The sequence below is a fragment of the Paenibacillus sp. GYB003 genome, assembly GCF_036577625.1.
Lineage (GTDB): Bacteria > Bacillota > Bacilli > Paenibacillales > NBRC-103111 > Paenibacillus_AB.
In genome coordinates this window covers 1-44,313 of record NZ_JARBDC010000017.1, presented here as the reverse complement: position 1 = coordinate 44,313, position 44,313 = coordinate 1, and the positions used below count along the sequence as shown (strand labels likewise).

Annotated in this window: 43 protein-coding genes; 17 read left to right on the top strand and 26 right to left on the bottom strand. The window is 56.9% G+C overall.

All coding sequences use genetic code 11. The features are described from left to right. Positions 1-1,483, bottom strand: a 1,483-nt coding sequence (locus tag PV407_RS09025) for an S-layer homology domain-containing protein (protein WP_332089592.1), incomplete at its 3' end; no start/stop codon positions are given. A gap of 359 nt (positions 1,484-1,842) precedes the next feature. Between PV407_RS09025 and PV407_RS09020 the strand changes: the two genes are divergently transcribed. Together PV407_RS09020 and PV407_RS09015 are read left to right on the top strand one after the other, a co-directional pair. Further along, entirely contained in the window at positions 1,843-3,213 is a 1,371-nt protein-coding gene (locus PV407_RS09020; RefSeq protein ID WP_332089591.1) for an extracellular solute-binding protein, read from the top strand. Positions 3,214-3,276: 63 nt separating this feature from the next. Then, on the top strand, positions 3,277-4,194 hold the full coding sequence (locus PV407_RS09015; RefSeq protein ID WP_332089590.1) for a family 43 glycosylhydrolase: 918 nt from the start codon (positions 3,277-3,279) through the stop codon (positions 4,192-4,194). A gap of 10 nt (positions 4,195-4,204) precedes the next feature. Here PV407_RS09015 and PV407_RS09010 read toward each other — a convergent pair whose 3' ends face one another. After that, the gene (locus PV407_RS09010; protein ID WP_332089589.1) at positions 4,205-5,104 is read right to left on the bottom strand and encodes an ArsR/SmtB family transcription factor; all 900 of its coding nucleotides are present in this window, start codon (positions 5,102-5,104) and stop codon (positions 4,205-4,207) included. Positions 5,105-5,223: 119 nt separating this feature from the next. Further along, on the bottom strand, positions 5,224-5,676 hold the full coding sequence (locus PV407_RS09005; protein WP_332089588.1) for a hypothetical protein: 453 nt from the start codon (positions 5,674-5,676) through the stop codon (positions 5,224-5,226). Between the two features lie 168 nt (positions 5,677-5,844). On the opposite strand from PV407_RS09005, the gene PV407_RS09000 reads away from it, so the two are divergent. Both PV407_RS09000 and PV407_RS08995 read left to right on the top strand, forming a co-directional pair. Then, on the top strand, positions 5,845-6,654 hold the full coding sequence (locus PV407_RS09000; RefSeq protein ID WP_332089586.1) for an MBL fold metallo-hydrolase: 810 nt from the start codon (positions 5,845-5,847) through the stop codon (positions 6,652-6,654). A gap of 214 nt (positions 6,655-6,868) precedes the next feature. After that, positions 6,869-8,122 carry a stalk domain-containing protein gene (locus PV407_RS08995; protein ID WP_332089585.1) on the top strand — a complete coding sequence of 418 codons (1,254 nt, stop codon included), beginning with the start codon at positions 6,869-6,871 and terminating at the stop codon, positions 8,120-8,122. A gap of 350 nt (positions 8,123-8,472) precedes the next feature. Here the strand turns inward: PV407_RS08995 and PV407_RS08990 are convergent, their stop codons facing one another. The 3 genes from PV407_RS08990 to PV407_RS08980 all read right to left on the bottom strand — a co-directional run bounded on the left by PV407_RS08990 (position 8,473) and on the right by PV407_RS08980 (position 10,200). Continuing rightward, on the bottom strand, positions 8,473-8,937 hold the full coding sequence (locus PV407_RS08990) for a VOC family protein (RefSeq protein WP_332089584.1): 465 nt from the start codon (positions 8,935-8,937) through the stop codon (positions 8,473-8,475). A gap of 221 nt (positions 8,938-9,158) precedes the next feature. After that, a complete protein-coding gene (locus PV407_RS08985; RefSeq protein ID WP_332089583.1) occupies positions 9,159-9,671 on the bottom strand; it encodes a GrpB family protein in 513 nt (170 codons plus the stop codon). Positions 9,672-9,735: 64 nt separating this feature from the next. Next, positions 9,736-10,200 (bottom strand): GNAT family N-acetyltransferase, encoded by a 465-nt coding sequence (locus PV407_RS08980; protein WP_332089582.1) that lies wholly within the window; start codon positions 10,198-10,200, stop codon positions 9,736-9,738. 331 nt (positions 10,201-10,531) lie between these two features. Here PV407_RS08980 and PV407_RS08975 point away from each other — a divergent pair, with 331 nt between their 5' ends. Next, complete coding sequence (locus tag PV407_RS08975) at positions 10,532-10,837, top strand: putative quinol monooxygenase (protein WP_332089581.1); 306 nt, start codon at positions 10,532-10,534, stop codon at positions 10,835-10,837. A gap of 91 nt (positions 10,838-10,928) precedes the next feature. Here PV407_RS08975 and PV407_RS08970 read toward each other — a convergent pair whose 3' ends face one another. Continuing rightward, entirely contained in the window at positions 10,929-12,155 is a 1,227-nt protein-coding gene (locus PV407_RS08970) for an MFS transporter (protein ID WP_332089580.1), read from the bottom strand. Positions 12,156-12,693: 538 nt separating this feature from the next. On the opposite strand from PV407_RS08970, the gene PV407_RS08965 reads away from it, so the two are divergent. Further along, entirely contained in the window at positions 12,694-13,980 is a 1,287-nt protein-coding gene (locus PV407_RS08965) for an MFS transporter (protein ID WP_442951640.1), read from the top strand. 69 nt (positions 13,981-14,049) lie between these two features. Here the strand turns inward: PV407_RS08965 and PV407_RS08960 are convergent, their stop codons facing one another. Then, positions 14,050-14,532: a MarR family winged helix-turn-helix transcriptional regulator gene (locus PV407_RS08960; protein WP_332089578.1), complete on the bottom strand. Its 483-nt coding sequence runs from the start codon at positions 14,530-14,532 to the stop codon at positions 14,050-14,052. Between the two features lie 103 nt (positions 14,533-14,635). Here PV407_RS08960 and PV407_RS08955 point away from each other — a divergent pair, with 103 nt between their 5' ends. Next, complete coding sequence (locus tag PV407_RS08955; RefSeq protein WP_332089577.1) at positions 14,636-15,166, top strand: hypothetical protein; 531 nt, start codon at positions 14,636-14,638, stop codon at positions 15,164-15,166. Here PV407_RS08955 and PV407_RS08950 read toward each other — a convergent pair. Together PV407_RS08950 and PV407_RS08945 are read right to left on the bottom strand one after the other, a co-directional pair. Further along, complete coding sequence (locus tag PV407_RS08950) at positions 15,156-15,866, bottom strand: AAA family ATPase (protein WP_332089576.1); 711 nt, start codon at positions 15,864-15,866, stop codon at positions 15,156-15,158. The two genes, PV407_RS08955 and PV407_RS08950, sit on opposite strands and share 11 nt — an antisense overlap. A 19-nt stretch (positions 15,867-15,885) precedes the next feature. Next, positions 15,886-16,713, bottom strand: coding sequence for an AraC family transcriptional regulator (locus PV407_RS08945; protein WP_332089575.1), 828 nt, complete (start codon positions 16,711-16,713; stop codon positions 15,886-15,888). A 111-nt stretch (positions 16,714-16,824) separates the two neighbouring features. On the opposite strand from PV407_RS08945, the gene PV407_RS08940 reads away from it, so the two are divergent. Further along, positions 16,825-17,226: a VOC family protein gene (locus PV407_RS08940; RefSeq protein ID WP_332089574.1), complete on the top strand. Its 402-nt coding sequence runs from the start codon at positions 16,825-16,827 to the stop codon at positions 17,224-17,226. 246 nt (positions 17,227-17,472) lie between these two features. Here the strand turns inward: PV407_RS08940 and PV407_RS08935 are convergent, their stop codons facing one another. Next, positions 17,473-18,660: a DHH family phosphoesterase gene (locus PV407_RS08935; RefSeq protein WP_332089573.1), complete on the bottom strand. Its 1,188-nt coding sequence runs from the start codon at positions 18,658-18,660 to the stop codon at positions 17,473-17,475. A 72-nt stretch (positions 18,661-18,732) separates the two neighbouring features. Next, positions 18,733-19,356 (bottom strand): histidine phosphatase family protein, encoded by a 624-nt coding sequence (locus PV407_RS08930; RefSeq protein ID WP_332089571.1) that lies wholly within the window; start codon positions 19,354-19,356, stop codon positions 18,733-18,735. A gap of 218 nt (positions 19,357-19,574) precedes the next feature. On the opposite strand from PV407_RS08930, the gene PV407_RS08925 reads away from it, so the two are divergent. After that, the gene (locus tag PV407_RS08925; RefSeq protein WP_332089570.1) at positions 19,575-20,279 is read left to right on the top strand and encodes a L,D-transpeptidase family protein; all 705 of its coding nucleotides are present in this window, start codon (positions 19,575-19,577) and stop codon (positions 20,277-20,279) included. A 38-nt stretch (positions 20,280-20,317) separates the two neighbouring features. On the opposite strand, the gene PV407_RS08920 is transcribed toward PV407_RS08925, so the two are convergent. From PV407_RS08920 to PV407_RS08905, 4 genes are all read right to left on the bottom strand, one after another. Beyond that, on the bottom strand, positions 20,318-21,082 hold the full coding sequence (locus PV407_RS08920; RefSeq protein WP_332089569.1) for an alpha/beta fold hydrolase: 765 nt from the start codon (positions 21,080-21,082) through the stop codon (positions 20,318-20,320). Between the two features lie 254 nt (positions 21,083-21,336). After that, complete coding sequence (locus PV407_RS08915; RefSeq protein ID WP_332089568.1) at positions 21,337-21,744, bottom strand: VOC family protein; 408 nt, start codon at positions 21,742-21,744, stop codon at positions 21,337-21,339. 76 nt (positions 21,745-21,820) lie between these two features. Continuing rightward, positions 21,821-22,558 carry an MOSC domain-containing protein gene (locus tag PV407_RS08910; RefSeq protein WP_332089567.1) on the bottom strand — a complete coding sequence of 246 codons (738 nt, stop codon included), beginning with the start codon at positions 22,556-22,558 and terminating at the stop codon, positions 21,821-21,823. 147 nt (positions 22,559-22,705) lie between these two features. Beyond that, a complete protein-coding gene (locus tag PV407_RS08905) occupies positions 22,706-23,842 on the bottom strand; it encodes an ATP-binding protein (protein WP_332089566.1) in 1,137 nt (378 codons plus the stop codon). A 232-nt stretch (positions 23,843-24,074) separates the two neighbouring features. Here PV407_RS08905 and PV407_RS08900 point away from each other — a divergent pair, with 232 nt between their 5' ends. Further along, entirely contained in the window at positions 24,075-24,584 is a 510-nt protein-coding gene (locus tag PV407_RS08900) for a GNAT family N-acetyltransferase (RefSeq protein ID WP_332089565.1), read from the top strand. 68 nt (positions 24,585-24,652) lie between these two features. On the opposite strand, the gene PV407_RS08895 is transcribed toward PV407_RS08900, so the two are convergent. From PV407_RS08895 to PV407_RS08875, 5 genes are all read right to left on the bottom strand, one after another. Next, positions 24,653-24,865, bottom strand: a complete 213-nt coding sequence (locus PV407_RS08895) for a CLC_0170 family protein (protein ID WP_332089564.1) — start codon at positions 24,863-24,865, stop codon at positions 24,653-24,655. 31 nt (positions 24,866-24,896) lie between these two features. Then, positions 24,897-26,135: a Ger(x)C family spore germination protein gene (locus PV407_RS08890; RefSeq protein ID WP_332089563.1), complete on the bottom strand. Its 1,239-nt coding sequence runs from the start codon at positions 26,133-26,135 to the stop codon at positions 24,897-24,899. Beyond that, positions 26,104-27,225 (bottom strand): GerAB/ArcD/ProY family transporter, encoded by a 1,122-nt coding sequence (locus PV407_RS08885; protein ID WP_332089562.1) that lies wholly within the window; start codon positions 27,223-27,225, stop codon positions 26,104-26,106. Before PV407_RS08885 ends, PV407_RS08890 begins: the two co-directional genes overlap by 32 nt. 53 nt (positions 27,226-27,278) lie before the next feature. Beyond that, positions 27,279-28,928, bottom strand: coding sequence for a spore germination protein (locus tag PV407_RS08880; RefSeq protein ID WP_332089561.1), 1,650 nt, complete (start codon positions 28,926-28,928; stop codon positions 27,279-27,281). A 200-nt stretch (positions 28,929-29,128) separates the two neighbouring features. Continuing rightward, on the bottom strand, positions 29,129-29,764 hold the full coding sequence (locus PV407_RS08875) for a phosphatase PAP2 family protein (protein ID WP_332089560.1): 636 nt from the start codon (positions 29,762-29,764) through the stop codon (positions 29,129-29,131). 616 nt (positions 29,765-30,380) lie between these two features. On the opposite strand from PV407_RS08875, the gene PV407_RS08870 reads away from it, so the two are divergent. Next, on the top strand, positions 30,381-30,878 hold the full coding sequence (locus tag PV407_RS08870; RefSeq protein ID WP_332089559.1) for a DinB family protein: 498 nt from the start codon (positions 30,381-30,383) through the stop codon (positions 30,876-30,878). Between the two features lie 851 nt (positions 30,879-31,729). On the opposite strand, the gene PV407_RS08865 is transcribed toward PV407_RS08870, so the two are convergent. Next, positions 31,730-31,927, bottom strand: coding sequence for a hypothetical protein (locus tag PV407_RS08865; RefSeq protein WP_332089558.1), 198 nt, complete (start codon positions 31,925-31,927; stop codon positions 31,730-31,732). A 363-nt stretch (positions 31,928-32,290) separates the two neighbouring features. On the opposite strand from PV407_RS08865, the gene PV407_RS08860 reads away from it, so the two are divergent. Further along, positions 32,291-32,722: a VOC family protein gene (locus PV407_RS08860; RefSeq protein ID WP_332089557.1), complete on the top strand. Its 432-nt coding sequence runs from the start codon at positions 32,291-32,293 to the stop codon at positions 32,720-32,722. Positions 32,723-32,987: 265 nt separating this feature from the next. After that, on the top strand, positions 32,988-33,554 hold the full coding sequence (locus tag PV407_RS08855; protein ID WP_332089556.1) for a hypothetical protein: 567 nt from the start codon (positions 32,988-32,990) through the stop codon (positions 33,552-33,554). Positions 33,555-33,935: 381 nt separating this feature from the next. Here the strand turns inward: PV407_RS08855 and PV407_RS08850 are convergent, their stop codons facing one another. Beyond that, positions 33,936-35,189 carry an FAD-dependent oxidoreductase gene (locus tag PV407_RS08850; RefSeq protein ID WP_332089555.1) on the bottom strand — a complete coding sequence of 418 codons (1,254 nt, stop codon included), beginning with the start codon at positions 35,187-35,189 and terminating at the stop codon, positions 33,936-33,938. Positions 35,190-35,525: 336 nt separating this feature from the next. On the opposite strand from PV407_RS08850, the gene PV407_RS08845 reads away from it, so the two are divergent. Genes PV407_RS08845 through PV407_RS08830 form a run of 4 tightly spaced genes read left to right on the top strand, consistent with a single transcriptional unit; the run spans position 35,526 to position 39,650 of the window. Continuing rightward, positions 35,526-37,049, top strand: coding sequence for a spore germination protein (locus PV407_RS08845; protein ID WP_332089554.1), 1,524 nt, complete (start codon positions 35,526-35,528; stop codon positions 37,047-37,049). A gap of 27 nt (positions 37,050-37,076) precedes the next feature. Continuing rightward, positions 37,077-38,279 carry a Ger(x)C family spore germination protein gene (locus PV407_RS08840; protein WP_332089553.1) on the top strand — a complete coding sequence of 401 codons (1,203 nt, stop codon included), beginning with the start codon at positions 37,077-37,079 and terminating at the stop codon, positions 38,277-38,279. Positions 38,280-38,284: 5 nt separating this feature from the next. Next, positions 38,285-38,518: a hypothetical protein gene (locus PV407_RS08835; protein WP_332089552.1), complete on the top strand. Its 234-nt coding sequence runs from the start codon at positions 38,285-38,287 to the stop codon at positions 38,516-38,518. Positions 38,519-38,531: 13 nt separating this feature from the next. Continuing rightward, complete coding sequence (locus PV407_RS08830; RefSeq protein WP_332089551.1) at positions 38,532-39,650, top strand: GerAB/ArcD/ProY family transporter; 1,119 nt, start codon at positions 38,532-38,534, stop codon at positions 39,648-39,650. Between the two features lie 299 nt (positions 39,651-39,949). Here the strand turns inward: PV407_RS08830 and PV407_RS08825 are convergent, their stop codons facing one another. The 3 genes from PV407_RS08825 to ltrA all read right to left on the bottom strand — a co-directional run bounded on the left by PV407_RS08825 (position 39,950) and on the right by ltrA (position 43,180). Then, positions 39,950-40,126, bottom strand: coding sequence for a hypothetical protein (locus tag PV407_RS08825; RefSeq protein WP_332089550.1), 177 nt, complete (start codon positions 40,124-40,126; stop codon positions 39,950-39,952). Positions 40,127-40,362: 236 nt separating this feature from the next. Next, entirely contained in the window at positions 40,363-41,388 is a 1,026-nt protein-coding gene (locus PV407_RS08820; protein ID WP_332089549.1) for an NADH:flavin oxidoreductase/NADH oxidase, read from the bottom strand. A 481-nt stretch (positions 41,389-41,869) separates the two neighbouring features. Then, positions 41,870-43,180, bottom strand: a complete 1,311-nt coding sequence (gene ltrA / locus PV407_RS08815) for a group II intron reverse transcriptase/maturase (protein WP_332089548.1) — start codon at positions 43,178-43,180, stop codon at positions 41,870-41,872. Positions 43,181-44,313: the final 1,133 nt, after the last annotated feature.

The following is a 44,313-nucleotide window of genomic DNA, read 5'->3' as shown; positions in this document are numbered from 1 at the left end:
CGCGGACGCCCTCCTGCAGCTGGCTCGCCGAAGCGTTAACCGCGTGCAGCAGCGCAACGCCCAGCTCGCCCTTGACGATCGCCTGCACCGTCGCCGGCTTCGGCTGCTCCGGCTTCGGCTCCTCCGGACCGGTAACGGGGCCCGGGTCCGAGCCGGAGTCCGGCTCGTCGCCGACAGCGCCGGAAGAAGCTCCGACGCCTTCCTTGACCAGCACCGTTCCGGGGCCGGTAAACGTTACGTCGCCGTGTACGATCGCTTTGGCGACGACAACCCCGGCGGCCAAATACACGACCAGCCCTTTGACGGCTGCGCCGGTCTCCAGCGTTTCGATGCGTCCCGCCTTCACTTCCAGCCGGATGCCCCCCGACTCGACCCGTACGTGCGTAAAGCTTCCGCTCAAGCTTGCGACGGAGCCGTTCTTCATCGAGTCGGCAAGACGAACGGACTCGAAACCCGGTCCCGTCAAATCCGCTTCCTCCAAAATCGCGCCGGAGCCCAGCGTCGTTCGCCCGATGCCGCTGCCGCCCTCGGCGACGACCCGGATTTTGCCGTCGGCCTTATTCACCGCGACCGATTCGGCCCGGCTGTCCGTCAAATAGACGCTTTGTTCCCCGCCGCCGTAAATCGCCATTTCGCCCTTGACGGTAACGCCTTGCAGACGCACTTCTCCGTTCCCGACCGATTCGGCGATCGTCAGGCGGCCTTCGATTACCAGGTTGCGCAGCGTCACTCCGGCCGCCGATACGATCGCGTCGCCGACGATCGTTTCCGTTCCGCCGGCCGGTCCGTAGATGCCGGCACGGTCGTACCCGCGCGGCGAAGGCTCTTGAACGCCGCCTCCGGGCTTCGCGTCGGCGGCCAACCGATCCAGCACGACTACCGCCTCCGCCCGGGTGATCGGCTTGGACGCCCCGAACGTACCGTCCGGGTAACCGTCCAGCCATCCGGCCGCCGCAGCCGCTCCGACGCCGCCGCGGCTCCAATCCGCGACCGGGTCGGCGAACCGTCCCGCCGCCGCGGCGTTGTCGGCCAGCTTGCCGATTCGGGCCAGCATGACGGCGGCTTCTTCCCGCGTCAACGGGTTGTCGGGCCGCATCGTGCCGTCCTCGTACCCGTTCATATATCCGGCCCGAACGGCGGCAGACACGTCCGCCGCATACCAATCGCTTTCGCGCACATCTTTAAAAATGATGTCGGACCGTCCCTCGTAGCCGAAAAGCCGGTTCGCCAGCTTCATCCATTCGGCCCGCGTAACCGGTGCATCCGGCCTGATCGTACCGTCCGGATATCCGCCGATCCGTCCTTGCTCCGCCCAGGCCGCCATTACCTTCTCGGCCCAATGGCCGGCCATATCCGATCGCTCCGCCGCATTCGCCGTTTCCGGATGCGGCAGCGACGGGACAAGCAGCGCCAAAACCAACAACCCGATCCACCATCGCCGCATCATGCCGCGCACAGTCGTCCGTATGCTTCTCCCTCCCATATCGCCGCAAAGCTCCTCCTGTCTGTATGTATAAGACCATTCCCATTATAAACCATTACACACCCGCTTGACGCTTGCGACCCAATATTTTTGCCGGTCAATTGTTTTTTGGCATCGATTGACAGAAGAAGGAAGCAAAGCTATTATAATATTCGAATAGTTAATCAACAAACTATTCGATTAGCTTTTTAACTAATTATAGGCGGACTTTGGCCGGCAAGCTTGACTTGTAAAGTACGCACAAAGGAGGGCGGTTTCGAAAAAGCAACCGTTTTCGGCACCTTTGAAAGCGATAACAACCGGCATGGCGATTAAGGGCAGAACTTTTTAATCAATCGAATGCGGGAGATGAATGGAACATGGGGCGGCAATCTGTCATAGGATCCTTCGTCAATAAAGCGGGGCTTGACGCTGCGCATGCGGGCCGCGTCCATCTGCGGATGCCGATGCTGCTTGCAGCCGCCGCGGCGGCAAGTTTGCTTTTAAGCGCTTGCTCCCGGGAGACGGAAAATGGAGCAAAAGCAAGCGATCCCGTCAAACCGGCGGGCAAAAATCCGATTGAGCTCGTATTTTATCAGCCGAACAACGATTTTTCGGCAGAGCAGCTGATGGAGATTTACGGGAATAAAATCAAAGAGAAGTTTCCGCATATTACGCCCAAATTTCTTATGCTTACGAACGAGAAGGGGACCGATCTGCCGAGTTTGATCGCAGCGGGACAAAAAATCGATATTATTTATTCGTCGATCGGAGCGACGTACTCCAGCCTAATCAACAACGGATACCAATATGATATTACTCCGCTGATTCAACGAAACCGTTTCGATATGAGTCCCATCGAGCCTTCGACAATCGATATATTGAGGCAAATCGGCAACGGCCAAATATACGGTTTGCCGGTCGTGAACCAGTCGCTTACGCTATTTTATAACAAAGATCTTTTTGACAAATTCGGCGTCCCCTATCCGAAAGACCGTATGTCGTGGGACGAAATATACGAATTGGCCAAAAAAGTGACGCGGACGGAAGGCGGCGTCGGCTACAAGGGGCTGATGTACTCTTTCGGTCATGTAGCCCGCTTGAATCCGTACGGAGAGCCTTATATCGACCCGAAAACGATGAAATCGCGGTTTGACAGCGATAAATTCAAATCGCTCATCACCAACCTGGCCCGCGTTCACGACATCCCGGGCAACGATATGAAAGGCAACCCGGCAACGCTGTTCCGGGTAGACCGGACACTCGCGATGTTTGTCATGCTGACGGGACACGGCTTGCTTTTGCCTCCCGATTTGAACTGGGATATCGTATCGTTCCCTTACTTCGGCGATGCCAAAGACACGGGGCCGCAAAGCTACCCGAACTATTTTTATATTACGAACGTGAACGAGCACAAGCAGGATTCATTTGAAGTGATTGCTTATCTGACCTCGGAGGAGATTCAGACCCACCTTTCCAAAAGAGGCTTCGAAACGATTTTAAAAAACAATGAAATTCGCAGCATGTACGGGCAAAGTATGGAACCATTCAAAAATAAAAATGTATCGGCGTTGTTCCCCCCGAAGTATGCGCCTTCCACCTGGACGGAGTACAACGGGCTTGTGGAAAAAAGGATCGGGGAAGCGCATAACTTGGTGGCAAGAGGAGAGAAAGACGTCAATACCGCTTTGAGGATGGCGGCGGAACAAGCCGATGCCGATATCGAAACGGCCAGAAGCTCGAAGAAATAGGCGGGTACGAGCGTTGAATAATGCCGGGAAGCTTAAAAATAACAGCCGGAAAGGACTGGAGAGATGCATTTTGCCGACACGTCAAAGGGACGGCCTTTTTCGAAAGACCCGGCTGTCGTCAGGTTCAAAGGCCGCTATTATTTGTACTACTCCATCTTCATTCCGTCCGAAGGCGGAGGTAAAGGAAGATGGGGGATCGGGATTGCCGAAAGCGGCGATTTGGAAAATTGGAGCAGATCGGGGGAAATACGACCGGAGCAGCCGTACGAAGCGAACGGCTTCTGCGCGCCTGGCGCTATTGTAAGAGGAGGGCAAATCCATCTCTTCTATCAAACGTACGGTAACGGCGCAAAAGACGCGATTTGCCATGCAATTTCCGACGACGGTCTGCATTTTCGCAGAAATCCGACGAATCCGATATTTTCGCCGACCGGGGACTGGAATAACGGAAGAGCGATTGATGCGGACGTCATATCGTTTAACGATCGATATTTCCTTTATTTCGCGACCCGGGATCCGAAAGGACAAATTCAAATGCTGGGGGCGGCCTATACGGAATCCGACTCGGATTTTAGCCGCGGCAGATGGGTCCAGGCGTGTTCGGAAGCAATCCTGAAGCCGGAGCTTCCGTGGGAAGGGGCATGCATTGAAGCGGCGGCGGCTTGTGTAAGGGACGGCAAGGTCTATCTGTTTTATGCCGGCAATTACAATAACAAGCCGCAGCAGATCGGCTGCGCAGTCGGCGAGGACGGCCTTCGTTTCAAAAGGCTGAGCGAGACTCCTTTTGTGAAGAACGGAGCGCCCGGGGAGTGGAATTCCAGCGAATCCGGTCATCCTTTCCTGTTCATGGATGAAGATGGGAAAACGTATTTATTTTATCAGGGAAATAACGACAACGGGAATACATGGTATTTATCCAAGCTTGAAGTCGGCTGGGCGCAAGGCAAACCCTATATCGTAAAGAGCGGGGAAGGACCGTAAGCGACTCTCGTTAATAGTGCATGGTCACCAAAATGTCCTGATTGTAGTTACCGAAATGTTTGCCGAAAATGTTAACGCCGCGGCAGTTTTTCGCATCCTCGTGTACGGCAATTTTCAGAAGCAGCTCCTTCTCGGGTTCGATATTCAGATCGTTCATCGTCACCTGAGACAAAGGTTCGCCGTCAATTACCGTCATCTCTCCGGTGACGGTAATTGTTTTCAACAGGCCGTGCTGCGTATTGTAATAGGTCCACCAAGGCGGATTATAAAGGCCCGGCGGACCGCCAAAGTCTCCGGGGCATGTCCATGTTCCAAGACAAACGTCGTTAATATAAAATGAAATATCCGAAGGCCATTGCTCGTCGTGCCGATGAGCTTCCGAACAAATTTCCAGCGAAATCTCCAAGCTCCGGACGGTTTGGCCCACAAGCACAAAATTGGGGATCCGGTATGCGACATAGCCGGAGCCGAACCAAATAATGCTCGCATGCACATGCTCGGGATCGGCAAAATAGCGCGGATCGTTGACTTTCCCGATGATTTTCTCGGGGGTAGCCAGCCCGCACGTCGGGGTAACTTGATAAGACGTATACTGCCCCACCGGAATCGATACGGTATATTGGTCCATGCTGCGGTCATCACTTTTGAATTGCAGGTGCGCCTGATCCAGCAGAAGGGAGCATATTTTTTGCGTGCCTCTCCTGGCGGTCAAGCTTTTGCAGGAAATGATTCCGGCTCGTTCCAACAGCTGTGCGTGTTTGGTGACGACGGCCGGGGAGATGTCCAGTTTTTCGGCGAGCTCTTTCATGTTCATCGGTTGTCCGCGCAGCAGTTCGATCATTTTAATACGGGTCTCGGAAGCAAGAGCTTCGAAAAATCGGATGTTTTTGCTGGAAACCTCTATCCTCATAAAGTATCTCCCGAAAGCGATTTAGACTAAGTATATAACGTTTCCAAAAAGCGGACAACTTGTAAGACGCCAATCGCAATCGGGAAACGAAAGGCTGCCTCGCGGCAGCCCCGTAACGGTTAATACTGTTTACGCCTGCGGAAAAGCCGGACGACGACGAAAATGACGACGGCATACAGCACGATGCTGAGCAGCGAAAGAAACGGCGCACCCATCGAAAAACCGGCGAACGGGTTGAACAGGGAGCCGATAATCGCCCCCAGCGCGAGCCCCCCGAACATCCCTCCGAAAAAACCGCCCAAACCGGTACGGGGAGCGGGCGTCGTCGTCCTCGGGGCGGCCGGATTGCGAACGCCGGTATTCGTTCCGGGTGTCGTAGTCGCCGGGTTTCGGATGCCGGGTCTGTACGTTCCCGGAGCCGATCGGTACCCTCCGCGTTTATAAGGCTCGATCGTCGCCGACTGTTCGGCTTCCCGTTCCGCCTCGATCGTTTCGCCTCGAACGACCGCCGATGGGGTTCCGAACGCGAACGCGATCGCAAACAGCAGCATAAGCATCAATATCTTTCTCATTCGCTTGCTTCCACCTCCACCCGTAGCGTACCCCATCCGGCCGGAACGATTGCGTTCGAATCGTTGGATGATTATGTGAAGCCGGCTTTGGACATTGTATAGAGGAGACGAAGGTGCATAACCCTAAAGGAGGCGCTAATCCTGGACAATCCGTACGGTCGGATGATCATGCCGATCACAACCGTTACAAGCCTGGAAGGGGAAGCATGCAGGCCGGACGTATATTGCTTTCCGGTGCAAATCGTCAACGTATGCTTCATCGGCGACCCGAAGCGAAAAGAAGACGGCTGGGTGCTTGTAGACGCGGGAATGCCGAGATCGGCCGACGCGATGGCGCGCGAGGCGGAAACGCTTTTTGGAAGCGGACCGAAAGCGATCGTGCTGACTCACGGGCATTTCGATCATGTCGGCGCCATCGTGGAACTGATCGGGCGATGGAACGTTCCGGTCTATGCGCATGAGCGGGAGCTGCCCTACTTGACCGGCAAGGCGGATTATCCCGAGGCGGATCCTTCGGTCGACGGAGGGCTCGTTACGGAGCTTTCGCCTCTGTTTCCGCACCAGGGAATCGATTTGGGCGACAAGGTCCGCCCGCTTCCCGCGGACGGAACCGTTCCCGGGCTGCCCGAATGGAGCTGCATCCATACGCCCGGCCATACGCCCGGACATATTTCGCTGTTTCGCGAACGGGATCGGACGGTTATTGCCGGCGACGCTTTCGTGACGGTCAAGCAGGAATCGCTGTACAAAGTGCTCGTGCAGGAGCAGGAAATAAGCGGCCCGCCGAAATATTTTACGACCGATTGGGAGCTTGCCGAGCAATCCGTCAAGAAGCTTGCGGCGCTTCGTCCCGAACTGGCCGTTACGGGACACGGACGGCCGATGGCCGGTCCGCTGCTGGAGCAAAGCTTGAAGGAGCTGGCCGACCGATTCGCACAAATCGCCGTTCCGAAGCAAGGCCGTTACGTCCGCAATTAGTTCGTATCCGACAGGGCGCCTCGTACCGGCGTCTTGTTTGTTTGGTCTCCGTTTCCGCCGCGTTTGTCGACGAATATCGTTTTTTTGTCGATGGCCCGTGACGACTTCACTACGTTTATCCCCCCGGCTTCCTATTTTTATTTCTAAATTTTATAGTATGATAGTTCATTGTTGGTCCAAACGGCAACAAACCAGACATAATCGGAGGGCTGCAATGAACGGAACAAAAACGACTTGGAGACTTCTGGTCGGCTCGATCGTCGTTTCGATCGGCGTCGGCTCGGCTTCCGGCTACGCTTCGGCTGCGGATACCGCATTTATTAACCGGATGGCCGACCAGTATACCTCGTTTCACGACAAGCACCGCAATCTGTACAATCAGTATGTCCAAGAAGAAACGCATCAGTACGATACGTATCGCAGTCAAATGACGTCGGTTTACGACGAGCTTTTGCGGCTTGCGCGCGCCGACCTCGCCGACATGACGGCGCAGCTGGAAAACGATCTCCGGCAGCTGAAACTGACGTATAAGGAGAACAGCGACGCCTATCGCAGCTATGCGAGAGCGGCGGACAAAGATCGCGCGAGCGAACCGATGGATCTGTACGAGGACACGATGGACCCGGACAACGCCGGCAGTCCGATGGATATGTTCGAGGATCAGCTCGACCCCGATTCGGCCGGCGATGCGATGGATCTGTACGCCGATGCGCTCGATCCCGATATGGCGGGCAGCATTATCGATCTGTACGAGGACGATGTCGACCCGGACTCCGCGGGCAACGTCATGGATGTGTTCGAGGACGAATCGTCGATTCATTCCGCGGGCAGCATCATGGACCGTTACGAGGACGGCGGCCTGACGAAGGAAGAGGCCGAGAAGCGGATGGCCGAAGCTTTGGCCAAAGCGGAAGCCGATATGAACAAGCGGATCGCCGATACCGAACGGGCGCTGCAGGCCCGGAAAAACGAATCGCTGCGGGATATCCGCGACGCCTGGCTGAACGCCAAAAACTCGATTTTGCAGCAGCGCGAAAAAACGATCGCCGACTTATCGGCGGCGCGGAAAGAGCTGACCGGGACGGGCATCGCATTCAAACCGCTCGTCTTGAACGACTGGATTACGGTAGTCGTGGACGGCGATTATATGATTTTCGAGCAGCCGCCGGTTATCGTGAACGGCAACACGCTCGTGCCGCTGCGGGCGATTTTCGAGAAGCTCGGAGCCGAGGTGCTCTGGAACGATACCGATAAATCGGTCACGGCCAGCAAAGGATCGGCGACCGTCTGGCTGCAAATCGACAACGCCGCCGCCAAAATCAAAGGCAAGGACCAATCGCTCGAAGTAGCCCCCACCATGATGAACGGCAGTACGATGGTGCCTCTGCGGTTTGTCAGCGAAGCGCTCGGGGCGAACGTGCAGTGGGACGACAGCCGGAAAACGGTCACGATCTCGTCCGCTTCCTGAACCGATATTCTCCGAACGTAGCGGCGACCGGCCGCAGCAAGCCGGCCGCCGTTTTTACGTTTGTACGGACGGTTCCCTTCGTTTCAAAGCTTTCCGTTCTTATATTGGTCCAACAGCTCGTCGAGTGGAAGGAAACGAGCCGATTTGCCGGTAATAACGATACAGGGGTTCGTTACAAATTCAAGACGCCGCTTATGATGCCGATAACGATTGCCGGGTTCGTAAGCCGGTCAAAACCGATCATCCGCTAGGGCCGGAGTTGACCGACGCGTTGAGCAAGGCGTGCGGCGAACGGTTCGTTCCGAAGCCGCTGCCGCTATTCGCCGTTCGCCGGCTTTTAGCCCGGCCCGTTAACTCGGCCGATAACAAAGCCGGAGCATATTGCCGTCGGGGTCCCATACGTCGAACGCCTGCCCGCATCCGCCCCGGTCGGCGGTCTCTCCCGAAATGTCCCCGACCTTTACGCCGTGAGCGATCAAGTCGTTCCGTACGTCTTCCGCCGGGTCCGCAATTTCCAAAATGACGAATCGATGCGGCTTCCCGTCTCTCGTGAATCCGAGCCGTTCGCGGCCCTCCGTCTGCCAAAGCATCATTTTGATTCCTTCCGCCGGGTATAGAAACACTTCCCTGTTGTCCGTCCAGCCGGACGGAGGATTTTTCCGCAGATCGATATAAAAGCCCAGCCGTCCCGCATAAAATTCGATCGCCCTTCGCATATCGGACACGGGAACCTCTACGATCAGCAGCTTGTTGATTTTGGCCGCCTTGATCGATTCGGGAAACGTGTTCAAACCGTTCGTTGTCGGATCCGACATACCATAACACTCCTCGTTATCGATTTGTCCCTCGCTTGGGAGATGCCGCCGGTAAAGGTAGCCTGACATCGTTGACGAAAGTTCAAGGATTTGCGCCGTAAAATAGGTGTTCCTATAAGAACGTTTGTTCTGTATAATAATGGAATGGCCTTAATACGATACGCGCCGACGGCCTGTCGTTCGTAACCGACGAACGTTAATCGTGCAAATCGTTTGCGCGGTTAACCGTTTCGTTTCGCGGATTCGATAACGGATCGAATGAACGGCGCCTTCTTTTCCGTATAAACGGCTCGGTCGTCGGCGTGCAGAGCGGCGAGGCGCCTTTTCAAGCGGGCGTACTCTTCGGCTGTTTCCGGGTGATTTCGCAAATAATCGCGAAACAGGAGGTTGGCGTTCCATTCCTCGCCGTATAATGGATGCACGTGCAAATGATGCGTCCCTTTGCGCCATTGTCCTTTTCGGAAAAAACGGCGGTTCGGGAAGCCCGGCTTCGGAACATACTCGTAGCCGAGCGTCTGCAGCGGCTCCGCAAACGAATCGGCTTCGCCCAGATCGCGGACGTCGACCGCGATATCGATGATCGGCTTGGCCGGCAAGCCTGCAACGGACGTGCTGCCTATATGCTCGATGACGATGTCGCGGCCGCGCAGCGCCGCCCGTATTTGCTCCCGTTCATGCTCGAACCGCTCGCTCCATTCCGGCCGGTACGGTTCAATGACGACTTCCTTGGTCAATGGGCGTCGCTCCTCTCTTCATGAATGGCTCCGCGTCGTTAAGCGGACATTTCCGGGGGAATGGCTAACCGCGATCGAACAACCGCAGCCTGGCGACGACTTCTTCGTCCGGATTCCCGGTCACCGACGACGGGTCGATTTCGAAGCCCAAGCTGGTGTAAAGCGTTTCCGCGACCTTGTTGTCCGGCTTGAAGCCGATCGACAAATCGTCGCTGCAGTCGGGCTTGCTGCGGATCAGATCGATCGCCTGCCGCAAAGCCGCCCGCCCGTATCCTTTGCCTTGATGGTTATGATCGACCATCAGACGTATAATCCAGTAACGCCCGTCCTCGGGATCCCGCCCGTACATCAAAAAGCCGACCATCGCATCCTCGTCGTAAATCGCAAGAGGCACTCTGTCCGTTTCATAGTTAGCTTCCGCGATGGAATACGCATTGGAGGCGACAAAATGCCGCTGCTCCTCCCGGACGGACAATTGGACGCACTGCCGCCAGTTACGGCTCGTAATCGGTTTTAACGCGATAGCCATGCAACTCCTCCTTCAATAGAGCCGCCGAGGAACCGGGGCCGAACGGTTCGACTGCGGCGTTTTCATAGCCGGCTCCGTTACGTCTTTTACCGCCTCGATCGTCAGCTCCGGCTTCCGATAAGTCATTACAGCTTCCTCCGTTTTTGCAATTGCGCGCCGATATGGTTTAATCATACTGTATCGCCGCGGAAGTTTGGCGGTAATGTTCGCTTTTAACGGAACGTTACGGACGTCCTTGCGAACAATAAGCCGTGTCGCGTTTTTCCTATATGCAAGCTCTTCGGAACGGTATAGTTGGAGTAAACCGATCGTCATAAGGAGGAGCAACGTCATGAGCAGATTCGGCATGATCGTCAAATTCACGACCAAACCGGGGCGGCGGGACGCGCTCGTCGACATTTTGTTGAACGGCGCCGCTTCCGAGCAAGCGACGACAGAATGCGAGCAGTATATCGTCCATGTTTCGGACAACGAGCCGGACGCCGTTTGGGTAACGGAAATATGGAGCAGCCCGGAGGCGCACGAAGCCTCCCTCGCCCGCGAAGAGACGAAAGCGTCGATCGAACGCGCCATGCCGCTTATCGCGGGCGTCGAAGCAACCAAGCTCAAGCCTCTGGGCGGCAAAGGGCTCGACTGAACAAGCGGCCGCCCAAAAACGGAACGAGGAGCTGCCGCAGGCAAGCTCCTCCTCTTTATTCGCACGTTCGCGCGCCTCCCGTTTTCCGCGATCATGCCGGCGTATCGCGATCGACCGGACTTCCGCGGAACCGGTTGCGGTTGTCTTTCATCAAATACAGGCCGATCGCCGCGGCCGCGGAAACCGCCAAACAGACGAGCCAAGGCAAAAGCGTCCATCCCCGGTCCGCGCCCAGATCGTACAGCCAGCCGCCCGCACTCGTGCTCAGCGCGCCTCCGACCGCGAGGGAGTAGCCGTTGAATCCGTAGTACGAGGCGATTTGCCTCGGCGGGGCGAACATCGGGACGACATCCATCAGCAGCGGACCCGCGATCATCGTACCGAACGCGAACACGATCGATCCGGCGAGCAGCGCGATCAGGTTCGAAGCGAAAGCGAACGAAAACAGCCCGAGCCCCATCACCAGGGTGCCGACTCCGATCAGCATAAACCGGTTTTCATACTTTCGCAGCTTGCCGGATAGAGGGAGCTGGAAGCATACGACGGAGAGCGATATCGCGCCGTATACGTACGCGACGCCGCTTTTCGTGCCGGCGACCGATTCGGCGAGCTGCGGCAGCGTCAAAAACAGCTGCATGAACAAATAGTAATAGCCGATTAAAATAAACGTGTACACGACGAACGGCTTGTCCCGCAAAATCGCCCGCACGTCGTCCAGCACGCTTTCCCTGGAAAACTCGACCTCCAGCTTCGGCAGCTTCCACGCGATCAACACGCCGATCCCGACATAGATGAGCCCGGAGGCGATCGACAAATAAAAAAACTCGAACGAGCTCAGTACGCTGCCGACGATCGTCGAGAACACCATGCCGAAATTGGCGACGATATTTTTGAACGAAAAGAGCATGTTCCGGTGCTCCGCCGGCGTCAGCCGGGCGAATGCGGCCTGGTAGGAAGGCTCGAACAGCGCACCGCCCAGCCCCGAAACGATCGCCGCGGCAAAAAACTGCCACACCTCTCCGCAAAAAGCGAACGACAAAAAGCCGACGGCACGCACCCATACGCCGAATACCAACGTTTCTTTACAGCCGAGCCGGTCCGCGACGATGCCGCCGACGAACGTAAGCCCTTGCTGCGAAAACTGGCGGACGCCGAGCAGCACGCCGGTAAGCGCCATCGACCACAAAAAATCGCCGGTCAAATGAAGCGTCAAATACGGAATCAGGGCGTAAAAGCCCAGATTCATGAAAAACGAACAAGCGAACATCACTTTCAAACCGCCGGGGGCTACTTTCCACGCGCGGATCAGCACAGCCATTCACCTTCCCGTCTCGCTCCGCCTTTGCCGCATTCCCGCATCCGGCCGCGAAGCCGCGTCTCTCTCTTGCATTATAGCAAGTTTGCCGACATATCATAGAGGCTTGCGGAAGACTTTTGCGGCTTTATACAGTGCTTAAAAAATAGCCGCTTCACAACGTAACAATGTTATGTTACATTATTACTGCGGAAGACGCCGCCGCATGGACAACAATTGATTTATAATAAAAAAAACATTTGCTTGAACGGCCCGGATGTCATATGCTCAATAATGTCGGTGTGGAGGCAACCGTTTGGGTCCCGACAAACCGGTTGTTCGCAAGCCCCCGCTTACGCGATTTCGCCGAATTAAGGAGTTGAATGACGATCTGACCCTGGATGACTGCCGTTCTGTTTTTTCGCCGCGATTCGCTCCATGCGTCTGCGCTCGAACCGGAATGTGTCCTGCGAAAACGGCCGTTTAACGTAACAATGTTTTGCCAATGGGGTCCGTTTCCGTCATCCGGAAATCGCCCTAATCGAACTGGAGGTTGAAAAGCTTGAATCAGCATCAAACGAGCGCTAAAGCTCCGAGTTTATTTCGCAATCGTTTCCTGCAAACGATCTTGTTATCCAACGTGCTGCTGCAAATCGGCATTTGGGTGCGCAATTTCGCCATTTTGCTTTATGTGGCGGAAACGACGAACAAAGACCCGTATGCCATTTCGCTCATCAGCGTCGTGGAATTCGCGCCCATTTTCGTATTTTCGTTCATCGGCGGCACGTTCGCCGACCGCTGGCGGCCGAAGCGAACGATGATCTGGTGCGACCTGTTGTCGTCCGTATCGGTATTCGTCGTGCTGCTCGCCATCCATTTCGGATCGTGGCAGTCCGTTTATTTGGTCACCTTCATCTCGGCCATACTTTCGCAGTTTTCGCAGCCTTCGGGCATGCGGCTGTTCAAGCAGCACGTGCCGGAAGAACAGCTGCAGCAAGGAATGGCGCTGTTCCAGTCGATGATGGCGATCTTCATGGTGCTCGGGCCGATGCTCGGCACGTTCGTTTACAGCAGATTCGGGTTGGAAACGTCGATCGGGGTTATGGGCGTCGTCTTCCTGCTTTCCGCGCTCGTTCTCGTTCGCTTGCCCAAAGATAAGCTGGAACCGCGGGCGGAAGCGGCGAAAGGCCAATTCCGCAAAGAATTCGTCGAGGGCTTCCGCTACGTATGGCAGAGCCAGGTGCTGCGGATGCTCGGAGTCGCGTTCATTATCGCGGGCCTCGCCGTGGGCGTCGCCCAAGCGCTCAACCTGTTTATCGTCACGGAGCGGCTCGGCAAAACCGAGGACTTTCTGCAATATCTTCTGATGGTAAACGGAGCCGCCATGCTGATCGGCGGCGGAATCGTAGCGGTGTTCGCCAAGCGCGTCCCGCCGCAGCTGCTGCTGGCGATCGGCATGCTGGTCGGCGCCGTCTGCACGATCATCGTCGGCTATTCGACGAGCGTGCCGGTTACGCTTGTCGTGCAATTCGTAAACGGCCTCGTATTCCCTTGCATCCATATCGGAATCAGCACGATGATCCTGAAATGGTCGCACGCCTCCATTGTCGGCCGGGTGAACGGAGTGCTGAATCCGATGTTCGTCGGCATGATGGTCGTGTCCATGTCTTTCGCAGGCGCGTTAAAAGATGCGTTCCCGATCGTGACGATCTATACCGGGGCGGGGCTGCTGTTCCTGGTCGGCGCATTGGCCATGCTGCCGATTATGAACCAGAAAGCGCCGGATAACGGGCAGTCCGCTTTGCCGGACACCGCCGCTATGGAGATAAATGCGAAAGCATTCGAATAACCGTCGGTAAAACGCGGCGACAGCCTGGGGCACAACAAGTCCCGGACTGCCGCCGTTCTTCTTTTACGGCTATTCTTGTTTGAGCTTCATCGTTTCGACGCTTAATATTTCGCGGTTTCGTTTTATAAAATCGATAAGGAACTCGATCTGTTCATCGTCATACCGATCGAATAAAGCTTGTACGGCTTCGCCCAAAGAACTTAAATGCTTCATGATATCGCGCTCGGCTTTTTCTTGATTCGCCCGGATAATTACTCTCCTTCGATCTTCGGCATCCTTCTCGCGACATACATACCCGGCCTTTTCCAGCCTGTCGATCACTCCCGTAATCGTCCCCGTCGTAAGCCCCGTCAGCTCGGAAAGCTTGCCCGCCGTCATGGGATGATTCTCCAATATCATGTCCAGGCATTTATGATCCGTCGAGTTTAATCCCAATCGATCGGCTACCGCTTGATGAAACAGGATCGTATCCGTGCTGAAATGCCGCAATTGTTCGTTAAATAGATGCAGCAGGTTCTCCCTGGGACGAATTGACACCATGAATCCCTCCATATATAATTATCTTATCTCGCGAGATAATTTAATTAGTCCGGGAGATAAGTTCTTCGCCTATCATTATATCGACTTTCGGGCGAACATAAAAGGAGCGTGCATCATGTCTAAAAAGATGTCTCAAGATCACAAACATTGGTGGCTGATCTTCCATCTTGTCTTTACGGCGATGTGGATCGGAGGCGGTTTTACCCAACTGGCGCTGATCTTGATCGTCCATTTCACGGCCAGCGGCGAATTGCTTTATTCCGCCCATTCGTTTATGCACGTTTTCGATCTGGCCCTCATTATTCCCGGAGCGTTGGGGGTCGTCGTTACGGGGATCGTTTTATCCGTTCGTACGCATTGGGGGCTGACGAAGTATTACTGGATTTTATCCAAGGAAGGGATCGCTCTTATCCTGATCGCTTCCGGCGGGGTGTTGAACATATGGGTCCAGGACGCCATTCAAATTACGGCAGAGGAGCGCCTGGACGCCCTTCATAATCCCGATTATCTCCATGACCGATCGATGCTTTTCATTTTCGGCGCATGTCAATTACTCTTGTTATTGGCCGTAATCTGCATTTCCGTTAAAAAGCCTTGGGGAAAACGCAAAAGCAAACGACTCCCCGCCCCATCGACTAGTCGCTGAATAATTCTTTCAGAACGGACTGCCTGTTTTCAAGAAATCTTCTCGTCACCGCATAATGAAGCGTGTCCTCGTAACCGATTTCGCTAATGGGATGGGCATCGAAATTTAAAATTTGCGCATCCGGATACCCCAATAAAATCGGGGAATGCGTCGCTATGACGAATTGCGCTTCCCGATCCAGATCCTTGATAATCCGCAGCAGCGCGAGCTGCCTGGCGGGAGACAACGCGGCTTCCGGCTCGTCCAGCAAATAGATCGCCTTTTTGCCGAAACGATGCGTAAACAGCGACAGGAACGCTTCTCCGTGCGACTGCTCGTGGAGCGATTTTCCGCCGTAATATCTCAAGCTTCCCGGCATGCTGTCGATATGGGTCGCAAAATGATAAAACGTTTCCGCCCTTAAAAAAAAGCCGTTCGTGATCTTAGGGAGCCAGGACAGCCGGATCGCATCCCCAAGCGACGAGTGCGAGGCTTCGACCTTATAATGATTATTTCTCCCTCCGCCCGCCGTGTTAAAGCCGCACTGGTAGGCGATCGCTTCCAGAAGCGTCGATTTTCCGGACCCGTTTTCGCCGACAAAAAACGAAACATTCGTTCGAAACGAAATCGAATCCAGAGCCCGCAGCGCCGGTATCGAAAACGGATACCGGTCGGGGTTACCGACAGCCGATTTTATAAGCTCCAGCTTCCGTAAAAACATCGACTTCCCTCCCATTCCTTTAATCGGGGACATGATTGAATATGATGTCGTCGCGACGCTGCATCTCCATCGGGGTCATGCCGGAACGCAATCGAAAATCCCGGTTAAAGTGCGACTGGTCATAATATCCGCAAGCCAATGCGGTTTCCAGACCGTCACCCCCCGGATTCTGCCGAAGATGTTGAACCGCTCGTTGGAAACGAACGACTCCGGCATATTGCTTCGGCGTCAAACCGGTTTCCCGCTTGAACAGCTGAATGAACCGTTCCGTGCTCAGGTTGGCCTTCTCCGCCAATTCGCGAACGAGAGCCGCCCCGGAATTTCCGGCCAACGCTTGCAGTCCGGCGCTGACCGCAGGATGGCCTCCGGGATTATCGATCCGCCCGGCCAGGCAATCGGTCAGGAATTGCTCCACGCGCCGAAACCGTTCCATCGGTGCGGACAGCTCGGCAAGCTCGCAGCGCAGGCTCGCCGTGTCCGGATGCCGTATCGCTTCCTGCAGCGGCATATCGCTGTCCTGCAGCTCGAACATCCGGCTACCCAAGAACGGATACGCTCCGCCCGGCTTGAATTCGATGCCCAGACAGGCGTTCTGGCACTCCGTATCCAACCAATACCGCGATGTTTTGGGCCCGGCTATGATCGCTCCCGGCATAAGCTCATAGCGGTCGGTCGTACCATGTCCGTAAATGCGGATGCGGTCTTGGCGCAAAGTGATAATCCAGCTCGTATGAGGGTCGGGAAGCTTGTATTCCAGCTTGTGCAAAGGATGATAGTCTTCGCATATCCAATAGAAATCGATCCATGTCCGCAGAGCGGGCGACGGTTTGCACAGATGCAACCGCATAAGTATCTCCCTCCCCGGCTTGCGATAGTAGAGACTTCGATTTTTTACAATACGTTTGGGGCAAATCGTTGTACGATATAACTAATTCTAAAAGAAGTGGAGGGATTTGTCATGGCAGCATCCTGGAAGCCGGAAGGCTATCACAGCGTCACCCCGTATTTGATCGTCAACGGGGCGGACCGTCTGATCGACTTTCTCAGGGAAGCGTTCGACGCCGAATTGCTCGACCGCCACGTCGATGAGAACGGCGATATCCGTCACGCGTCATGCAGGCTTGGGGATTCCGTAGTGGAGCTCAGCGGAGGTACCAACGAGAAGTTTCCGCCGATGCGCAGCGCGCTTCACGTTTACGTGGAGAACGCGGACGCATCGTACGCACGAGCGCTGAAGGCGGGAGCGAGGTCCCTGTATCCGCCGCAGGACCATGACTACGGCGAGCGCTCGGGCGGCGTCGAGGACCCCTTCGGGAACCATTGGTATATCGCGACATGGTCCCAAAAAGGGCAAGCGTAGCGGGAAACGGAGGTCCGTCCTTCTTGCAAGGATGGACTTCCGTTTTCAAACGTATGACCATGTCCCGGAAATGCAATGCCGTTCACGGCACCTAAAGCAGCCATCATGCGGTCGGGGATTTCGCGCAAATCGAGCGGATCCATGGAAAACACACCTCGATACGTTTCCACCAATCATACCATACTTCTCTTTTCGAACCGACCTCCCTTCACGCGGAAAAGGAGCCGCCATGGGGCGACTCCTCGGCTATCGTCTGGTTGCATGCCGCATCAAATATCGCACGAACGCGTCGTCGCGGGCGAGCCAAGCGGCGTAATGCCGTTTCAAGTACCGCTCCGCATCCTCGAACGAATCGAACGATTGCTCCAACGTTTCTCCGTTCACATCGATATGCCACCGGTCGTCGACGGGGAACAAAAAAAGGTCGTCGCTTCGACGATTCTCGTACAGCGCGCCGAATGCCGATCCTTTGGCATTGTACTCGTTCCGTACCGCGTCGGGACGCAGCGGTTCGAGAAAGAACGGCTCGGCCGCATAAAGCCGGAACGCCGTCTCGGTCAGCGGGCAGCCCGCCGCCTTCGCATGGCCGCCGCCGCCGAACGTCGCCGCGATCTCCGATACGTCCACATCGTCATGGATCGTCCGCAGGCTGAGCTTTTTCCCGCCGACGTTCAAGATCGCGATGTAGTCGAGGTGCGGGTAGCTCCTCCCGAGCTCATGCGACAGCTCCGAATGATACGATTCCGCATAAACGATGCCGACGCAGCGCTCGGAGACGAACGTCTGCACGAGCTCTCTCTTTTTCCGGCGGACGTAACGCTCGATTTTGCTTTCCTCCACCTCGAGCAGCTTCTCCTCGAACTCGGTAAAGGCGAATGCCGTTTGGTTCTGCAGCCGCTCGACCATCCGTTCCTCGAAGTCGTCGAGCGACATTAGGAAAAACAAGTCGTTGAGTCGTTTCGCCTGCACATTATCATACTTTTCCCACTCCCATGTATCGTATTGGCGCACCAATTCCACGAATTCGGCGAGCGCCTGGCTCGGTTCGAGCATCCGGTGCTGCACCAAATATTCGTAGAAGAGCGAGGTGGCGGACGCGAGGCTGCCGTCGTCGTAATCGACCTGCACCGTCGCCCAAGGATGGCGGTTCAAATGAAGCGCCGTCTTGTGGTGATCGAGCAGTCTTACCTTGCCTCCTTCGAGAACATGCCGATCGAGCCGGTGCTCGTTCTCTTCGTCTACGGATAAATCCGTAATGAACAGCAATTCGCCTTTCTTCGGCTTGTCGCGGGTGGCCTCCAAGTATCGCTCGACCTGCGGATTCAAGCTTTGCACGGAATTGTAACGAACCTCGATCCGTTCCCCGAACGCGCAGCGCGCCACGATTCCGCAGCCGACGCCGTCCAGATCGTTATGCGAGTATAGATAATGCATGGCGTCCCGGTCCTTTCTTTAGCATGGTATGCGTAAAGAATAGGGTTCCCCGCGGGGACTCCGGTTCATTCCTTATTCCTCCCCGTTCCCCAACGACGATACATGCTCCGCCGATGCAAAGACGTTCAGCTTGAATATTCCGTCTTCGTAAGTCAGCTTCGTGATCGAGCACTCGGGAACCAAATCGCTTTGCGCGGCCGCGAAATTCGGGTGCCAAACGTCGAGCTCGTCCCCGGAGAACGCATGCACCAGAAAATCCGTAATCAATCCGCCGTGAGTGACGGCCACAATGCTGCTGCCGGACGGATGCCGCTCTGCCGTTTCCGATAAAAACGAAGCCAACCGTTCGCCGGCTTGCCTCGCGGAGTCGCCTACGGGCGGCATATACGCCGGATCGCGCGTGCACCGCTCCCACATGGCGACGAATTCGGCAAACGTTTGTTCGGGCAAGTCCCCCCAGTTGGCGCGTTCCCGCAAACGTGCGTCCTCCGAAACCGCCGCTTTCTTCCGCATAGCGATATGGGAGGCGGTTTCTTTCGCCCTGCGGAGCGGGCTCGCGATGATGGCGGCAATCGGTACACGGTCGAAGCATCGAGCTGTCGCTTGCGCCTGACGTATCCCTTCGGCGGTTATGGAAACGTCCCCGATCGCCTTTTCCTTAACGGCATGCCGTACAAGAAAAAAAGTTGTGCTCATTTTAGCCCTGCCCTCCGTGATTATTAAATTTGATATTCATCTAATTTAATATATTTCTAATTATATGCCGTATTTCCGCAAAGGAAAAGAGGAGCTTGCCGAATCAAGCTCCTCCGAATGAACCATCGTTTTTTTTCGTCATGGATCGCAGTCATAAATGCATATCGCGAATGCCATACTATCCGCAGCGAGATCATCCCGGAAATGGTGACTACACAATGAACCGATACATAACGGCGTTTTTGTTTCGAGTCGTCGCAGCTGCATCGTTCTTTCTGTACGCGGCCGGATTAGCCTCGAATACGGCCGCTTTCGCGGACCCCTCTCTGCCGATCGTGGCGGAGCAGGGGATGTACGCGATCGAGGTATACCCGCAGCAGCACAAGCTGATCGTCCGGGCCAACGGGCAAATCGCAAAAACGTACCGGGTCGCGGTCGGCAATCCGGCAACCCCGACTCCGATCGGCGAATACAAAGTCGTGTACAAAGGGGAAAACTGGGGGCCCGCATTCGGTCCGCGCTGGCTCGGCTTAAACGTTCCGTGGGGATACTACGGCATTCACGGGACGAACAAGCCGTATTCCATCGGACAGCACCAAAGCCACGGCTGCATCCGCATGCGGAACCACGACGTTATCGAGCTGTACGGCCTGATTCCGCTCGGCACGAAAGTGACGATATACGGGCATGTTTTGGGCGATTCGGGTCATGAGCCGAGAGATTTGGCGGAAGGCGACGTCGGCGGGGACGTGCAGCTGATTCAATCCCGCCTGAAAAGCGCCGGCTATTTCAAAGGAACGTGCAACGGCAAATTCCGCTCGGATACGACCGCGGCTTTAAAAAAGTATCAGCGCGATCATCGGCTCCCCCCGAACGGAGTCGTTTCCAGAAAAGTGTACGAGGCGATGGGGTTGCTGGAATAGCCGCGCTCAGTAGCATGCGATCGGATGCCTGCGAATGATCAACTAAGGTCTTCCCGAACCCGTGTCAAAAACGCGTCCAGCACGAGACGCAGCTCGCCCGGACGGCTCAGCATCGGCAAATGTCCCGCATCCAGCCGCTCCGTATAGTGCGCGTCGAGATTGGACGCCATCCGTTCCTGCTCGGAAAGAGGGAGCTCCCGGTCCTGCTCCAGCTTGACGTAAAGCTTCGGCACGTCCGGCGCAAGCGCGCCGACCGGCTCCGTGTAGACCGCAACCGATTCCGGCACGAAGCCGCTCACGACGGCCGCCGCTTGCTCGGGCGACAAGTCGTTGCACAGCCCTTGGCGAATGGCCGCTTCTGGCGGCTTCGTCCCGGCCAGGCGCAGCGCGGCGCCAAGCAGCACCCGCTTCGGAAACGGCATCGTCGACAAAAACGAGCCGCCCCGGCGCGGAATGACCGCTCCGATCGCCGCAAACCCGACGAGCCGGTCCGGCCATGCGGCCGCGACCCGGAGCGCAAGCGCGCCCCCGAGCGAATGCGCGACGATGACGAACTTCCGAACGTCCCACGCCGCGATTTGCCCGTTCATATGCGCGATGTAATCCTGCAGGGCGAGATGCCGTCTCGCCGACCGCGGGTCGCCGCTGCCGCTATTCCCGCCGCCCGGATAATCGACCAGCAAATACGGGCTGTCGAGCCCTTCCGCGACGCGCGCCCAAACTTCGCCGTTCAGACCGGCACCGTGAATAAAAACGAAGCCTACCTGCTCTTCCGCTTGCTTAACGACCAATGTACCGTTCATGAATGTTCCCTCCGCCGTACGTCTAGATTTTCCGGTATGCCCCGGTTCATTGATGCAAGCATACACCGGATACCCTGACAAGTACGGTCAGGATAGCGGGCTTGTTCCGGCGGAGAGTCCGTGCCGGACATCGGCTCTTCGCTCAGCGCCGTTCCCTCCTTTTCGGGCTTCAAAAAAAGAAAAGCAAGCCGCCGAACCGATCGCGGCAGCTTGCTCCTTTCGGGTCACCCTCATCGTACCGGCCCGGGGCGACATCAGCCCGCCTTGGCTTCGGTCGTAATCATCCAGTGTACGCCGAATTTGTCTTCGACTTGCCCGAACAGGGCGCCCCAAAATTCCGGCTGAAGCGGATGGGTCACGTTGCCGCCTTCCGCAAGATTCGCAAATGCCTTGCGGGCATCGTCCTCCGAAGCGAATTCGAGACTCAGGTTCATCGCATTGCCTTGCGCATACGATCCGCCCATTATGTCGCACATATAGAAGCTTACTCCGGCGGCGACCATGCTCAAGTGCAGCACCTTGTCCTTGAGCGCTTCGCTCGCGTCGGGAAGCTGTCCGTGCGTCATGACGGACACAATTTCGCCTCCGAGCGCCTTCACGTAAAAATCGGCTTGCGCCTGGGCATCCTCGGAAAAAATGTACGGCGTCAGCTTGGCCTTCATCGATGACATCCTCTCTGTGGGATTTTCGTTTCCACTATAGCACGTTCCGTCGGGACGCGTTTCTTTCGGATAGCTCCTATCCGGTCCCGGCCATATAGACCGGGTCGCCCGCCCGCAGGAAGCCCGTCTTGCGAACGGAAGCGTATACGCCGAAGTTCAGGTCGAGCATCTCGTTCACGATCCGCAGCAGGGAAGCGTCGCGCTCCAAACGATCCGGGTCGATCGTAATCATCGAGCAACGTTCGCAAGCCGCTTCGACTTGCAGCTCCGCGTCTCCCGCGATCAGCGTTTTCCCGATCCAGCCCGTTTCGTCCGCAGCTTCGTCCGTCGGCGACACGATCAAATTCGCCCGAAAGCGGCGCGGGTCGAGACGTTTCCCCCAAAGACGCTCCAGCTTGCGCAGCGAAACGTCCGTGACGATCAAGACGCTGCCCTCGTCGACGGCCATCAAGTCCGGTTGGCCCGGCTCGCAGGCCAACATCGACAGCTCGGCCCGGAAATGGGGCTGCAGCTCGTCGCGCAGCGCTTCGTCCCATCGCAAAACGCGCCCGTCCGGCGACGTCACACGCAGCTCCGGGAAGGCGGTTCCCGATCCTTCGCCGACCAGCTCCGCCTTATACCCGAGCATGCCCGGGTACTGTCTGGCGGTCACGTACCGGTCCCAGCCTTCCTTGGACCGGTCGACGAATGCGCGGCACCGGTCCCCGTACAGCCCGTACGCCTCTACCCGGCACTGCCGCAGGCTCTCGCCGGCGAACGATTTTACTGGATACCGGCATATTTCGCCGATCGTCCCGATAAGCCGTTGATTCAAACCGCGTCCCCCTTTCCGTTTCGAAAACGATTGCGGCCGCGAATCCGCGACGCGGCGCTTCCTTTTTCCGAACCCGCAGTCAACAACAAACAATATTCGCCGGAACCGAGCCGTTTCCTGCCTTCGGCCCAAGCTGCCGGCGATCCGTCAATGAACGAGAACCCGCAGCCCCGGATAAGCCGCCGACAGCTCGGCCGCCCGCGCTTCCAAAACGGCCGCGTCGAAAACGCCGCCGGCGAACAGCTCCGGATCGGGCTCGAACGTGACGCTCGTGCCCGTTTCGCTCGTTTTGCCGATCGTCACGAGGCCCGACTGCGGAATGCCGTACCGGTACTCCTGCCGGTAAATGTCCCCGTCCCGGCGAATTTCCACGACAAGCTTGCGGGACAGCGCGTTGACGACCGCGATGCTGATCCCTTTGACCGCGCCCGGCGCGTAGAACGACGGCTTGCCGGCTTCGCCGAACGCCTGCAGCTCCGTCAACACCGACTGCACCGCCGGCTTGCCGGTCTGCGGAAGCAGCCGGACCGGGATGCCGCGGCCGTTGTCCGTCACCGTCGCGCTGCCGTCCCCGTGCACGTAAATGCGCACCTCGCTGCAGTAGCCGGCCTGGTGCTCCAACACCGAATTGTCGACGACCGCCCACAGCAGCTGATGAATATCGTAATCGCCCTGGGCGGCGGCGCCCAAGTATGCATGGACTTCGTTGCGCGCCTCGGTCATGTCGATATAGTTGCTCGTCTCGATCAAATCCGATACGGCCGCCAGCAGCAGCAGCAGCTGAAATCGCCGGTGGGGCGGAATCGTATGCTTGCCGCCCCGCTCCTCTTGGGCAAGCAGATCCGCGCCGGCGAGCGCCTTTAAATGATGGTACAGCTGCCCCGTCGTCCCCATGTTCAGCCGTTCGACCAGCTCCGAGCCGGTAAGCGGCTCATCCCATACCGCCAGCAGCAGATCGAGCCGCTGCTTGTGTCCAAGAGCGGCAATCACTTTCGCCGCTTTCTCGCTGTTGATGCCGAGCAAGCCGCCCAAGCTCCGCTCCCGGGCATCGAATCGCATCGTCCTCCCGCCGCTCCGGTAGTGCCCCGAGAAGTAAATCGCGCCGCGATCCCCGTCGCCGTCGCCGTCGCCGACGTCCAGCGAAACCGTCTCCGCCGCCGTACGTTCCCGGTTTCCGGCTGCGGGCACAGCCGCCTGCGTCTCCGTCCACCGCCGGATCGTCCGCTCCAGCTCCGCCACCTGCGCCTTCAATGCATCCAACTCCGCGCCGTAATCCCGATTCATCGTTCCGATCACTCCCGTCATGACCTAACACTATAATTATTAAATTACGTAATTACGTGTTTACGTATATAATAGCCGACTTTTCGATCCGTGTAAAGGGGATGCGCGGTGTTGTTTGCAAAAAAAAAGGAAAACGCGTCCGGTGTCCGCTATACCGATTTTTTCTCTACGCGCTTCGGCTAGTTTTGTGATTCAATATAAGGAAACGGAAAACGGAAGGAGGCGCCGAACGATGGAAACGAATGTCGTAATCAGGCGCTGGCAGGACGGCGACGCGGAATTCGTGTACGAAGCGTTGGAGCGGCACGGGATCGGCAAGCCGAAGACGTACTTGGAGCGGTGCCGGACCGAGAACGAATCGGGCGGGCGGATCACGCTCGTCGCCGAGTGCGGCGGACAATTCGCCGGCTGGCTGCACCTGCTCGCCGTATCGAAATACGCGCCGTTCGCCGAACGGAGCATCCCGGAAATCAACAACTTCGACGTCGTCCCTTCGCTGCGGCGGCGCGGAATCGGCAATGCGCTGATGGACGCCGTCGAGAGCGTCGCTTTCGAACGCGGCGACATCGTCGGCATCGGCGTCGGCTTGTACGCCGATTACGGCAGCGCCCAGCGCATGTACGCGAAGCGGGGTTATATCCCGGACGGCCGCGGACTCATGTACGCGAACGAGCCGGTCATTCCCGGCGGCACCGTCCGGGTCGACGACGATTTGGTGCTGTATATGACGAAGCGGCGATAGGTCGGGACGCCCCCGCCTTATCGCCGCCCGTCCGGCCCCGGCGCACCGCGTACGTATGCCGGCCCCGATTACCAGAACCATTTCCGCAGCGCAAAGCTGCCCGCGATCGCCAAAAGCCCGAGACTTACGTTGAGCCACCCGATCCATCGGCATACGTTCCTCTCCTTGATCATGCCCGCCAGCTCGTACGTTTTGGCGTCGACCCACAGCATGATAACCCCGGAAATCAGCCACAAATAGACCGCGTAGCTTAAAAAGCCGACATAGCCTACGCTCTCCATAGCCCGTCATCCCTCCTTATCGCCGCTCCTTCTACTTCGTCTTCATGCCGACCCGCCGTATCCGAATATCGACGTTCACGTCGACGGAAATGTCCTTGTACATTTCCTGCCACTTTTCTTTCGTCTTGATATGCTCGTTCCAATATTTCGGCTGCTTCGCCCGCACGTATTCGCCGAAGCCGAAAATATCGGAGCCGCTTTCCTGCGTCTGCTCGATCAAGCCTTCGTGAAGCTTGATGGACGCTTTTTCGTCTTCTATCTCGATTTTCTTGATTATATCGGGATTGTTGATCAGAAACCGCTCGTTCATTTTTTCCTCGATGTTCAGTTCGATGAAAATGGAGACGGTCACATGCGGAAGGCCGTTTTTGATGTCCACCTCGATTTTCGAGCGGCGGCTCGTCGCCAGCAGCGTGATCGTATCGGACGAGCCGTCCAGGCTGACGATGCCCCGGTAGCCGGCCTGCCGGATGCCCTTTACCCCCATATAGGCGCCGATTTCCATCGGCTTCGTCGTGCCGACCATTTTTTCGCTTTTAAAGTAAGCGAGCCCCATAATTTCGACGTTTTGTTCTTTCATGATGCCGACGTACGGAAGAAAGCCCTCTTTCCCTTTCTTCGACAAATCGCTCCAAAAGTTGCCGACGAAATCGTTCGGAAATTTTCCCAGCCGGACGGCGCTGTCCATAGTAGAAATCAAATACAGCGTCGGCACGCGCTCCAGCTTCGGGGCGGCCTTCATCAGCTCCTCCGCGTTTCCTCTCGCGATCAGCATCCACGCCATGCGGCGCACTTCCGAATTGCGCCGGAAGTAGTCGTTGACGTTTTGCAGCCCTTTTCGCGCCACGTCCTCCGATACGACAATGACGCGCAAATGGCCGAAAAACAGCCGGCCGGAAATTTGCTGCTGCAGATTCATGATCGCATCGTCGATCGTATGGCCGACGACGTCGATGACCCATACGGTTTGCCCCGCGCTTTTTCCGCCGCCGCCGCCCGCTTCCCCCGGTCCGAGCGGAATTTGTCCGGGAAGGGCGATTTGCGCCGCGACGCGGATCAAGTCTTTCTCCGGCGCCGGAAACTTGCCCTTCAGATGGGACACCTCGTCCTCCTCTTTTACCGCCCCTTCGTCAGCGACATCGATCGATATGCCCAGTACGACGGCCCGTTCCTCGATTTCGAGACGGTCCCAGCAGCCCGTGAGCATCGGCAGCGCGAAGAGGGCGAGCATAAGCAGCCTACACGCCCGGATCCATCGGTTTATCGCCAACGCGATCCCCTCTTTTCCTGCGAATGAGCGAAATCGTAAGCAGCAGCGCGGGATAGCCGATCGTCACGAACAATCCGATTCGCCCTACGTTTTGAATAATCTCATACATGTGGATGATGTTATGCGGCAGCATGGCCATAATAAAAACGATCGGCAGCATAAAAAACGAAAACATCCGGTGATCGCGCAGACGCAGCAGCTTGCTGAGCGAATGAATCGTCAAAAAATAGCTGGAAAACAGCGTCGTGAACACGGCGGTTACCCATACGGCCAAAAAGGCGGCATCGAGCCGCTCCAAAATATTCGCCGGCAGCGACGTCGCTTTCGCGAGCTCGAGCGTCGGCCACAGCAGCTGCCGGCTCTCCTCCGCGCCGAAGACGCTCACGGTCGCCGCGACGATCGTCACGTACAGCCCGCCCGCGATGAGCATTCCCCATGCGCTCGCCTTCAGCGCTTTCTCGGGACGGCGCATCGCCGGAATGATCATCGTCAAAATAAACGAGCCTTGAAACAAAGCGGCTACCGTCAAAACTCCGCCCAGCATGCCGTTCGGCTCGTTCCCCCAGATCGGCTCGAGGTTGATCAATTCGGCGTTTTTCAGCGAAAGCACGACGATTAGCAAGCCCGGGCCGAGCAGGGCGGGGAAATAGTAGTTGTGGATATAGGCGAACGTCGTAATGTCGTTGCGCGTCGAGACGGCCGCAAGCAGCAGCATGACGATGACGGTGACTTCCAGCGGCGTATTTTTCAGAACGGACGTTACGACGACTTCGCCGAACTCGCGCGCCGTCAGCGCCGTCAGCACGGCGAAGAACACGATAATGAACGCGCTGCCGATCCAGGCGAGCCATTTGCCGATAATATGCTCGCTGTATTGGATAATCGATTGGTTCGGAAACCGCATGCCGAGCAAGGCCAGCAGCGTCAGCCCGACGAAAGCGACCAGCGCGCCGAGCAGCGTGACGAGCGGAGCGCCGGAATCGGCGGCGCGTACGGCAAATAGCGGCAGGGGCAACACGCCGACCCCGATGATCGTGCTGACCAAGATGGCGGCCGCCTGAATTGCGGTAATTTGACGCGACGTTTCCATGCGGCAAACGCTCCTTTCCTTTAGTACGAGGCAAATGGCGGCCGTAGGCCGCGTTATTCCTGCGGCTTCTCGTTCGGTTCCGTTTGCTCTTTAAACGTTAACGGGTCCATCACGTTGTGCGGCGGCTGCATCAGCTCCTCGACGGTTTGGCCGCCGAGCTTCGTCCGGTCGAGCGTGAACAGAAAGGAGGGCCGTTTTTTCATCCACCATAGCGGCCCGCGGACGAGCAAATCTTTCATGCCCTGAAAATTGCCGGGTACGAGAGGAGTAAGATACGGAACCCCGAACGATTTCAAGGAGAGCAGATGGTTCGAAATCAGGATGAGGCCGATCATGACGCCGTACAACCCGAACGTGCCGGCCAAAATGATCAGCGGAAATCGCAGCAGCCGAAGCGCCAGCGCGGCGTTATAGGCCGGGGTGGCGAACGACCCGATCGTCGTCAGCGCGATAATGACGACCGTAATCGGGCTGGCGAACCCGGCGGCGACCGCCGCCTGCCCGATGACGAGCACACCGACGATGGAAAGCGCCCTGCCGACCTGCTGCGGCAGCCGGATCGTCGCCTCGCGCAGCACTTCCATCGATATTTCGATGACCAGCACCTCGATGACGGCCGGGAACGGGACTCCCGCTCGCCCCCCGGCGACCGCCACGGCGAACTCCGTCGGGATAAGCTCCGGATTGAACGAGATGATCGCCACGTACAGCGACGGAAAAACGAGCGAGAAGACGAGCGCGACGAGCCGCGCCAGACGAATCGCGCTCATCAGCACGAATCTCTCGGTATAATCTTCCACAGTTTGGTAAAACTGGCTGAATACAGTGGGGACAACGAGAGCGAGCGGAGAGCCGTCCACGAGAATGGCGACTCTTCCTTCCAGCAGGTTGGCGGCCACCTTGTCCGGCCGTTCCGTATATTGCACTTGCGGGAACGGGGTAACGTGATTGTCTTCGATAAACTGCTCCAAATAGCCGGAATCGAGAATCGCGTCGATGTCGATCATGTCCAGTCGGCGCTTCACTTCTTTGAGCAGCTCCGGGTTGGTGATCCCTTCCATCGAGCAGATCGCCACCGTCGTTTTCGAGCGGCGGCCGATCTCCATCGTCTGGATGCGCAAATCCGTCGTTTGCAGACGGTACCGGATCAGGGCGATATTCGTGGCGATCGGTTCGATGAAGCCTTCGCGCGGCCCGCGAATGACCTGCTCCGTCTCCGGCTGCTCGATCCCCCGCTTGTCGATATTTCGCGTGCCGATGACGAACGCTTCGTGCATCGCTTCGATCACGACGACCGTTTTGCCGCTAAGGATGCTGTCCACCACCTTGGCCGGCGAGCTTTCCAGACTTACTTCGCTATGAATGATCGAATTTTGCAGCAGCACGTCCTTCAACCGGTCGAATTCGACCTCTCCGCTCTCCGGATGGAAAGGCGCCTGCATGAGCGGTTTCAGGATACTCCCGTTGATCGTCGTCTGGTCGACCATTGTCGAATAGAAGAACATGATCGCGGAATATCGGCCGAAAATGTGAAAGCGGCGCATGGCGAAGTCGCTGTTGCCGCCGAACAGCTTCATCATCTGCTCGACCGTCCGATCCAGATGGCCGCCAAGTCCTATCGACTCGAAAGGCTCGGCGGATTGGTTCGGAACGTGACGGGCGGCGCGCTTTTTCTTTTTTTTGAACCAATGGAAAAGGGACATTCGCTTTCACCTGCCAATCTACTCTTTTTCGACTCTTCGGAAACGCCGAAAAACGAGCAACTAGTAAAAGAGTTGACCTATTCCGCCTCGCTTAAACCGTCTCTCGCAAAAAAATTTGATAGAAGACCCGGCCGCCGGCGACAAAAAAGACGGCCCGAGCCTTGGGTCCAAGGCTCGAGCCGCCTGCTGCGGCACATCGTTTATGCGGATGCGGAAACGGTCGTTTTTTTCGGAATCGGGACGAGCGCGTTCATCAAATAGTACGTAATTTCGACAAGGACGATCGCTCCGACGATATCGAGAACGACGTGCTGCTTCACGAACACCGTCGAAACGATAATCGACCAGCCGGTCAATCCGATGGCCAGGTGGGTCAGCCGTTTCAGGTGAATATGCCGGAACGTGCTTTTCATCATCAAATAGGTCGTCATGACATGGATGCTCGGGAAGCAATTGTACGGCCGGTCGTTGCTGTATACGAACTGGACGAACCAGTGAAGCGGCACATCGCTCGTTATGACGGGACGGTACACGACCGTTTGAAACAAATAATACGTAATGTAGCAGACGACGAGGCCGGTGCACAGCAGAAAGAGCGTGCGGTAATACACTTTTCTATTTTTGACAAACAACAGGACGAACATGGCGAAAATGAACGGATACCAGATCAAATACGGAATGATGAACTGCGGAATGAACGGCGTTTTGGCGTCCAATACCGTCATCAGGCTGCGGACGCGGTCCCCTTCGCGATTTAAGATGCCGTAAAATACGTTTAGGACAGGAATGCACAATAGCCAGAGCAGCGGCGCGAAATAGGACAGCTTCGATTTCATTTTTCCTACGATCCCCTTCTTGTAGCAACGATTTGCACTCATTTCAGTTTTCCGTAAAACGAAATGCTCCATACATCTACAACGATGATTGTACCGATTCGTTACGGCTTTTGTAAACAGGATTTCGTCTGCCATGCCGGAACGTCCTTCTCCACCTAATTTATTCCGCGGACCGCCTTTCGCGTATAGCCTGTCGCACCAGGGCGTTTTCCCATTTTTCGCTGTCTTGGCGATCCCTATTTCCTCTGGGCTCCTATGTCCCGCTTTTCAGCCTCAAATGATGGATCTCGTTGCGAGCAAATTCCGGTCGATGGCTAACGAATCCAAAGATGCTTATCGGCCGGAAAACGACCGTTTTTCCGTCGAACGAACCCATGTATCGGTATCGAGCCGAAAGTGGAAGAAAATAATCCGATTTGCCGGAAATAACGATACAGGGTTCGTTACAATTTCAAACCTCCGCATTCGGCTCTAATAACGATTGCCGGGTTCGTCAGGCGGTTCCGCCCGATTCGTCGCATTTCGAATAATATTTTTCCACTGACATGAATTGTCAGGGATAGGCTATTATAATACAGTTATAAAGATGGCAACGATAAAAAGGAGGCTAAAACCTATGAAGTATGTTACCGTTCAAAGCTTTATCGACGACTACCGCAACGAAGCAATCGGCACGCAAAAGCTGCTAGACGCCCTGACCGACGAATCGCTCGGCCGGGAAATCGCGCCGGGCTACCGGACCCTCGGCTTCCTTGCCTGGCATCTGGTCACATCCAGCGCGCTGCTGCTGGCGACCGGTTTGAAGTTCGACGTCGAGTCGGAGGAAAACCAACCGACGTCGGCCGCGGCGATCGCCCAAAAGTACCGCGGCATGGTGGAAACGGTTCTGGATGCGGTGCGCACCCAGTTGACGGACGAGAAGCTGCACGACGAAATCGACATTTTCGGCGACAAATGGACGATCGGGTATACGCTCGGAGCTCTTATCGGCCACGAAATTCATCACCGCGGCCAGATGACCGTGCTGATGCGTCAGGCCGGACTTCCCGTAGCCGGCGTTTACGGCCCGTCCAAAGAAGAATGGGCCGCCATGGGCGCTCCCGCTCCCAAGTAAACGGATCGAGTCAGAAGGGAGCGTCTAGCCCCTTTCTTTCACACCACAAAAGCAAGCTTTTCAGCCCTTTCGCTTCCTGGTGGGAAATCGGAAGGGCATTGTTTGTGTTACGAAACATTTTCCCAAGCGCCTCGTCCGGAATTGGCCATGACAAAGCAAGCCCATAACGGATTCATCCTATCCGCCGGCAAACTGTGACTTGCCGCGGTCTGCCGCCTGCTCAGGGACATTTTCTTAATGCCGTGAAACGAAGCGCCGGCAGCTTCCGTATAATTTACCTAGTTAAGGTAATCTCTCTGCAAGCGTTATTTCCTTTTTTGCTTATGCCTTGGACGACAGCGATCCGGCTTTATACGTTCAAGCTTTAATCTACCTTGCAGGCATTTTGTCAGTTCCGTTTATTTTGTTATGTTTTTTGCTCTATCCCCCTACGAAAGATGAGCTGGATTTTGGCGATCGGATCATTAACGAAATGAATCAGTCGTTGTTCAAGGATTGCTTATGCTATGGGAGTGGCATTCTTTTAGTTAGGAAATTCAAGATTCGCAAGGTGGATTGCAAGGAAATCGACAAGATCAGGTTTTTTAAGAAGCAAATCGGCATCCATTTTTCGTACTTCCTCATTTTTCATTTAGCGGAAAAGAAGATTGCCTTTTCGTTTCATAGCCGAAGTTTGATTCTCGACGATATTCACCGACTAAAGCGATTAATACAAACGATCCGAAGCGATAATCCTCATATTGTTGTCATTGAAAAATGATTGCGCTCAAAACGATTCGCCTTTCCTCCGCCCTCCTTACTCGCCGGCCGCGTCCGTATCGTGCCGGCGCGCCGTGCAGCCGCATTCAAAATCATAAGTTCCTCGCTTTTTTCCCCTTCTCCCTGCTCTCGATAAAAGCCCGGATATATTCCTCGTCCGAGATTTCGCCGTTTATTCTTTTGTAAAGCAGCTCTTTTTCCTTCGGGGAAAACTCGGCGTCCTCATAAGCCCAAGAGCCGTTCATCCGTTGAAAAGCTTTTTCAAATTGTTCTCTCGTCATTTTGCCCATATGCCTTCAGCTCCTTTATTTAAAGTCCGTTGTCCGCAGAAATCCAATTGATGTGTACGGCGGCAATCGCGCCGTTCGCAGCGCCGGCCGTTTCCCCGGTTCCCGGAGACTCCAACTCGTAGCATACCCATATGACGGGAATCGCGGGTAAAAGGTTTGAAGTTTTACCAGAGGCATGATTTGAAACCGAAGTTTTGGAGGATGATCGGTGTCGAAAAGCAAACTTTGCAAAAACCTGGTTAAAATGATAGGTTCCTGTGTACAATAGCAATCGAATAGAAATCCGGTTGCCCCTTTTCTGTTACTATGGGGGCAGGCAAATCGTTCAGGCTGTCCAAACCATTCCGAAGGAGTTGTTCCATCATGTCCATCCGTTTGAACCCGTATTTGAATTTTGACGGCAATACGAAAGAAGCGGTCTATTTTTACGAGAAAGCGCTGGGCGGGAAATTGGTCGGGATCATGACGTTCGGCGATATGCCGGAAGACCCGAATCATCCGTTGCCGGAAGGCGCGAAGGATCGCGTTATGCATGCGCATTTGAAAGTCGGCGACTCGGATCTCATGTTCTCCGATACGTTCCCGGGCATGCCTCATCAGCCGGGGGATACGGTTCAGATTGCCATCCATCCCAACGAAGAGTCAAGAGCGGGAGACATTTTCGCCGCTCTGGCAGACGGCGGCCAAGTCGTCATGCCCCTTCAGAAGACGGATTGGAGCCCCTTGTACGGAATCGTCAGAGACAAGTTCGGGGTTATTTTCCAAGTGAATGTCCCGGGGGAGCAACCGCAGTAACAGCAAGCAGACCTTCGCTCCGCCTGCAAATGGGACCCCCTGTCCGCAAAACGGACAGGGGGTTTTATTTCGTCGAAAGCCCGGCTCATCATCGCCTGAAAAACATGCGCCCGCGCGGGAAAAGAGGAAAAGTTTCCGCGCTCTCGAAATCTCTTTATGAAACGCTGAACGCCGATCGCGTCTGAGAGGGGCACCGGCTCAAAAAAATACTGCGGGCGCTGCAGCGGCCGGGACATCCGTGCTGGAGGATCGAAGAGGCCGGCTGATGGTTCACGGAGAGTATGCGATAAGCCAAAGCTTCAAGCCGTGGGACGAGCTGGGCTCGTCCCCGAGCGGCCTGCTCGAGCTGTACAGTCTGGAACCGGCCTATACCTCCGACGATCGGACGATCGTCAAGGAAGCGCTTGAGTTCGCCCTCGAGTTTGCGCAATCACCTTGCAAATGGGTCAAGGCCGGGTTCCATGCCGGTCCGGACGGATACGATGTATGGAAGCTGGCGCTGGAGAGCGGACGCGCCGACGGCTTCGGAACGGCATACAACGCGGCATTTTGGCAGGAGAGCCGGATGCTGGCGGCACTGGTTCTGGAAGAGGCGGCCGAGCGGCTCGGCGGCCTTGTCGCCGGCGAGCTGCGGGAGACGGCAAGCCGGTACGGCGAGGCCGCCCGGGAGCTGAACGCCGTCGCCGAACTGTTTCCGTTTCATACGCGCAGGTTCGAACATATTCGCGAGGCGGAGGCCGTCCGGACGGCAAGCCGGGCGATCGCGAACGCCGGGCACGCGGAGCGGAAAGGGCTTGAATCGCTTGCCCGGATCGTCCGCATGCTGGCGTGAAAGGCAAAAACTCACCGCCTGTAACGGTGAGTTTTGGTTTTTGCCGGAAATCCTTCCGTCATATCGCGGAAAATGGTTTCCGCTATAGATCCGGGTCGATGGCTAGCGAATCGTACCATGCTTAATGGCGGGAATACGATCGTTTCTCCGGGCTAACGAATCCGGCATCGCTATCGAGCCGAAAGTGCAAGAAAACGGCCCGATTTGCCGGAAATAACGCGACTGAAGTTCGTAACCGATTCAAATCGCCGCATTCCGGCTCCGATAACGATTTCTCGATTCGTTCGTTAGACAATAATAGGTCCGAGTCTTCCACTGCCGCGCTAATAGGGCGGCCGACCGCATCGACCGCCCCGTCCGTTCCCTCCGACGCGCATCCGGTTACTTTTTAAAGCGGACGCCCTGCTCCTGCAGCCGCTTATGCAGCTCGCCGATCCGCACGTCCCGGCACGGGACGGAATCGTCGACCGCCAAGGAAGCGGCGATGCCGGCGGCTTGACCGAGCGCGTAGCACGTCGGCTGCACGCGCATCGACGACATCGCCACGTGCGTCGCGGATATCGCCCGGCCCGCCACGAGCAGGTTGTCGAAGCCGGCGGGCACCATGCAGCGGTACGGAATATCGTAGCCGCTAACTTTGCGTTCGTCGGTCGTCTTTTTCCCGTCCGGGCTGTGAATGTCGATTTCGTAGTTCGTTTGCGCGACTACGTCCTCGAACCTTCTCCCGCCGACTACGTCCTGCTCGGTGAGCGTGTACAGCGCTTCGATCTGGTTCGTCTCCCGCACGCCGACTTGTCCGGCCACATGAGACAGCACGTACGTTTCGAAGCCGTTGCGCTGCAAATAGTTCGCGACCGAGAACACCTGACGGAGCGCCTCCGTCTCGGCATAATTGATGTCCGCGATGCGGGCGCCGTTTCCTTTCACCCGCGTCATGTTGACGAGCAGCGTGCCGTCGTCGTTGCGCTCCCAGTACAGACGGCGGCCTTGCGGCAGATCGGATACGTCGTTGTAATGATAGCAGCCTTCCGGCAGCAACGGGGTCACCTTTTTGCCCGTATTCTGCATCATGAACATGAGCGTCATCGGCTGGGTCAAGCCGTCCTCTTCCCGGCCCGAACGGTACGGTACCCCGGCGTCGATCGCGACCCGGGCGTCCCCCGTGCAGTCGATGAACTGGCTGCCTTCGAACGCGCGGAGTCCTTCCCTCGTCGAGGCGACGACCGCCCGCACGCGCCCCTCTTCGTGGACCGTCCCGACAAAGTCGGCATGGTAGTAGACGTCCACGCCTTCCTTCTTCATTTTCTCGTTCAAATAATGCCGCAGCAAAAAAGGCGAATATTGCGGCGCGATCGATTTGTCGTGATCCTCGGGCAAATACTGCGCCAGCGTCTCGGCGATAATTTCCCGGTAAATGCCCGTCACGTTGCCGATCGGCATAAAAATGCTCACGTTGCCGAGCGTCCCCATGCCGCCGAGCTGCCCCGATTTTTCCAGCAAAACGACGCGCTTGCCGCATCTCGCCGCGCCGATCGCCGCCGCCGTTCCGGCGGGCCCTCCTCCGACGACGACGACGTCCGCCGATGTATAGACCGGCACCTTTCTTTCGAATCCGTACAGACGTTGCTCGCTCATGCCTCTCTGTCCTTTCCGCGGTAGATTTACGCTAAGTATAAAGGATGGAGGCGAGCCATTTTTAGTTTCAATTTTGTTTCGTTTTGGTACCGGTCGATAAAGCCTTTTTGCCGACACGAACCGGCGTCCCGGACTCGTCGCCGGGAGCCGGCGGCCGAACCTAAAGCGATTTCTCCGTTCATCGTTCGGGCAAGAACAAGCCTATTATGGGTACAAAGATAGTCGTCAATTCCTTTCATTTAGGTCTTATGACCCGACTATTCCTATCCGAGTATAAATGGTTCGCCCTCGTCAATAATGGGTGAAAATGCCACTGATTCCAAGGTGATTCCGCCCATGACCCGACAATCCGACAACTTCAATCGACTGGCGTTACCGGAAAAAGTGCGGCTGCTGCGGGATACGTTCGGCAACAGCGGCGACCTGATCACGCGAGAGCTGCCGCTCGGCAGGTTCGGCCAAATTCAATCCGTCCTGATCTATATCGACGGGCTGATCGACGCGCCGACGATCAACGACATCGTCGAATCGCTGCACCATTCGCTGCGCCGGGAGGAGCTTCCCCCGCAGGACTTGTTCCGTTCCGGCTGGTCGGCGCTGCTGCGCCGGTTCCCGGTCGCGGCCGGCCATATCAAGAACGTTTGCGATCCGAAGGCGATCGAGCACGCCATCCTGTCCGGCGAAACGATCATCCTGCTGGACGGCAGCGAGGAATGCATCGCCGTCGACACCCAAGGCGGAGAGAAGCGGCAGGTCGAGGAGCCGTCGACGGAAACGGTCGTACGCGGCCCGCGCGAAGGGTTCACGGAAAGTCTCCGCACGAACACGGCGCTCGTCCGCCGCAGAGTCAAAGACGCGAACCTGTGGGTGGAGTCGATGCAAATCGGCCGGGTGACCAAAACCGACGTCGCCGTCATGTACATTCGCGGCATCGCCCAGGAAAGCGTGCTCGCGGAGGTGCGGGCGCGTCTCGGACGAATCGACGTCGACGCCATATTGGAGAGCGGCTATATCGAGGAAATGATCGGAGACGAGAAAAAATCGATTTTCCCGACGATTACGAGCTCGGAACGGCCGGACGTCATCGCCGCCAATTTGCTGGAAGGCCGGGTCGCCGTTTTCGTGGACGGCACGCCGTTCGTCCTTGTTGCACCCGTCTTGTTCTTCCAATATTTCCAGGCCGCCGAAGATTATTACCACCGATTTCATTTCAGCGTGATCCGTCTGCTGAGGCTGATCTCGTTTCTGATCGCCATGCTCGCCCCGGCGCTCTATATCGCCCTGACGACGTTTCATCAGGAGGCGATCCCGACGGCGCTGCTTATCAGCTTGGCCGCCCAGCGCGAAGGGATTCCGTTCCCGGCTTTCGTGGAGGCGCTCATGATGGAAATTACGTTCGAAATATTGCGGGAAGCCGGGGTACGCATGCCGCGGGCGATCGGACAAGCGGTATCGATCGTCGGGGCGCTCGTTCTCGGCGATGCGGCCGTGCAAGCCGGGCTTGTTTCGCCGGCGATGGTGATCGTCGTGTCGCTTACGGCCATTTCCAACTTCGTCATACCCGCCTACGATTTGGCGCTTTCGATCCGCCTGCTGCGCTTCGCGTTCATGGGGCTTGCCGCCACCTTCGGCTTGTTCGGCATTTCCGCGGGACTCGTCGCCATGGTGCTTCATTTATGCAGCCTGCGTTCGTTCGGCGTTCCGATCTTGTCCCCGTTCGCGCCGCTGTCGCTGGCCGGGCAGCGGGATAGCTTGTTCCGCTTCCCGTTATGGAGACAGCACCGGCGGCCCCGGTTTTTAAGCCCCGGCAACCCGGTTCGGGAGAGAAGCCCGGGACCGAAAAAGCCGTCCCGCACATGACCGATTTCATCAAGGAGCTGCACGATTATGGGTAAGCGAGCCGCCTCTGCCGCGCTGGTCGGCTGCATCTGCCTGCTGCTGGCCGGTTGCTGGAGCCGCCGGGAATTGAACGAGCTGTCCGTTACGGTCGGACTCGGCATCGATAAAACGGGCGATATGTACACCGTTTCGGCCCAAGTCGTCGATCCGGGACAGGTCGCCGCGAAAGCGACGGCCGGCGGAACGCGCGTGCCGGTTACCGTGTACAAGGAAACGGCCCCCAGCATCCTGGAAGCGCTGCGGAAAATGACCAACATCGCGCCCCGGCGCATTTATTTGTCGCATCTTCGCATGCTGATCATCGGCGAAGAAATGGCCCGGAGCGGCATCAGCGAAGCGCTCGACTTTTTGTCGCGCGGACACGAGACGCGAACCGACTTCTTTATCGCGATCGCCAAAGGGAGCGACGCGCTCGATATTTTGAACGTGCTTACGCCGCTTGAAAAAATTCCGGCCAATAACATGTTCATGTCTTTGGAGACGTCGGCCAAGTTTTGGGCGCCTACGCACGGCATTTTTCTCGACGAGCTGATCGACGCGCTGGCCGCTGAAGGCGACAGCCCGGCCGTTACGGGGGTCCGCATTAAAGGGGACGAGGATCGGGGAAGCAACGTCCACAATGTCGAATCGATCATCCCGTATAGCGAGCTGGAGTATACGGGACTGGCCGCTTTCAGGGAAGACAAGCTGATCGGCTGGCTGAACGAGGAAGAAAGCAAAGGGTTCAACTATATTCAAGGCAACGTCCACGAATCGGCGGGGCATCTGGAATGCCCGGGCGGCGGCCGCATCGTGACCGACGTCATCCGTTCGAACACGAAGGTCAGGGGCAAGGTCGAGGACGGAGAGCCGGCCATCGAGATCAAGATCGAGCTGGAGGGGGATATTGCGGAAGTCGCGTGCGACATCGATCTGCAAAATCCCGAAACGGTTGCGCAAATTAACAGGCAAATCAACGCCAATGTCGAACGGATCGTCAACACGGCGGTGAAACGGGCGCAAACCGGCTTCAAAACCGACTTTCTCGGCTTCGGCAGCGTCATGCGCAAATCGCTTCCGAAGGAATGGAAAACATGGCGAAACGATTGGAAGGAGCGGTTTCCCACGCTGCCGGTCGCCGTCCGTGCCGATTACAAAATACGGCGCATCGGCACGATTACGAATCCGCTTCGCATGGAAATAAAGGAGTGAGGCACATGTGGACCATAGCGGGTATCGTCGCCGCGGCGGCGCTCGCAGCCGCCTTCGAATTGCCGGGGATGCTCCGCAACAGGATGACGAAAGACGGGATCGTCTTCGTCGCTTTGCTCGTCGCCGGAACCGCGATCAGCATCGCTTACACGCTGCGCGTCCGCATCCCGAACCCGGTCGACTTCATCGTCTACCTGTTCGCGCCGGCAAGCAAGTGGCTCGATCAAATGCTGTCATAAGGGAGTACCTGCGTTGGAACAAGGGAAAATCGCAACCCGTCAGTTTACGATACTGGTCTGCATGTTCATCGTCGGCAGCTCGATTCTGCTCGTGCCGGCGGCGCTCGCGACGCACGCGAAGCAGGACGCCTGGATATCGGCCTGCCTCGGCGTCGCGATCGGCCTTCTGATCGTCGCCATGCTGTGCGCAGCCGGCAGCCGCTTTCGGGCCCTTACGCTCGTGGAAGCGTGCAAGGCGCTGCTCGGCAGCCGGTTCGGCTCGGCCGTGGCCCTGCTCGTCATCGTGCATTCGTTTCTGCTGTCCGTGTTCATGCTGAGATATATCGGCGACTTTATGGCGACGCAAATTATGCCGGAAACGCCGGTTCAGGCCATTCATATTTTGTTTATCGCGCTCGTCGTGCTCGCCTGCAAGTACGGGCTCGAGACGTTCGCCCGCTCCGCGGAAATTTTTTTGCCGTGGATCGTCCTGTTTCTCGTTGCCCTTGCGCTGTTCGTCGCGCCGCAGATCAAAGCGGACAACCTGATGCCCGTTCTCGAAAACGGATTCGCACCGGTCGTCAAGGGCACGCTTCCGCTGATCGGCATTCCGTACCTGGAGCTCGTGCTGTTTCTGATGATATATCCGTACGTCGACAACGCCGCCGGGAGGGGACGCGCTTTCCTGCTCGGCGGGGCGATCGGCGGGGCGGTCATTATTCTCATTACGTTTTTGACCGTTTCGGTGCTCGGACCGTACTTGACCGTCCGCAACATTTATCCGAGCTTCGCCTTGACGAAAAAAATCAATGTCGGCCAATTTTTGCAGCGGGTCGAAGCGCTTCTGGCGATTACATGGTTTTTGACGATCTTCTTCAAAACGACCGTCACCTTCTATGCGACGGCGCTCGGACTCGCGCAGCTGCTGAAGCTGAAACGGTACCAGTCGGTTCTCGTTCCGCTCGCCTTTCTGGCGGCCATCTTTGCGGTTATCGTATACCCGAACATCGTGTACGGCATCCGATTTTCCGGCGCGATATGGACGCCGTACGCCGCCGTCTTCGGCTTGGCGCTGCCGCTCCTGCTGCTGGCCGCCTCCGCGATCCGCAAGCTCGCCGGCCGCGACCCGGGCAACACGAACCCGAGCGGCTAAACCGCTGCGCCGCATCCGCCCGAAAAACCAGCAAGGCCGCGGCGTTTCCGCCGCGGCCTCGTCCGGTTCCGGTTAAACCGAAATCACCTTTGTTTTCATGTTTTGCATCACTCCTTTCTTAAGGCTGTCTTTATCATAACGGATCGGCGCGAAGCCGCGCCATGGAACGTTTCGTTAAAACGAAACTTCACTCCGCGGCCCGCGGCCGAGCAGGTGAACGGACGTTCGTTTCTTCAGAACGCATCCCAAAACATTGCCGAACGAGCGAGATGTTCCGGATGCGCGCAATCGTCCGCGCTCTATTCCCGCAAGGCGTCCTTCAGCCGGCTGGACATCGGGTCCAGCCGGGACGTCCGCAGCTTGCCGAGCTCCCGTCTCAGCCGCTCGTTCTCGGCCAGAAGACGATCGACGCTTTCGCGTTGCCGGGCTTCCCGCCTCTCCGTCTCGTCGATCCATTCCAGCAAATCGTCCCGCATCCGGTCGCCCGCCTCTCCGAAAAGCCGTCGAATGGCGGCTCACGCCGTTTCGTAATCGTGCTTGCTTTCGTCGCTCAAGCTTAAGGTCCTCCCGCCGTGCGCAGTTCGTCTGCGACGTTTTCCCCTATTGTACCATCGCCCGAAACGCGATGCACCCGCCGGCGGGCGAGGCGCCGATATCGGCCCGAAAGCGGAAAAAGCCGCTCTCTCCGCATGCGAGAGAAAACGGCTTTCGCTCAAAACGCCCGCTCGTACTGCTTCGGCGCGGGTATCGCGGCTTTGCCCGCCACCGCCTGAATCGCATGAATCGCCCAATACGGATCGCGCAGCATCCCCCGCGCCACGCCGACCAAATCGGCGTCGCCGCTCGCCACGACGGAGTCGGCCAAAGCCGGGCTCTCGAGCATGCCGACGGCGATGACGGGAACGTCCAGCGCCTGCTTGAACGCCCGCGCGAAAGGAACCTGGTAGCCCGGATAATTGCCGGGCTTCCGCTTGCCGGCAGGCCCTTCTCCGCCGCTCGACACATGGAACATGTCGACCCCGGCGTCCCGGTATTTGCGGGCGATGTCGAGCGAATGGTCCAGCTCGTACCCGCCGTCCATGTACTCGACCGCGGAGATGCGCATCAGCAGCGGCATGTCCGGCGGCATGACGCTTTTGACCGCGCGGACGATCTCTACGCCGAACAACGACAAATCTTTGCCGTAGGCGTCGTCCCTTTTGTTGAGCGCCGGGGAATGAAACTGGTGGATCAAGTAGCCGTGGGCCCCGTGCAGCTCGATCGTGTCGACGCCGGCGGCGATCGCCCTGCGCGCCGCTTCGCGGAATTTGACGACCATCGCCTCCGTCTCCTCCGTCGTCAGCGCCCGCGGCGGTTTCGAGCCGGGCTCGACGGGGATGGCCGACGGAGCGACGGGCGTCTCCGCATCCTGCGCTTTCCGGCCGGCATGGGCGATCTGGACGCCGATTTTCGCGCCGTGGCCGTGCGCCGCGGAAACGATGCGGGCGAAAGCCGGGATGTGATCGTCCGACCATAAGCCGAGATCGTAGTCGGTAATGCGGCCGTCCGGCTCCACGTCGGTCATTTCGACGATGATCAGCCCGGCGCCGCCGACCGCTCTCGACGTATAATGCACGAAGTGCCAGTCGTTCGGCTTTCCGTCTTTGGCATGAACCGAATATTGGCACATCGGAGGCATCACGATGCGGTTCCGCAGCGTTAAGCCTTTGTGGGAGAACGGGGTATGCAATCGATTCATTTCCGGATTCCTCCTTCGGTTTCGACAACACCCGGATTAGTGTGCCATTTGTCCGAACCGTTCATGCAGCCCGGTTTCGTTCAAACCGGCTGTGCGGATCGGCATAGTCGGCATTGACGATAATTCTATAATAATCGAAGTATCGGGAATAGCAAAGGATCCGGCTCCGAATCGGAGAAATGAGCGTACCGGCGTAAGGAAAACCGTCCATCGACGTATTTCGAGAATGAGCGAAAACCGACGGCTTCCGAAACGTAACGGACACCACGGCGCTTATTTCGCGAAAATCGGCCGTTTTCCAATCGTAACGGACACCACTGCGCTTATTTGTACCAAACCGCCGTCCAAAAGGGGTTTTTCGCCAAATAGTCGAGTAGGTGGGGCCTCGCCTTTCGCGGCTTGAGCCCCTTGCCCCTCACAGATCCGTACGTGCGCAATTCACGCATACGGCTCTTCACTTCACCATTTACAATTTTTTCGCTCAGACCTTGCTTGAATAGAGATTTACCTTTATCTTAGGCTGCGGCAGCGGGTTTCGGCTCAGGAACAGGTTGAACTTTTCGATTGTGAACGAACGTTTCTGGCTCCTTCTGTTCCTCCATTTTCGGGTTAGGTATAATACCGCTTGGTAGTACGATTGGATACCGCTTATGTTGTCCGACACTCCATAGTACTGGTAGTGCCCCATCAGCTTCCTGCGTATGGCCTCCACAAGTTCCTTTTCTTGCATGTGTCGGTTTCGTCTTATCCAATCTGTGAATTCCTTCACCCTTGCCCGCAGTTTCTTCGGACTCGTCTTGCGACGAAGGCGGTATCTCCCGCTTTTCCCTTTTCCCCATATGTGTCGAAGTCCCAGGAAGTCTATCGTCCCCGGTTTCCGTCGCCCTTCTCGGCCGCATTCGCTCTCCGAACCTCTTCCGAATCGGATAATCTTGGTTTTCTCTTCCGCGATCGACAGGTTAAACCTCTTCAATCGCTCGACCAACTCGGTGTAGAACGACCTTGCGTCCTCTTCCCTTTCAATGCAACATACGAAGTCGTCTGCGAATCGCACCATGCTCGCCTTTCCTTTGCACAGGCGTCTTTTGACATAAGTCTCAAACCATAAGTCCAGGACATAGTGCAGGTACACATTCGCGAGAATTGGCGAGATCAGTCCCCCTTGCGGGGTCCCCTCGTCCGTTTCCTCGAACGACCCGTTCTCCATAATCCCCGCCTTCAGAAAGCGTCTGGTCAGCCGCAGAAAGTTGGGGTCCGCGATGTCCTGTTCCAGAAACTTCATCAGCCATCCGTGGTCCACGTGGTTGAAGACTCCTTTGATATCCGCATCTACCACGTATCGTATCGGCTGTCTCATGATGATGCTGTCCAGTTCGCGCAGTGCCTGGTGTTGATTCCTCCCCGGTCTGAAACCGAAGGAATTGTTCAGGAACTTCTGCTCGTAGATTGCGCTTACGATTCTGCACATCGCCTTCTGTACGATCTTGTCTTCGAATGCGGGTATTCCGAGCGGTCTGAGCTCCTTCTCGCCCTTGGGAATGTACGTCCGTCTTGACGGCTGCGGTTTATACGCCTGCCGTCTCATCCGGGTCGTCAGCTCGTCCAGGTTCGCTTCCAGGTTCTTCCCATACTCCGCCTTGGTTACTTCGTCTATCCCTGTCGCTTTGTCTGCCGGCAGTTCCGGATAGCAGTCCCAAAGCATCTGTTTGTCGAGCAAATGCGCGAGTGAGGTAAACCGTTCTTTCGGTCTGGTCTTTGCGACTTCTGCTATTCTTGGTAATCTCGTATCCATTTGTTCCCTGCCTCTGTGTGTAGCATCTGTTTCCTTACCAAGATCGATGACGTGCAGCCTCCCTTCCCTCTTCCGGCGTTACCCGGCCTCTTGGGTACTATGGGGCTGTCCGACTCCCTGCGCGCCGTTTGCCTTACTCCCTTTTGATCGGTTGGCCGGCATACTTCCGGGCCGTTCCTAACAAGTACTCCGCCGCAGAAGAGCCGCAGGGTCTCCCGGGTTACCGTGCAGTCCTTGGTCAGCATGCCTGGCTCTTTGACCCCGGGGAAGTTCCGCTTCGCTCGCCTTTGTCACGCGAAGGGGAATGTGGCCTTCCGGTTGCAGCAAACCGTCGGCCTTCCCGATGAACACAATTTCGAGGCTCGCTCCCTTTCAGGCCTACTGCCTGCCTGTCTACGCTTAGCACCCAACATTACTGTTGGCAGCCCAAGACTCGGTATTGGCGACGCGGCTGACGTCTTACCAAGCCGGGTTTCCACCTGCTAAACTGCACGACCTTGCCCGGTCGCTCGCCGCGCCTGTGTCCGTTGGAAAAAAAAGATGCCGAAATGAGGCTCGATAGCGACCGCCATGTCCGTTGGCACTTGGAACTCGGGGCCCGTCCCGCCGACGCCCCAAGCTCGCCCCGCGCTCCAACTCCCGACGACGCCGGCGCAGGTCATACAGGCCGATATCGCCGTTTCCTTCGCAGCAGCAGGAAACCCGCTCCGGCTTCGGCGCTTAATGGAACGGACGGTCTTTGCTGTGCAAACCGATTTGGCTGTGCCGAAACGGTGGGCGGAGCGGGAAGCGAGATGGAAAAGTTCCCGCTATTTTCGGTCGTTTTCCGTTTCCGGGTAAAACAACGGGAAAACATCCCGCTAAAATCGTCCATACCGTGCATTTCGCCGATACAGCGCCATTTTATCGGGAGCTTCTCCCGGTATTTCGAAACGACGCCGCTAGTAGAGCGAATTAACGGGAGGTTTTCCCATTCGTTCGATTCCAACAGCCCGGCAGGATCGGGATACGCCGGACGGAAACGAAAGGCGCTGCTCGCCCCATCTTTAGCATCTTTCCGTTTACACGAAGGAGACGTAACGCTCTATTTGCGCAACCTCGTCCCCTTCGCCAGCCGCCCGGCATCGGTAACG

Excerpts from the sequence above, each read along its gene's own strand:
- PV407_RS09020 (WP_332089591.1), top strand. The coding sequence starts at position 1,843 with ATGGGGCGGCAATCTGTCATAGGATCCTTCGTCAATAAAGCGGGGCTT.
- PV407_RS09015 (WP_332089590.1), top strand. The coding sequence starts at position 3,277 with ATGCATTTTGCCGACACGTCAAAGGGACGGCCTTTTTCGAAAGACCCG.
- PV407_RS09010 (WP_332089589.1), bottom strand. The coding sequence starts at position 5,104 with ATGAGGATAGAGGTTTCCAGCAAAAACATCCGATTTTTCGAAGCTCTT.
- PV407_RS09005 (WP_332089588.1), bottom strand. The coding sequence starts at position 5,676 with ATGAGAAAGATATTGATGCTTATGCTGCTGTTTGCGATCGCGTTCGCG.
- PV407_RS09000 (WP_332089586.1), top strand. The coding sequence starts at position 5,845 with ATGCCGATCACAACCGTTACAAGCCTGGAAGGGGAAGCATGCAGGCCG.
- PV407_RS08995 (WP_332089585.1), top strand. The coding sequence starts at position 6,869 with ATGAACGGAACAAAAACGACTTGGAGACTTCTGGTCGGCTCGATCGTC.
- PV407_RS08990 (WP_332089584.1), bottom strand. The coding sequence starts at position 8,937 with ATGTCGGATCCGACAACGAACGGTTTGAACACGTTTCCCGAATCGATC.
- PV407_RS08980 (WP_332089582.1), bottom strand. The coding sequence starts at position 10,200 with ATGGCTATCGCGTTAAAACCGATTACGAGCCGTAACTGGCGGCAGTGC.
- PV407_RS08975 (WP_332089581.1), top strand. The coding sequence starts at position 10,532 with ATGAGCAGATTCGGCATGATCGTCAAATTCACGACCAAACCGGGGCGG.
- PV407_RS08970 (WP_332089580.1), bottom strand. The coding sequence starts at position 12,155 with ATGGCTGTGCTGATCCGCGCGTGGAAAGTAGCCCCCGGCGGTTTGAAA.
- PV407_RS08960 (WP_332089578.1), bottom strand. The coding sequence starts at position 14,532 with ATGGAGGGATTCATGGTGTCAATTCGTCCCAGGGAGAACCTGCTGCAT.
- PV407_RS08955 (WP_332089577.1), top strand. The coding sequence starts at position 14,636 with ATGTCTAAAAAGATGTCTCAAGATCACAAACATTGGTGGCTGATCTTC.
- PV407_RS08950 (WP_332089576.1), bottom strand. The coding sequence starts at position 15,866 with ATGTTTTTACGGAAGCTGGAGCTTATAAAATCGGCTGTCGGTAACCCC.
- PV407_RS08945 (WP_332089575.1), bottom strand. The coding sequence starts at position 16,713 with ATGCGGTTGCATCTGTGCAAACCGTCGCCCGCTCTGCGGACATGGATC.
- PV407_RS08940 (WP_332089574.1), top strand. The coding sequence starts at position 16,825 with ATGGCAGCATCCTGGAAGCCGGAAGGCTATCACAGCGTCACCCCGTAT.
- PV407_RS08935 (WP_332089573.1), bottom strand. The coding sequence starts at position 18,660 with ATGCATTATCTATACTCGCATAACGATCTGGACGGCGTCGGCTGCGGA.
- PV407_RS08930 (WP_332089571.1), bottom strand. The coding sequence starts at position 19,356 with ATGAGCACAACTTTTTTTCTTGTACGGCATGCCGTTAAGGAAAAGGCG.
- PV407_RS08925 (WP_332089570.1), top strand. The coding sequence starts at position 19,575 with ATGAACCGATACATAACGGCGTTTTTGTTTCGAGTCGTCGCAGCTGCA.
- PV407_RS08920 (WP_332089569.1), bottom strand. The coding sequence starts at position 21,082 with ATGAACGGTACATTGGTCGTTAAGCAAGCGGAAGAGCAGGTAGGCTTC.
- PV407_RS08915 (WP_332089568.1), bottom strand. The coding sequence starts at position 21,744 with ATGAAGGCCAAGCTGACGCCGTACATTTTTTCCGAGGATGCCCAGGCG.
- PV407_RS08905 (WP_332089566.1), bottom strand. The coding sequence starts at position 23,842 with ATGAATCGGGATTACGGCGCGGAGTTGGATGCATTGAAGGCGCAGGTG.
- PV407_RS08900 (WP_332089565.1), top strand. The coding sequence starts at position 24,075 with ATGGAAACGAATGTCGTAATCAGGCGCTGGCAGGACGGCGACGCGGAA.
- PV407_RS08895 (WP_332089564.1), bottom strand. The coding sequence starts at position 24,865 with ATGGAGAGCGTAGGCTATGTCGGCTTTTTAAGCTACGCGGTCTATTTG.
- PV407_RS08885 (WP_332089562.1), bottom strand. The coding sequence starts at position 27,225 with ATGGAAACGTCGCGTCAAATTACCGCAATTCAGGCGGCCGCCATCTTG.
- PV407_RS08880 (WP_332089561.1), bottom strand. The coding sequence starts at position 28,928 with ATGTCCCTTTTCCATTGGTTCAAAAAAAAGAAAAAGCGCGCCGCCCGT.
- PV407_RS08875 (WP_332089560.1), bottom strand. The coding sequence starts at position 29,764 with ATGAAATCGAAGCTGTCCTATTTCGCGCCGCTGCTCTGGCTATTGTGC.
- PV407_RS08870 (WP_332089559.1), top strand. The coding sequence starts at position 30,381 with ATGAAGTATGTTACCGTTCAAAGCTTTATCGACGACTACCGCAACGAA.
- PV407_RS08865 (WP_332089558.1), bottom strand. The coding sequence starts at position 31,927 with ATGGGCAAAATGACGAGAGAACAATTTGAAAAAGCTTTTCAACGGATG.
- PV407_RS08860 (WP_332089557.1), top strand. The coding sequence starts at position 32,291 with ATGTCCATCCGTTTGAACCCGTATTTGAATTTTGACGGCAATACGAAA.
- PV407_RS08855 (WP_332089556.1), top strand. The coding sequence starts at position 32,988 with ATGGTTCACGGAGAGTATGCGATAAGCCAAAGCTTCAAGCCGTGGGAC.
- PV407_RS08850 (WP_332089555.1), bottom strand. The coding sequence starts at position 35,189 with ATGAGCGAGCAACGTCTGTACGGATTCGAAAGAAAGGTGCCGGTCTAT.
- PV407_RS08845 (WP_332089554.1), top strand. The coding sequence starts at position 35,526 with ATGACCCGACAATCCGACAACTTCAATCGACTGGCGTTACCGGAAAAA.
- PV407_RS08840 (WP_332089553.1), top strand. The coding sequence starts at position 37,077 with ATGGGTAAGCGAGCCGCCTCTGCCGCGCTGGTCGGCTGCATCTGCCTG.
- PV407_RS08835 (WP_332089552.1), top strand. The coding sequence starts at position 38,285 with ATGTGGACCATAGCGGGTATCGTCGCCGCGGCGGCGCTCGCAGCCGCC.
- PV407_RS08825 (WP_332089550.1), bottom strand. The coding sequence starts at position 40,126 with ATGCGGGACGATTTGCTGGAATGGATCGACGAGACGGAGAGGCGGGAA.
- PV407_RS08820 (WP_332089549.1), bottom strand. The coding sequence starts at position 41,388 with ATGAATCGATTGCATACCCCGTTCTCCCACAAAGGCTTAACGCTGCGG.
- ltrA (WP_332089548.1), bottom strand. The coding sequence starts at position 43,180 with ATGGATACGAGATTACCAAGAATAGCAGAAGTCGCAAAGACCAGACCG.